Annotated in this window: 65 protein-coding genes and 1 riboswitch (2 of these 66 running past the window's edge); of the genes, 41 read left to right on the top strand and 24 right to left on the bottom strand. The window is 35.6% G+C overall.

The features are described from left to right. The 3 genes from EG339_RS23405 to EG339_RS23395 all read left to right on the top strand — a co-directional run. Positions 1-854: the 3' end of an ATP-binding protein gene (locus tag EG339_RS23405; protein WP_123872470.1), read on the top strand. Its footprint begins 1,345 nt before the window's first position; the window shows 854 of its 2,199 coding nt (coding positions 1,346-2,199); its start codon lies off the left edge, out of view; the stop codon is at positions 852-854. A 20-nt stretch (positions 855-874) separates the two neighbouring features. After that, positions 875-1,426 (top strand): biliverdin-producing heme oxygenase, encoded by a 552-nt coding sequence (locus EG339_RS23400; protein WP_123872469.1) that lies wholly within the window; start codon positions 875-877, stop codon positions 1,424-1,426. 119 nt (positions 1,427-1,545) lie between these two features. Then, entirely contained in the window at positions 1,546-2,472 is a 927-nt protein-coding gene (locus EG339_RS23395) for a malate dehydrogenase (RefSeq protein ID WP_123872468.1), read from the top strand. Between the two features lie 108 nt (positions 2,473-2,580). Here the strand turns inward: EG339_RS23395 and EG339_RS23390 are convergent, their stop codons facing one another. From EG339_RS23390 to EG339_RS23370, 5 genes are all read right to left on the bottom strand, one after another. Then, positions 2,581-3,312, bottom strand: coding sequence for a YwqG family protein (locus EG339_RS23390; RefSeq protein ID WP_123872467.1), 732 nt, complete (start codon positions 3,310-3,312; stop codon positions 2,581-2,583). Between the two features lie 6 nt (positions 3,313-3,318). Further along, entirely contained in the window at positions 3,319-3,582 is a 264-nt protein-coding gene (locus tag EG339_RS23385; protein WP_123872466.1) for a hypothetical protein, read from the bottom strand. 74 nt (positions 3,583-3,656) lie between these two features. Continuing rightward, positions 3,657-4,208, bottom strand: coding sequence for a putative glycolipid-binding domain-containing protein (locus EG339_RS23380; RefSeq protein WP_123872465.1), 552 nt, complete (start codon positions 4,206-4,208; stop codon positions 3,657-3,659). 35 nt (positions 4,209-4,243) lie between these two features. Further along, on the bottom strand, positions 4,244-4,816 hold the full coding sequence (locus EG339_RS23375) for a Crp/Fnr family transcriptional regulator (protein WP_123872464.1): 573 nt from the start codon (positions 4,814-4,816) through the stop codon (positions 4,244-4,246). A 9-nt stretch (positions 4,817-4,825) separates the two neighbouring features. Next, positions 4,826-5,371 carry a hypothetical protein gene (locus EG339_RS23370; protein ID WP_123872463.1) on the bottom strand — a complete coding sequence of 182 codons (546 nt, stop codon included), beginning with the start codon at positions 5,369-5,371 and terminating at the stop codon, positions 4,826-4,828. A 133-nt stretch (positions 5,372-5,504) separates the two neighbouring features. On the opposite strand from EG339_RS23370, the gene EG339_RS23365 reads away from it, so the two are divergent. Next, complete coding sequence (locus EG339_RS23365) at positions 5,505-6,845, top strand: M28 family metallopeptidase (RefSeq protein ID WP_123872462.1); 1,341 nt, start codon at positions 5,505-5,507, stop codon at positions 6,843-6,845. Positions 6,846-6,920: 75 nt separating this feature from the next. Here the strand turns inward: EG339_RS23365 and EG339_RS23360 are convergent, their stop codons facing one another. The 3 genes from EG339_RS23360 to EG339_RS23350 are packed head-to-tail and all read right to left on the bottom strand — an operon-like array spanning position 6,921 to position 8,687. Beyond that, positions 6,921-7,457, bottom strand: a complete 537-nt coding sequence (locus EG339_RS23360) for a GNAT family N-acetyltransferase (protein WP_123872461.1) — start codon at positions 7,455-7,457, stop codon at positions 6,921-6,923. A 12-nt stretch (positions 7,458-7,469) separates the two neighbouring features. After that, the gene (locus EG339_RS23355) at positions 7,470-7,862 is read right to left on the bottom strand and encodes a VOC family protein (RefSeq protein WP_123872460.1); all 393 of its coding nucleotides are present in this window, start codon (positions 7,860-7,862) and stop codon (positions 7,470-7,472) included. A gap of 39 nt (positions 7,863-7,901) precedes the next feature. Further along, on the bottom strand, positions 7,902-8,687 hold the full coding sequence (locus tag EG339_RS23350; protein WP_123872459.1) for a hypothetical protein: 786 nt from the start codon (positions 8,685-8,687) through the stop codon (positions 7,902-7,904). Between the two features lie 103 nt (positions 8,688-8,790). Between EG339_RS23350 and pafA the strand changes: the two genes are divergently transcribed. The 3 genes from pafA to EG339_RS23335 all read left to right on the top strand — a co-directional run bounded on the left by pafA (position 8,791) and on the right by EG339_RS23335 (position 13,679). Then, a complete protein-coding gene (gene pafA / locus EG339_RS23345; protein WP_123872458.1) occupies positions 8,791-10,437 on the top strand; it encodes an alkaline phosphatase PafA in 1,647 nt (548 codons plus the stop codon). 149 nt (positions 10,438-10,586) lie between these two features. Further along, a riboswitch (cobalamin riboswitch) is annotated at positions 10,587-10,762 on the top strand. Positions 10,763-10,794: 32 nt separating this feature from the next. Continuing rightward, complete coding sequence (locus tag EG339_RS23340; RefSeq protein WP_123872457.1) at positions 10,795-12,630, top strand: TonB-dependent receptor plug domain-containing protein; 1,836 nt, start codon at positions 10,795-10,797, stop codon at positions 12,628-12,630. Positions 12,631-12,635: 5 nt separating this feature from the next. Beyond that, entirely contained in the window at positions 12,636-13,679 is a 1,044-nt protein-coding gene (locus tag EG339_RS23335) for a DUF5074 domain-containing protein (protein WP_123872456.1), read from the top strand. Positions 13,680-13,839: 160 nt separating this feature from the next. On the opposite strand, the gene EG339_RS23330 is transcribed toward EG339_RS23335, so the two are convergent. The 9 genes from EG339_RS23330 to gldB all read right to left on the bottom strand — a co-directional run bounded on the left by EG339_RS23330 (position 13,840) and on the right by gldB (position 21,102). After that, positions 13,840-15,261: a CCA tRNA nucleotidyltransferase gene (locus EG339_RS23330; RefSeq protein WP_123872455.1), complete on the bottom strand. Its 1,422-nt coding sequence runs from the start codon at positions 15,259-15,261 to the stop codon at positions 13,840-13,842. Positions 15,262-15,298: 37 nt separating this feature from the next. Further along, positions 15,299-15,643: a nuclear transport factor 2 family protein gene (locus EG339_RS23325; protein ID WP_123872454.1), complete on the bottom strand. Its 345-nt coding sequence runs from the start codon at positions 15,641-15,643 to the stop codon at positions 15,299-15,301. Positions 15,644-15,751: 108 nt separating this feature from the next. After that, the gene (locus EG339_RS23320; RefSeq protein ID WP_123872453.1) at positions 15,752-16,300 is read right to left on the bottom strand and encodes an L-threonylcarbamoyladenylate synthase; all 549 of its coding nucleotides are present in this window, start codon (positions 16,298-16,300) and stop codon (positions 15,752-15,754) included. Positions 16,301-16,564: 264 nt separating this feature from the next. Then, complete coding sequence (tnpA, locus tag EG339_RS23315) at positions 16,565-16,993, bottom strand: IS200/IS605 family transposase (protein ID WP_123872452.1); 429 nt, start codon at positions 16,991-16,993, stop codon at positions 16,565-16,567. A gap of 276 nt (positions 16,994-17,269) precedes the next feature. Beyond that, positions 17,270-17,782 carry a DinB family protein gene (locus EG339_RS23310; protein ID WP_123872451.1) on the bottom strand — a complete coding sequence of 171 codons (513 nt, stop codon included), beginning with the start codon at positions 17,780-17,782 and terminating at the stop codon, positions 17,270-17,272. Positions 17,783-17,895: 113 nt separating this feature from the next. Then, positions 17,896-18,342, bottom strand: coding sequence for a GNAT family N-acetyltransferase (locus EG339_RS23305; protein WP_123872757.1), 447 nt, complete (start codon positions 18,340-18,342; stop codon positions 17,896-17,898). Positions 18,343-18,411: 69 nt separating this feature from the next. Then, the gene (locus EG339_RS23300) at positions 18,412-19,551 is read right to left on the bottom strand and encodes a cystathionine gamma-synthase (RefSeq protein WP_123872450.1); all 1,140 of its coding nucleotides are present in this window, start codon (positions 19,549-19,551) and stop codon (positions 18,412-18,414) included. Positions 19,552-19,654: 103 nt separating this feature from the next. Next, positions 19,655-19,978: a gliding motility protein GldC gene (gene gldC, locus EG339_RS23295; RefSeq protein ID WP_123872449.1), complete on the bottom strand. Its 324-nt coding sequence runs from the start codon at positions 19,976-19,978 to the stop codon at positions 19,655-19,657. A gap of 137 nt (positions 19,979-20,115) precedes the next feature. Then, a complete protein-coding gene (gene gldB, locus EG339_RS23290; RefSeq protein ID WP_185146552.1) occupies positions 20,116-21,102 on the bottom strand; it encodes a gliding motility lipoprotein GldB in 987 nt (328 codons plus the stop codon). 104 nt (positions 21,103-21,206) lie between these two features. Between gldB and EG339_RS23285 the strand changes: the two genes are divergently transcribed. The 7 genes from EG339_RS23285 to EG339_RS23255 all read left to right on the top strand — a co-directional run bounded on the left by EG339_RS23285 (position 21,207) and on the right by EG339_RS23255 (position 25,291). Further along, a complete protein-coding gene (locus tag EG339_RS23285) occupies positions 21,207-21,785 on the top strand; it encodes a leucine-rich repeat domain-containing protein (protein ID WP_228459671.1) in 579 nt (192 codons plus the stop codon). Positions 21,786-21,795: 10 nt separating this feature from the next. Next, entirely contained in the window at positions 21,796-22,320 is a 525-nt protein-coding gene (locus tag EG339_RS23280) for a GNAT family N-acetyltransferase (RefSeq protein WP_123872447.1), read from the top strand. A 6-nt stretch (positions 22,321-22,326) separates the two neighbouring features. Then, positions 22,327-22,860 carry a GNAT family N-acetyltransferase gene (locus EG339_RS23275; RefSeq protein WP_123872446.1) on the top strand — a complete coding sequence of 178 codons (534 nt, stop codon included), beginning with the start codon at positions 22,327-22,329 and terminating at the stop codon, positions 22,858-22,860. Between the two features lie 15 nt (positions 22,861-22,875). Next, the gene (nadE, locus tag EG339_RS23270) at positions 22,876-23,667 is read left to right on the top strand and encodes an NAD(+) synthase (RefSeq protein ID WP_123872445.1); all 792 of its coding nucleotides are present in this window, start codon (positions 22,876-22,878) and stop codon (positions 23,665-23,667) included. A 97-nt stretch (positions 23,668-23,764) separates the two neighbouring features. After that, positions 23,765-24,280, top strand: a complete 516-nt coding sequence (locus EG339_RS23265) for a ribonuclease domain-containing protein (RefSeq protein WP_228459083.1) — start codon at positions 23,765-23,767, stop codon at positions 24,278-24,280. Positions 24,281-24,437: 157 nt separating this feature from the next. Continuing rightward, entirely contained in the window at positions 24,438-24,986 is a 549-nt protein-coding gene (locus tag EG339_RS23260) for a Zn-dependent protease (RefSeq protein WP_228459082.1), read from the top strand. Next, a complete protein-coding gene (locus tag EG339_RS23255) occupies positions 24,983-25,291 on the top strand; it encodes a barstar family protein (protein ID WP_123872443.1) in 309 nt (102 codons plus the stop codon). The genes EG339_RS23260 and EG339_RS23255 overlap by 4 nt, the downstream gene beginning before the upstream one ends. 292 nt (positions 25,292-25,583) lie before the next feature. Here the strand turns inward: EG339_RS23255 and EG339_RS23250 are convergent, their stop codons facing one another. Continuing rightward, positions 25,584-26,066, bottom strand: coding sequence for a cytidine deaminase (locus EG339_RS23250; RefSeq protein WP_068944270.1), 483 nt, complete (start codon positions 26,064-26,066; stop codon positions 25,584-25,586). 99 nt (positions 26,067-26,165) lie between these two features. Between EG339_RS23250 and namA the strand changes: the two genes are divergently transcribed. The 8 genes from namA (at position 26,166) to EG339_RS23210 (ending at position 31,737) form a co-directional block, all read left to right on the top strand. After that, positions 26,166-27,218, top strand: coding sequence for an NADPH dehydrogenase NamA (gene namA / locus EG339_RS23245; protein ID WP_123872442.1), 1,053 nt, complete (start codon positions 26,166-26,168; stop codon positions 27,216-27,218). Between the two features lie 27 nt (positions 27,219-27,245). After that, positions 27,246-27,524 (top strand): DUF2752 domain-containing protein, encoded by a 279-nt coding sequence (locus tag EG339_RS23240; protein WP_123872441.1) that lies wholly within the window; start codon positions 27,246-27,248, stop codon positions 27,522-27,524. 193 nt (positions 27,525-27,717) lie between these two features. Further along, on the top strand, positions 27,718-28,122 hold the full coding sequence (gene tssD, locus EG339_RS23235) for a type VI secretion system tube protein TssD (RefSeq protein WP_066700502.1): 405 nt from the start codon (positions 27,718-27,720) through the stop codon (positions 28,120-28,122). Between the two features lie 84 nt (positions 28,123-28,206). After that, positions 28,207-29,265, top strand: coding sequence for a hypothetical protein (locus EG339_RS23230; RefSeq protein ID WP_123872440.1), 1,059 nt, complete (start codon positions 28,207-28,209; stop codon positions 29,263-29,265). A gap of 3 nt (positions 29,266-29,268) precedes the next feature. Then, entirely contained in the window at positions 29,269-29,922 is a 654-nt protein-coding gene (locus EG339_RS23225; protein ID WP_123872439.1) for a hypothetical protein, read from the top strand. Positions 29,923-30,015: 93 nt separating this feature from the next. Beyond that, entirely contained in the window at positions 30,016-30,798 is a 783-nt protein-coding gene (locus tag EG339_RS23220; RefSeq protein WP_123872438.1) for a hypothetical protein, read from the top strand. Continuing rightward, entirely contained in the window at positions 30,798-31,358 is a 561-nt protein-coding gene (locus tag EG339_RS23215; protein ID WP_123872437.1) for a LemA family protein, read from the top strand. Before EG339_RS23220 ends, EG339_RS23215 begins: the two co-directional genes overlap by 1 nt. Continuing rightward, entirely contained in the window at positions 31,342-31,737 is a 396-nt protein-coding gene (locus EG339_RS23210; protein WP_123872436.1) for a hypothetical protein, read from the top strand. The genes EG339_RS23215 and EG339_RS23210 overlap by 17 nt, the downstream gene beginning before the upstream one ends. 181 nt (positions 31,738-31,918) lie before the next feature. Here the strand turns inward: EG339_RS23210 and EG339_RS23205 are convergent, their stop codons facing one another. The 3 genes from EG339_RS23205 to EG339_RS23195 form a co-directional block, all read right to left on the bottom strand. Next, on the bottom strand, positions 31,919-33,712 hold the full coding sequence (locus EG339_RS23205; protein ID WP_123872435.1) for an endonuclease: 1,794 nt from the start codon (positions 33,710-33,712) through the stop codon (positions 31,919-31,921). 286 nt (positions 33,713-33,998) lie between these two features. Continuing rightward, complete coding sequence (locus EG339_RS23200; RefSeq protein ID WP_123872434.1) at positions 33,999-34,526, bottom strand: DUF4136 domain-containing protein; 528 nt, start codon at positions 34,524-34,526, stop codon at positions 33,999-34,001. 1 nt (position 34,527) lies between these two features. Continuing rightward, on the bottom strand, positions 34,528-34,710 hold the full coding sequence (locus EG339_RS23195; RefSeq protein ID WP_007842321.1) for a DUF5522 domain-containing protein: 183 nt from the start codon (positions 34,708-34,710) through the stop codon (positions 34,528-34,530). A gap of 40 nt (positions 34,711-34,750) precedes the next feature. Here EG339_RS23195 and EG339_RS23190 point away from each other — a divergent pair, with 40 nt between their 5' ends. The 4 genes from EG339_RS23190 (at position 34,751) to hemL (ending at position 38,771) form a co-directional block, all read left to right on the top strand. Further along, complete coding sequence (locus EG339_RS23190) at positions 34,751-35,077, top strand: hypothetical protein (RefSeq protein WP_123872433.1); 327 nt, start codon at positions 34,751-34,753, stop codon at positions 35,075-35,077. Positions 35,078-35,421: 344 nt separating this feature from the next. Continuing rightward, positions 35,422-36,330: a 1-aminocyclopropane-1-carboxylate deaminase/D-cysteine desulfhydrase gene (locus EG339_RS23185; RefSeq protein WP_123872432.1), complete on the top strand. Its 909-nt coding sequence runs from the start codon at positions 35,422-35,424 to the stop codon at positions 36,328-36,330. A 15-nt stretch (positions 36,331-36,345) separates the two neighbouring features. Beyond that, positions 36,346-37,404: a glucosaminidase domain-containing protein gene (locus EG339_RS23180; RefSeq protein ID WP_123872431.1), complete on the top strand. Its 1,059-nt coding sequence runs from the start codon at positions 36,346-36,348 to the stop codon at positions 37,402-37,404. A gap of 77 nt (positions 37,405-37,481) precedes the next feature. Next, on the top strand, positions 37,482-38,771 hold the full coding sequence (gene hemL / locus EG339_RS23175; protein WP_123872430.1) for a glutamate-1-semialdehyde 2,1-aminomutase: 1,290 nt from the start codon (positions 37,482-37,484) through the stop codon (positions 38,769-38,771). 52 nt (positions 38,772-38,823) lie between these two features. Here hemL and EG339_RS23170 read toward each other — a convergent pair whose 3' ends face one another. Then, positions 38,824-39,177 (bottom strand): hypothetical protein, encoded by a 354-nt coding sequence (locus EG339_RS23170; RefSeq protein ID WP_123872429.1) that lies wholly within the window; start codon positions 39,175-39,177, stop codon positions 38,824-38,826. Positions 39,178-39,406: 229 nt separating this feature from the next. Here EG339_RS23170 and EG339_RS23165 point away from each other — a divergent pair, with 229 nt between their 5' ends. The 5 genes from EG339_RS23165 to EG339_RS23145 all read left to right on the top strand — a co-directional run bounded on the left by EG339_RS23165 (position 39,407) and on the right by EG339_RS23145 (position 44,609). Then, positions 39,407-40,741, top strand: a complete 1,335-nt coding sequence (locus tag EG339_RS23165) for an amidohydrolase (protein WP_123872428.1) — start codon at positions 39,407-39,409, stop codon at positions 40,739-40,741. A gap of 12 nt (positions 40,742-40,753) precedes the next feature. Next, positions 40,754-41,425 carry an ankyrin repeat domain-containing protein gene (locus EG339_RS23160; RefSeq protein WP_123872426.1) on the top strand — a complete coding sequence of 224 codons (672 nt, stop codon included), beginning with the start codon at positions 40,754-40,756 and terminating at the stop codon, positions 41,423-41,425. A 371-nt stretch (positions 41,426-41,796) separates the two neighbouring features. Beyond that, positions 41,797-42,642: a helix-turn-helix domain-containing protein gene (locus EG339_RS23155; protein WP_123872424.1), complete on the top strand. Its 846-nt coding sequence runs from the start codon at positions 41,797-41,799 to the stop codon at positions 42,640-42,642. An 81-nt stretch (positions 42,643-42,723) separates the two neighbouring features. After that, the gene (locus tag EG339_RS23150; protein ID WP_123872422.1) at positions 42,724-43,962 is read left to right on the top strand and encodes an amidohydrolase; all 1,239 of its coding nucleotides are present in this window, start codon (positions 42,724-42,726) and stop codon (positions 43,960-43,962) included. A gap of 227 nt (positions 43,963-44,189) precedes the next feature. Then, entirely contained in the window at positions 44,190-44,609 is a 420-nt protein-coding gene (locus EG339_RS23145) for a hypothetical protein (RefSeq protein WP_123872420.1), read from the top strand. 81 nt (positions 44,610-44,690) lie between these two features. Here the strand turns inward: EG339_RS23145 and EG339_RS23140 are convergent, their stop codons facing one another. Together EG339_RS23140 and EG339_RS23135 are read right to left on the bottom strand one after the other, a co-directional pair. Continuing rightward, the gene (locus EG339_RS23140; protein ID WP_123872418.1) at positions 44,691-45,881 is read right to left on the bottom strand and encodes a hypothetical protein; all 1,191 of its coding nucleotides are present in this window, start codon (positions 45,879-45,881) and stop codon (positions 44,691-44,693) included. A gap of 33 nt (positions 45,882-45,914) precedes the next feature. Then, complete coding sequence (locus tag EG339_RS23135) at positions 45,915-48,554, bottom strand: TonB-dependent receptor plug domain-containing protein (protein ID WP_123872416.1); 2,640 nt, start codon at positions 48,552-48,554, stop codon at positions 45,915-45,917. A 200-nt stretch (positions 48,555-48,754) separates the two neighbouring features. On the opposite strand from EG339_RS23135, the gene EG339_RS23130 reads away from it, so the two are divergent. From EG339_RS23130 to EG339_RS23085, 10 genes are all read left to right on the top strand, one after another. Continuing rightward, positions 48,755-49,432, top strand: coding sequence for a response regulator transcription factor (locus tag EG339_RS23130; protein WP_066698818.1), 678 nt, complete (start codon positions 48,755-48,757; stop codon positions 49,430-49,432). Positions 49,433-49,476: 44 nt separating this feature from the next. Next, entirely contained in the window at positions 49,477-50,508 is a 1,032-nt protein-coding gene (locus tag EG339_RS23125; RefSeq protein ID WP_123872415.1) for a sensor histidine kinase, read from the top strand. A 134-nt stretch (positions 50,509-50,642) separates the two neighbouring features. After that, positions 50,643-51,236, top strand: coding sequence for an IS1096 element passenger TnpR family protein (locus EG339_RS23120; protein ID WP_066698813.1), 594 nt, complete (start codon positions 50,643-50,645; stop codon positions 51,234-51,236). A 142-nt stretch (positions 51,237-51,378) separates the two neighbouring features. Next, complete coding sequence (locus tag EG339_RS24600) at positions 51,379-51,723, top strand: ISAon1 family transposase N-terminal region protein (RefSeq protein ID WP_123871140.1); 345 nt, start codon at positions 51,379-51,381, stop codon at positions 51,721-51,723. After that, a complete protein-coding gene (locus EG339_RS23110; protein WP_449384914.1) occupies positions 51,657-52,691 on the top strand; it encodes an ISAon1 family transposase in 1,035 nt (344 codons plus the stop codon). Before EG339_RS24600 ends, EG339_RS23110 begins: the two co-directional genes overlap by 67 nt. A gap of 187 nt (positions 52,692-52,878) precedes the next feature. Next, positions 52,879-54,228 (top strand): alpha-amylase family glycosyl hydrolase, encoded by a 1,350-nt coding sequence (locus tag EG339_RS23105; RefSeq protein WP_123872413.1) that lies wholly within the window; start codon positions 52,879-52,881, stop codon positions 54,226-54,228. Positions 54,229-54,334: 106 nt separating this feature from the next. Then, positions 54,335-54,775 (top strand): hypothetical protein, encoded by a 441-nt coding sequence (locus EG339_RS23100; protein WP_123872411.1) that lies wholly within the window; start codon positions 54,335-54,337, stop codon positions 54,773-54,775. A 16-nt stretch (positions 54,776-54,791) separates the two neighbouring features. Further along, positions 54,792-55,442, top strand: coding sequence for a hypothetical protein (locus tag EG339_RS23095; protein WP_123872409.1), 651 nt, complete (start codon positions 54,792-54,794; stop codon positions 55,440-55,442). A 124-nt stretch (positions 55,443-55,566) separates the two neighbouring features. Continuing rightward, complete coding sequence (locus EG339_RS23090; RefSeq protein WP_123872407.1) at positions 55,567-56,361, top strand: thymidylate synthase; 795 nt, start codon at positions 55,567-55,569, stop codon at positions 56,359-56,361. 101 nt (positions 56,362-56,462) lie between these two features. Continuing rightward, a protein-coding gene (locus tag EG339_RS23085; RefSeq protein WP_123872405.1) for a hypothetical protein crosses the window boundary here: on the top strand, positions 56,463-56,991 show its 5' portion. The gene runs 911 nt beyond the window's last position; only the first 529 of its 1,440 coding nucleotides appear in the window; its start codon is at positions 56,463-56,465; the stop codon falls past the right edge of the window.

Genomic DNA, 56,991 nt, shown 5'->3' with positions numbered 1-56,991 from the left:
ACAGGCAAATGATTTCCCCAAGAACTTCATTCCGCATTTTTACAGAAAATATTAAAGGGCATTCCAAAAGATGGAATTCAAGAAATGTGAGCGCAGTACAGGCTGTGAGAGATCTTATTTTGGAAACATCCCATAAGAATTATAATGCGATTAAAAGGCTTAATGATGAGCTTAAAAAGGTAAATGAGGAACTCGACAGTTTTTCTTACACCATTTCTCACGATCTGGGAACTCCTTTAACCGTTATGAAACTGAATGCCCAGATGCTTTTGGGAAATCTTGCTGATGGTTCTGAGAAAAGTAAAACAAAGATCAATACCATTATTGAGGAAATCGACAGTATGGCTGAAATGATGCAGGATGTATTACAGCTCAGCCGGGCAAAGCATAGCGAGATACAGCTTGAAACTTTGAAAACGAATAATACGATTCAAAAGATCTCAGACAATGCGAAGATCACCTATGGAAGTCCAAAAAGTGAAATTACCATTAAGGAATGCCCGGATGTATTGGCAGATAAAACAATGCTCCATCAGGTATTCCTGAATATCATCAATAATGCAGTAAAATATTCTTCTCATAAGGAGAAGCCTAAGGTGGAAATTGAGGGAACGGAAGATGGACAAACTATTGTGTACAGGATTTCAGACAACGGAATTGGTATTCCTGAAGAGGAAAAACACAAGATGTTTAAAATTTTTAACAGGATGGATAATGCGAAGAAGTTCAAAGGGAATGGAGTAGGCTTGTCTATTGTTCACCGCATCATGAAGAGAATAGGCGGAAATATAGATTATGAGAGTAATAAAGAGGGTACTTCATTCATTTTAACGTTCAAAAAGCCTTACATTTGATAAACTTTTAAAACGTTATTATGGTATCAGAATATCTAAAACAAAATACAGCAGACTATCACGATGCAGCGGAGAAGCTTTTTAATTCTGAAAAGATTTTTAATAAAACCTTCACGTTAGAAGATTATAAAAAGATCATCCATACCAATTATCTGATGCTTCTTCACAGTGAAGATAAAATATTCGGCAGCCTTTCTGCTAAGTATGGTGATAAACTTCAGCTTGCAGAAAGAAAGAAGCTTTCTCTTATAGAAAAAGATCTTGAAAGCCTTGCTTTGAAAAACCAGCCGGCATCCCACCAACTTGAATTTGAAAATGAACATGAAGCTCTGGGAGCAATGTATGTGATTGAAGGCTCCACACTGGGTGGAAATGTGATTGCTAAACAGCTTTCTAAAACGGAAGGTTTTGATGCTGTTACTTTTAACTTTTTCGGATGTTACCAGGAGAATACAGGGCCTATGTGGAAGAATTTTAAGGAGGTCCTGGATACTGAAGTAGCAGAGGAGAAGTATGATGAGGTGCTTTCCGGTGCGAAAAAGCTGTATACCTTTTTGCTGAATGTCAACTAATTTCTTTTAATTCTAATAAAATTTCTGAAAAATTGCGCATTTTTTCAGGATTTATTAAATTTGGGAAGTTTCAAATTTAAATAGTAACTAAACAAATAAATAATTAAAAAAGTAACAATATGAAAGTAACTGTAGTAGGTGCAGGCGCTGTAGGAGCAAGCTGTGCAGAATACATCGCAATGAAGAACTTCTGTTCAGAAGTAGTTTTGGTAGATATTAAAGAAGGGTTTGCTGAAGGTAAGGCAATGGATTTGATGCAGACAGCATCGCTTAACGGATTCGATACAAAAATTACCGGAACAACAGGAGATTACAGCAAAACTGCAGGTTCTCATGTAGCCGTAATCACTTCAGGGATTCCTAGAAAACCTGGAATGACAAGAGAAGAACTAATCGGTATCAATGCAGGTATCGTGAAAGACGTTACTGAAAACTTAGTAAAACATTCTCCGGAAGTAATCATCATTGTGGTTTCTAACCCAATGGATACAATGGCTTATTTAGTACACAAAACTTCAGGTCTTCCTAAACACAAAATCATCGGAATGGGTGGTGCGCTAGACTCTGCAAGATTTAAATACAGATTGGCTGAAGCATTAGAAGCTCCAATTTCTGATGTAGACGGTATGGTAATCGCTGCCCACAGTGATACAGGTATGCTTCCATTATTGAGCAAAGCTACAAGAAATGGTGTTCCTGTAACTGAGTTCTTAAACGATGAACAGCAAAAATATGTAATCGAAGAAACTAAAGTTGGAGGTGCTACTCTTACTAAGCTATTAGGAACTTCTGCCTGGTATGCACCAGGTGCAGCTGTTTCTGTAATGGTTCAGGCTATTGCTTGTGACCAGAAGAAAATGATCCCTTGTTCATTAATGCTTGAAGGTGAATACGGTCAAAATGATATCTGCCTGGGTGTTCCTGCCATCATCGGAGCAAACGGAGTAGAATCAATTGTAAACGTAACGCTGACTGCTGAAGAGCAATTGAAATTCGCTGAAGCTGCTAATGCAGTAAGAGAAGTGAATGGAGATCTTAAATTCTAATATATTGAATTTTATATAGGAAACCCGCGTCAGGAGGCGCGGGTTTTTTATTTCGTTTGAAAGAGGTGGATTAGTGACTTTCCCCCAACTGTAACTTCCAGTCTCATTTTAATAAAAATCATAATACAAGCTCCATTCTCCGGTCTCTTTATTCTTGGCAAACATAAAACTGCCACTGTCAATCACATTCAAATTAGCCTTGCCATCTGAAGAAACCTGGAAAACAAATTCAAAACCTTTTCCAAAACTGTCCTTAAATCCGATACCCGGTTGGCAGAATGAGGGATAACCACCCAGTTTAGTGCTGTAACAATGCTTAATAATTTGAAAATAGCTGTCGAAATGTCCTTCTCTTTCAAGTTTGACAATTTCAGAAATCAAATTATAATCTATATCTTCAATTCCGCCGCCATCCCATAAAGGTGCGTCGTTAGTGTATAGCTGAGAGCGCAGTGGGAATGGTTTTAAATAAGAAACAGGACTTTGTAAATCTTTAATGACAATATCTTCAAGATTATTGTATTCCCTGATGAGCCAATTGTCACCCATTTTTTCAAAAGTTTCCGGAAAATCCTGAGAGATAAATACTGTTATTAATTTTTTATCTTTTATCAGTTCGGGTACAAAAGGCTGGTTGGGAAGATAAAACTGGATAAGTGGCATCATCGGATCTCCATTTTTATCCAAAGGAATTTCTTCATCTTCAGCATACGTAAATACGCGTCCGATCCATGATTCTCCCAAAACATTCAGAGGTCTGAATCCACCGGTGAAAAATTCTGTTGCAGGTCTTTCTATTTGATCTTTAATTTCCTGGATTCTTAGATCTATTTTTGTCATAAGGTGTTAGTTTTCTTCTTCTTTAAAATCTTCCAGCATCAAATTGTGATACCCATTGTACTCAGCTTTTTCTTCATCTGTGAATGCCTCAAGTTCCAAGGTGAGATTTTTGGCTTCTAAAGTGGAAATTTGTTGATTATGCTGAGTAAAAGCAAAACACCCGAGATATGAAACGCCACTGTCTTTTAATTCTCTTATCTTATCACTCAGTTCTTGTTTGTTCAGTATTTTAGAACTAAGAGCCGCTTTTTTTATTTCAGCAATAGTCATAGTAATTGTTGATGTTTATTCAAAGATAAAAAAATGAAGAAGGATGAAGAAATTAATGTTGAACAGGCTATATTTTAAATTTCAGCTATTTTATCAAATAGTTGAGGATAATTCACAACCAACCCATTCCCGTCTACTAAAATATCCGATTTGAAATCGGTTTGCAGATTATCATAATGATAAATGTAAGGAGCAATTTTGGTGTATTGCTGAGCTACGGGTTTTATCAGATTATTCAGAATGTCAATATAAATAACTTTAATTTCCCGTGTATCATTTTCAGCCAGTTTTAGGTTGTTAATAGGTAAAGTATTAGTGAAAGGGGTTAAAGAAATATCAATGAAGCTAAAATCTCTAAAATCAGGATTAATCACATTGTTGATTTCCCATTCATTCTCATATTTCTTACCTGTGAGTATGTTTTTAATGGTGTTGATCTCAGATTCAATCGTAAATCCCCGAATATTCCAATCAGGATCAATAGTTAGCTGATATGCTACAGTATATATTTTGCTTTCATAGCAGCCGATAATTTTTGATGTTACCTGAATATCTTTATCATTTTCTTTAAGGCTGAAATATTCCAGTGACTGAAAAGCAATTCCCTGCCAGATCAATGTTTTCATTTTTTTTTAGTTTAGTGTGATAATATAAAATCTAATTATTTGGAAATTCTACGTTTTCTGATCCTGCTTAATGTTTCCCTTGCCACTCCAAGAAATGATGCCAGTTGGGTAAGAGAAACCCTTTGTAAAATTTCAGGATATTTTTTTTCAATATATTCCAGTCTTTCCTGAGCTGAATACAATTTGAACAAATTGGAAAACTCCTCCTGCTTAGTCGCAAACTGACGGATACAGTGTCGTCCTAATGATTCTATTTCGATGTGCTGCTTTGCAATTGTAAACAGTTTTTCTTTATCAAAAATCACAACTTGTAAATTTTCACAGGCAGCTATATTGGATTCTGAAGGCTTTCCACTTCCGAAACTGCTGATATTGGTTGCAATTTCATTTTCAAAGAAAAAACTGGTGTTTTTTGCCACACCGTCTATTTCATAATAAGACCTGCAATATCCTTTATCAATATAAAATAAAGATTGGCATACTTCACCCTCCTTCAGTATTAACTCATTCTTTTTGTATTGTTTTTCAGAGAGAGCAGGTTGGAGTAATGTCCAGCTTTCATCTGAAAATGGAGTAAGAGAACGGATGTATTTTAGGAGGTTTTCCATATAAAACGTCTATATTTTTTTATTCTTGGGAATTTTTAAAAGAAGTACAGCACCCCATGTTTGAAGAATGAGTTGTAAAACGTTTATGATTGCGAGAATAGGATCAGTACTTAAATGTGCTATTATTATAGGTATTCCAAGGATGCCGATTGCAAAAAGAAAAAGGAACAGATATTTAGCCACTGTATTTCCCTTCCCAATCATATAACCAGTTCCAAAAACAAAAGCAATGACCGCTACTGAAATGAAGATTGCCAAACCTGAATTTAACTGTTCTGATGTCCAGATTAAACCGGCAATTCCTATTGCTCCTGACAGGTAGATAAGATTGGACGCTTTTGTATGGTTGGGATGTATTATTGTATCGTTAAACTCAACGTTAGAAATAAGGGAATGAATACGATCTTGTTCTTCATTTGTAAATGTTCTTCCTCTTGATTGTAGTATTTCATAAGCATATTGTATAGCTTGAGGAACGAATTTACTGTTAGGTTGTATGTATTGCTCAAGTTCTCGGTCAGACATTTTTTCCAGAACATTTTTCTTTGTATCCATCTGATGTAAGGTTATTTTTTCACGAAAATACTGAAATTTTCACGGAAATATTATAGTTAATAAAGTCTGTTTTCTTTTTTGTAATTTTATTTAATGACAAATAAATTGTAAAAGATTAATAGATTGCTCCATTATGAAAAAAATACTCTTCGCTTTGTTTTTTATCCCCGCTGTATTTCATGCCCAGCAAACAGTTCATCGCGATCCGGAAATCATCAATTATGTTTCACAGGTAAGTACGGATTCTTTGAAAAGTCACATCAACTCCCTGGTGAGCTTTGGAACCAGACATACTATGAGTTCTACCACAGATCCCAAAAGAGGTATAGGTGCCGCAAGAAAATGGGTGCTGAAAAAGTTCAATGATTATGCTAAAAATGCGGGCGGAAGAATGGAGGTTTTTCTTCAGAATCAAACCATTCAGCCGGATGGAAAACGAATTGACCGTGTTACCGATTTAGGAAATGCTATTGCCATTATTCATGGAACAAATCCTAATGATAAAAGGCTTTTTATGATGAGCGGACATCTGGATTCTAGAGTAAGTGATGTGATGAATTTCAAAGATAACGCTCCGGGAGCCAATGATGACGGGAGCGGAGTGGCTGCATTGATTGAAAGTGCAAGAATATTGAGCAGATCTAAATTCCCGGCAAGTATTGTATTGGTTGCTTTTTCCGGAGAAGAACAAGGATTGCTGGGATCCAGAATGCTGGCTGAAAAAGCCGCCAATGAAGGCTGGCAACTGGAAGCCTTGCTGAATAATGACATGATCTCCAATAATCTCAGCAGTGATACGAATCTGATTAATACCCATCAGTTGAGAGTCTTTTCTGAAGGTCTGCCTCAATATGAACTGGATAAAAAAGCTCAGAATATCAGAAAATTCGGGCTGGAAAATGATGGAGAGCCAAGGCAGCTGGCAAGATATATTAAAGAAATAGGGGAGCGGTATGTTGATAATCTACAGGTTAAATTGATTTATAGAAATGACCGGTTCCTGAGAGGTGGAGATCATACTCCGTTTGTTGAAAAAGGCTTTTCTGCAGTACGGCTAACGGAATTCAACGAAAATTTCAACCATCAGCATCAGGATATCAGAAAAGAAAATGGAGTACAATATGGAGATTTACCGGAATTTATAGATTTTGAATATTTTAAAAAGAATGTAGAGGTAAATATTGCAGTTTTAACCAACCTTGCAAAGTCCCCTTCAAAACCAGAAAATGTGAAAATAGAAGTCAGTAATCTTACCAATTTTACAGATCTTTCCTGGGAAAAACCTAAATCTGGAGAAATAACGGGATATTATGTATTAATGCGTGAAACCGATGCTTCTGTATGGCAGAAAAAAATATTTACCAAAGAAACTTCGATTAGGCTGCCTTATTCTAAAGACAACTATTTCTTTGCCGTACAAGCTGTAAACACTTCAGGAAATGAAAGCCTGATCGTTTTACCAGCAATCAAATAAAAAGAATGACAATTCAAACATCAATAAAGCGGGTTTTTATCCTGAAGGTTGTTGAAGGAAGCCCGCTTTTATCATTTATTCTATATCCAGCGTCATAAAAAGAGCAATTTCTTCGGAATTATCATATAGCCGTGTATTCACTCCGGTGATATTGAAGCCCATTCTTCTGTAAAATTGTATGGCAGGATAGTTCGTATTCTGGGTTTCAAGTTCAATAACCCGGCAGTTCAGTTTTCTGGCTTCTTTGACCGCATTTTTAATGAGCATAATTCCCAGCCCGTGTCTTCGGTATTTTTCATTAACCAGGATATTTTCAATATAGAAACTGTTATTCCATGTTCTATGGTCACAGATGATCCATCCCTGAAGATTATCATCTACAAAAGCTCCGAAAGAGTTACCTTTTTCAATGATGGTATTAAGCTCACCAATATCATCGGAACCTGTTTCCCAAACTTTAGAGTAGGATAGCTTTTTCTCCTTCAGAGTAAATTCAAAGGCACCTGCGAATTCAATTGAAGAAACAGAGTAAATAATATCTGTAGAATATCCATTATTTCCCCAGTTCAGACTAGAGTCGGAAGTTAGCTGTTGTATTTTTTTTATTTCCACGAAAGAATATTTTTATTGAACTTCAGTACAGATTTCTACAAGGTAATTGTCAGGATCTTTAATGTAAGCGGTCTTTTGTCCCCAAGGTTTCACAGCAATCTCTTCATATAGAACAGCACCGTTTTTTACTGCTTTTTCCACCAAAGTTTCTACATCGTCTGTCACAAATCCAAGCTCAATCCCAAAAGGCTTTTCTTCAGTTTTTGAAAGTAAAAATCCTTTTTTAATATTGGAGCCGGCTAATTCAACAGATGCAAAAGACAATGTGGTTTCTCCTGTGATCAGTTCTCCATAATCTTTATCAGGGGTGATGAATTTAATCTCGGCATTAAAAGTATTTTTGTAGAAATTCATTGAGGATTCTACATTTTCTACATACAGAATAACATATTTAAATTTAATCATATTATTATATTTAGGGATATTTTTCGAATTTGAATTGTTTTATTTTTTGTTTAAAATATATTCTTCATCTACCATCAGCTCAATGTGAGGGCCGTTTTGGGGATAATGTTTTATACCCTCCAGGTGACCGAAATGGACCGGATATTTTTGTGTAAGTAGCCTTATTTTGCTTCCAAATGAATTGATATTGACTGTTTGAATTGAATCTTTTTTCTGACGGCCGTTCGTGAAGAAAAGCATGAGATTACAATGGTGGCTGAAATCATGATCTATATAATAGAATACATTGATATTTTCTTCCCGGCAGATAGAGCTTAAAGCATTAATGAAGAATCTTTTATCTGCTAATGGCAGGTTACAGTCGATTCTAATGGAAAGGTTTTCAGCATTATTTTTTTTAAAATCTGACCCTATAATCTGTAGAAAGCGGTGTTCAATATTTCCGAAATTTTCTCTTTCAGGATGATAAATTTTAGTAGAAAATGACTTAAATGGCACATCTGAATCTAATATGATGGCATTTTCACGAATCAATAATTCTTCTATTTCAAGAGCAAACTGAAAATAAAAATCAAAAAGGGTATGTCCTCCAATATTAATGATGAGTTGATTCTCATTGATATTAAGAAACAAAAATGCTTCTTTAAACCGGGATTTCAGCTCTTCCAGTTTTGCAATAAAATTTTCTGTATTGCCAACCTGAACTCTTGCAACCAGTTCAGCTTCATTATCTGCATGTCCGCCATATCCTTCGAAAAATTTAAAAAACTTGAAATGATATAAATTTTCAGGAAATTTAAAGTACCAGTAGACTCCTAAAATCATGGTGAATTATGTTGAGAGTTGAATAAAGATCAAATTTAAATAAAAATTCATGTTCTAAAACATTCAAAACCCCTAAATTTGTGAGCAATAAAATTTTACTTGGATGCTTAGGAACATTTCAATTGCGGCAGCTACTTTTTTGTCCGTAGTTACAATCAATGCGCAGAAGAACAGAAATTCTCAATTAGAAAGACCTAAATTGGTTGTAGGTCTGGTAGTAGACCAGATGCGTTGGGATTATTTATACCGTTTTTACAACAAATATGGAAATGACGGTTTCAAAAGACTTTTGAATACAGGATATTCTTTAAATAATGTACATATTCCTTATGTTCCTACCATTACTGCTTTGGGGCATACTTGTATTTATACAGGATCGGTACCTGCCATTCACGGGATTGCCGGAAACGACTGGACAGATAAAGAAACAGGTAAAGGCGTATATTGTACTGCTGATGACAGTGTTCAACCAGTAGGAACAACCAATACAAAAACGGGAAGCCACTCTCCGAAAAACCTTTGGTCTACAACGGTAACGGACGAATTGAGACTGGCAACAAATTTCCAGGGGAAAGTAATCGGGGTTTCTTTAAAAGACAGAGCTTCTATTCTTCCTGCAGGCCATACGCCAAACGGAGCTTTCTGGTTTGATGACAGTACAGGAAACTTTATCACAAGTACATGGTATATGAATGGTCTTCCTCAATGGGTAAAATCATTCAATTCTCAGAATTTACCGGAAAAACTGGTTGCTAACGGCTGGAATACTTTACTTCCGATCAGCCAATATACAGAAAGTGCACCAGACAATTCTCCTTGGGAAGGATTATTAGGAAGCGCCAAAACACCTACATTCCCTTACAATGATCTTGCAAAAGATTATCAGACAAAAAAAGACAACATCCGCTATACTCCTTTCGGAAATACACTCACATTAAAGTTGGCTGAAGCTTCTGTGGAAGGAGAAAAATTGGGAGGTGATAATATTACAGACTTTTTAGCAATCAATTTAGCTTCTACGGATTATGCAGGGCATAAATTTGGCCCGAACTCTATTGAAGTAGAAGATGTTTATATCAGATTAGATCAGGATTTAGCACAATTTTTCAATTATCTGGATTCAAAGGTTGGTAAAGGTGAGTATACCGTTTTCCTTTCTGCAGACCACGGTGGCGCACACTCTGTAGGATTCTTAAAAGAGCACAAAATTCCGACAGGTTTCTTTGGAGAAGATGCTGAAAAGAATCTTAATCAAAAACTGAAAGATAAATTCGGGGCTGATAAATTAATCAACGCGATTGATAACTATCAGATTTATTTCGACAGAAAAGTGTTGGCCGACAGTAAACTTGAATTGGATGATGTAAGAAACTTTGCTGTTAAAGAACTGGAAAAAGATCCTACTGTTTTATATGCGGTTTCTGTAGATAAAGTTGCTGAATCAAGTATTCCTGAGCCAATTAAACAAAGAATTATTAACGGAATCAACAGACAGAGAAGCGGAGATATTCAATTGATATCTCATGATTCTATGCTGCCGCCATATTCTAAAACAGGAACTACACACAGTGTTTGGAATTCTTATGACTCACATATCCCATTAATCTTTATGGGGTGGGGAGTTCAGCAGGGAGAAAGCAATAAGCCTTATCACATGACAGATATTGCGCCTACGGTTTCTTCATTACTGAAAATCCAGTTTCCAAGCGGAAATGTTGGAAATCCAATTACTGAAGTTATGGGTAAATAAGCTGAATAACATATATAGAAAAAACATTCCTTCCCGGAATGTTTTTTATTTTACCAAAGTAATGAGGGTTGTGAAACTATTTTCCAGTAGGGTCTGGTTTGGTTTTTTGAGTCATAAAATTCATTTTTTGCCTAATACATTTAAAAAACTATCTTTGCAAAAATTTTGGTTTCCAGTATATTGGAATGAAAAGGGAATTGGGTGAAACTCCCAAACTGTCCCCGCAACTGTAAATCGCAATAAAAGTTTCTGTACACAGCCACTGTATAAACGGGAAGGCACAGAAAGCGAAAGTCAGGAGACCTGCCAGAATAATAATCAAAAAACATATTGCTTTCGGAGGAAAAGTAGAATGATATGAATATAAAAAGATTTCTAGTACTGTTTTTGTCATCTTATGGCTGCTTTCTTTCCGCACAGGAGAAAGCTGTTGATACTATTTATATTTTCGACAGCCAGATGAACAAAGTGAAACAGTTTCATCCTGTGAAAATCATTAATACTGAAGATGTTGAAAAGAACTCCAGTAATCTTTCAGAGCTGTTGAGGTTTCAATCTTCCATTTATATTAAAGAAAACGGACGTGGTGCTGTTTCTTCACCATCATTTAGAGGAACTTCAGCTAATCAGACTGCTTTTGTCTGGAACGGAATTAATATTAACTCCAATTTTTTGGGTCAAGGAGATATCAACAATATTGCCTTATTCGGATATGACCAGATTGGAGTAAAAGCAGGCGGGGGAAGTGTTACTTATGGCTCAGGTGCTATTGGTGGCAGTATTCACCTGAACAATATCCTTGATTTTAATAAAGGGTTTCACGGATCTCTATTTTCAGAAGCAGCTTCTTTTGGTACTTATAATAATTTTGTTAAAAGTTCTTACAGTAATGAAAAATTTAGCTTTAAGACTTCTGCAAATTATGCTGTAAGTGCAAATGATTATGAGGTGCCGGAATTTGTAGTGGGTACAACTCCATTTAAAAATATCAATGGAAGATACTATAATACAACCTTTAATATTGGTGCAGCTTATAAAATTACTGATGCTCAGACTATTTCGTGGCAAAGCCAGATATTTGATGCTTCACAGCATTATATAATTTACGAGGAAAATGGTAACAGAACAAAGTATAAAGCTAATACTTTGCGAAGCCTGATTTCGTGGGATATTAATAAAACTAATTTTTCAAATAGTTTAAAGGCTGCTTATACTGAAGATAATTACCAGTATTTTCCAGATATCTATTTGCTTAAATCAACTGGGGCTGAGGGAAAGAATTATATATTTAAAAACGACTTTAATTATTTCATAACTCCGAAGATTAATATTAATGCAATCGGAGAGTTTCAAGTTAATAAAGCTGAAGGTTATGATATAGGTAATATTAGCCGGAATGTAGTTTCTTTAGCCGGAATGGTAAGGTATTTTGCTTTTAAAGATTTACGCTTTGAAGCCGGAATAAAAAAAGACTTTGTAGAGGATATTTCTTCTCCGGTTATGTATTCTTTTTCAGGAAAATGGAACGTTTTGAAATGGTATCATATAGGCGGCAGTTTTTCAAAAAACTTCAGATATCCTACTTTTAATGATCTTTATTGGAAACCTGGAGGCAATTTGGATTTACAGCCTGAAACTTCTTCCAATATAGATATGGATCACGAGTTTAATTTTGGAGATTTTAAAATTATTCTCAGCCCATATTATATGGATATTAAAAATTATATTAGCTGGCTTCCTACATCTTACGGATATTGGGCTCCTTTTAATACCTATAAAGCCGAATTTTATGGATTGGAATCCAATATTACCTGGAATAAAAATTTTGGCAGACATAGTCTAAAGATCAATGCTGGATATACCTATTCAAAATCTGTAAATAAAGAAACTAACAAGCAAATGATGTATGTTCCTTTACATAAAGCTACAGGTTCTATAGATTATACATTTGATTTTCTTAAAATCTATGCTCAAGGACTTGTTAATGGACTCACTTATACCACTGCAGATGAAAAAAGATCTGTGGCATTAGATCCTTATTTTATTTTAAATGCAGGTGTTTCTGCAAATATTTTTAAAAAAAATACTTTAGGATTTAAGGTAAATAATCTTACAAATATTGTGTATCAAACAGTATTTGATTATCCAATGCCGAAAAGAAATTATAGTATTTACGTAACAATTAATTTTTAAATCATATGAAACTAAACAAACTTTTACATCTTCTTTTTGCTTTCGTACTTCTTTTAGGTGTTGCATCATGTAGCACCGACAGTAGTGATGAATTACAGCCTAGAATTGATTACGCCAATGGATTTCTGATTGCAAACGAAGGAAAATATGGTACTCCAAATGCTGAAGTAACTTTTGTAACTTCAGATCTAAGCCTTAAACAGGATAATATTTTCTCATTCAATAATGGAGGGAAATTAGGAGATGTTCTGCAGATGATTGCTTTCAATGGTAACAATGCCTATTTATTATTAAACAACTCAAATAAGATTCAGATTGTAAACCGTTATAATTTTAAAGCAGCTGGTGAAATTACATCCGGGCTTAATCAGCCTCGTTATATGGCTTTTGCAAACAATAATATTTATGTAACTAATGATAAATACCAGGGAGATAAATTTGTAAGTGTTTATAAAGTTTCAGACAATTCTCTTATTAAAAAAATTCCTTTTTCAGATACTGTTGAGAGAATCGTAGAAGCAGGTAATAATATCTTTGTACAGAATGCTTCGTTTGGATATGGAAACAATATTACACTTATTAATACAACTACCAATGAGATTCAGAAGACCTTTTCTGTAAACGGAAATATCAATAAAATCATTTCAAATAATCAGAATGTTTATGCTATTGCAGCTGGAACTACGGATTCTTATATCTATCAGATCTCAAGTACGGGTGATATTATAAAAACGATTACCTTAACAGGAATTGCTGATGCCAAGAACCTGGAGATCTCGAACAATAAATTCTATTTCAGCTCAGGTAAAAGTGTTTATACTATGGATATGAAGTTAGGAACAGTGCCTACTTCACCTTTATTTACTGTTGCAAGTAGCTCTGATCCATATTCTGATCTTTATGGGTTCAGTGTAGTAAAAGATCTGATCTTTACTTCTGATGCAAATGGATTTAAGCAGGACAGTAAGATTGTTGTTTATAATACATCTGGAGATATTATTAAAACTTTTTCAGCAGGTATAGCTTCTAATTCAGTATACTGGAACTAAAGTATAATACACTTCGGCGTATATAATTTTTTATTTTTTCATCATTTGTGTTTTTTTCCGGGCGGGTTCTTAGAACCCGCCCGGCTTTGTTATATAAATTATTATAGCATTAAAAAAGCTGGATAAAATATCCAGCTTGGCTTTTTCTATTGAGTGAAAATTAGTTTAATTTTAATCCTAACTTTTCTGCTTCAGCAATAACAAACTTTGTAGCTTCTTCCTTTTCATTTGGAATTTCACCTTCAAGAATGGCTTCTTTCACCTTTTCCTTTAAAATACCAATTTCACGTCCCGGCTGAAGGTTAAACATCTTCATGATCTCTTCTCCGGTAATAGGAGGCTGGAAGTTTCTTACCTGATCTTTTTCTTCTACTTCTTTGATCTTTACCGCTACATATTCAAAGTTTTTCTTGAATTTCTCCTGCTTTCTTGAGTTTTTGGTGGTGATATCTGCCTTACAAAGAGTAAATAAATCTTCAAGATCTTCTCCGGCATCAAATAAAAGCCTTCTTAAAGCAGAGTCTGAGGCATCATCTGTAATCAAGGCAATAGGTCTGGAAGAAAGCTTTACCATCTTCTGAACATATTTCATATCACTTCCCAAAGGTAATTTTAATCTTTGGAAAAGCGCTTTTACCATTTTAGAACCTAAAAATTCATGTCCATGGAATGTCCATCCTGTTCCTTCCACAAATTTCTTCGTAGGGGCTTTTCCTATATCGTGAAGTAATGCAGCCCAACGCAGCCAGAGATTATCGGTATTCAAAGAAATATTATCTACTACTTCAAGAGTATGGTAGAAATTATCTTTGTGAGTTTGGCCTTCCACTTCTTCTATTCCTTTCAATTCGATTAATTCAGGAATAACAAGCTTTAGAAGTCCTGTTTGTTCCATTAATTTTAAGCCTACGGAAGGTTTCTCAGAAAGCATGATCTTATTGAATTCCACCATGATTCTTTCCATCGAAACAATTTTGATTCTTTCTGCTTCCTGCTTAATCGCCTCCAAAGAGTTTTCTTCAATAGTGAAGCTTAGAGTGGATGCAAATCTTACAGCTCTCATCATTCTCAATGGGTCATCAGAATAGGTCTGAGCAGGTTCCAAAGGAGTTCTTAAGATTTCTTTTTCAAGGTCTTCAATACCGTTGAATGGATCAATCAGCTCTCCGAAATTATCTTTATTCAAAGAAATGGCCATTGCATTAATGGTAAAATCTCTTCTCTTCTGATCATCTTCCAATGTTCCGCCTTCTACTTCAGGCTTTCGGCTGTTCTCCGTATAGCTTTCCTTTCTGGCACCTACAAATTCCAGCTCAAGATCTTTATATTTGATCATGGCTGTTCCATAGGTTTTAAATACAGAAACTTTTAATTTAGGATCAATATCCTGGGCTACATTTTGAGCCAGTTCAATACCGCTCTGTTCAGTTACAAAGTCAATATCTGTAGAAGCCTTTCTCTTCATCAGGAGATCGCGAACGTATCCACCAACAATGTATACAGACTGATTATTCCTTTCTGCAGCTTCAGAAATTATTTTAAAAAGTTTTAAATTCTTATTTTGAGTAAGATTAATTTTCATCGTTTATAATAGCGTCAATTTCTACCAATGCCGGTCATTAGTCGTAATGAGCGTACATTTTACTTATTTTTTCCTCTTCATTAAAAAACATCACCTCTACAGCGTGTTTATCCATGATAGACTTATAAAATAATGCTACAGAACCTACTCCTTCTGTTGAATGGATCAGATTGAAGTGCAGATCCGGAAATTTATCCAGAGCCTTTCTCCAGTATTCACGAACGGCATCTTTTCCCTTTAAAGAACTTTCTTTTCCTCCGGTGGCCATGGCAATCATGGGCGTAGTAATCTCAATATCGTCAGAATAATGGGAAAGGATGTCCTCTAAATCATGAGAGTTCCAGGCATTTACCCACATTTGAGCGAATTCTTGATGATTCATAGCATGTATTTTAAGAGTTGGATTTTGCAAAGATAGAATTAAAAAAAAGAAATCCTGCCGATATACACAGACAAGACTCTAAAAAATAAACAGGTTACTACCGTATTTTTATTCTCTAAGAACTTTTATCCTGTTATCATCCCATATTTTAATGACGGAAGATCCTGAGTATTTTGAAACTTTATCCCTGTCTTCCTCCACAGCATAATCTACAAGGCTAATGATTTCCGGGGAAATATCCGAAAACTTCAACGGGCTTTTATCGCCGCTGAAATTAGCAGAAGTAGAAACCAAAGGTTTATTCAGTTTAGTGATCAGTTTTTTACAGAAATCATTCTTTACCAATCTGATTCCGATGCTGCCGTCTTCAGCAAGCAATTCTTTAGGCAGCCCTCTAGGGTTTTCATAAACAATGGTCACCGGTTTTTCGCTTAAATCAATAATTTCCCAAGCCATTTCAGGGACATCAACCAGATCCTGAAGCCTTTTTTCAGACTCTACCAGAATGATCATCGATTTGTTTTTCTCACGTTTTTTGATGTCAAAAATTTTATTGACAGCTTCTATATTGGTGGCATCACATCCAATTCCCCAAATGGTATCTGTAGGATAAAGAATTGTTCCGCCGGACTTTAATATTTCAATAATAGGTTCCATATTTTATATACATTCAAAACAGTGGATAAAGGTAGAGAATCTGTGAATTTTAAACAAAAAATTAGGGGCAAAATGGATGGTGTGTTAGTGCGTTTTTAAGTTTTTTAGCTAAAGCTAATGGATTGGTATAAAATTTAAAAGACGGGCTAAAGCCCGTCCCTATTGATGTATTATAATCATTTTACGTTATCTATCAAATTCAATAGGAATGGGCCTTAGTCCATTCAACAATACATAAAAATTCCATCTGGCTTTAGCTAAAACCTACATTTTAAAATTATATTTTTCAATAAATTCATGATATTCCTCTGTAAAGCTCTTTTTCTGATGATGCTTTTCCTGATTTTTAATATAATTCCTTACCGCATCTAATTTTGTTTCGGAAACAGAGACCGCAAAGTATTCATCTTGCCATGAGAATTTATCTTTCGTAAGATGATGTTTATTGATCCAATATGAAGATTCTCCCTTCAATAATTGTACAACTTTTTCTATATTTTGATTGGAACCTAAGGAAATCAAACAATGACAATGGTCTGAATATCCATTAATCATGTCTAAGAATATTCCTTTTTCTGAAGCGTATTCTTTGATGTGTTTCCAAATCTTTATTCTTAGATCAAATGTATTAAGATAAGGAGTTCTGTTTCTTGTTGAGAAAACAAGGTGAACGTAAATTTTGATAAATGACATTTGTGTTGTTTTTTATCAAAAATAATGTTTTTTAATTAAGTTTTGGCTAAAGCCAATGGATTGGTATAAAATTTAAAAGACAGGCTAAAGCCCGTCCCTATTGATGTATTATATATGAATTATATAAATGTATTTTTGGTCGTCAATGAAAACTAAACCTGATTGTATTATTTAAAAATCATTTTATGTTATCTATCAAATTCAATAGGAATGGGCTTTAGCCCATTCAACAATAAACAATAATTCCATTGGCTTTAGCCAAAACTTACTATTTCATTACATCCATCCCAATTTAGATAAATATCTTTCTTCAATAATATTCAGATGGTGGTAATTATGCCCGATAATTAATTTTCCTATGGTTTCTGCCGAAATTTCATTGCCATTGGCAGTACCGATATTTTGTAAAGCAATAGGATTCATTGTTTCCAATAAAATCTGTGAAGACTTTCTTACCAGTTTGTATTCTTCCAGCAAAGATTCCAGTGATCTTTCATTCGCAAAAGACCGTGCTGCATATTCATTTTCGTCAAATCCGGGAAGGTTGTTTTTATCACCTCTGGCCAACGCTAATATTCTGTATTGGAAAACTCTTTCTGTGTCGGATAAATGTAGAAGTAATTCTTTCAATGTCCATTTGCCTTCAGCATAAGCGAATTTTGATTGCTCTTCTGTTAGGTTAGAATATATTCCTATTGTTTTTTCTTCTGATATTTTTAGTTCAGCTAACCAATCTCCGGATGGGATCTTGTCTAAGTATCTTTGAATGTATTTTTGAAAATCTGTCATAGTGTTTTGGGGTTATAAGTTAAAATATTCGTGTTAACGAGATTTCGGGTCGTATTTAAGTACGAAAATATTAGGTTATGATATTGTATTATTCATTATTGGTTGATTGTTACTTATGAATTGCTCCATTCATAAAAATTCACAGAGTCATAAAGTTTAAAACCGCAGGAAGGATACAATTGATTACCTACATCATTACTTTTTCCTGTTTCAAGTAGGATGCCGCAGGCATTTGATGATTGGCAGAGTTCTTTTGCTTTTTCAATAAGTTCTTTGGAATAGCCTTTACCTCTATGATTGGCATTAACGTACAAATCATTCAGCAGCCAGTAACGCTGCATTCTGGTAGATGAAAATATTGGGTATAATTGTACAAAACCAGTCAGAATTCCGTTTTCTTCTGTAACAAAAATTTCGGAATCTTTATTTTCAATTCTTTCCTGAAGAAAATCTGTAGCAGCAGGAATATCGGACGTTTTGTGATAGAATATTCTGTACTGATCAAACAGCTCAGCCAGTTGGGATAAATCTTCAATGACTGCTTTTCTCGTATTTTTCATAGGTGTCTGGTGGTGATAATAAAAATGAGAAAGATATTGAATCCTTCTCATTTTATTTATTTTAATGTCTTAAGAAAATGCTTTTTCCAGATCTGCAATAAGATCATCTGCATCTTCAATACCAACGCTTAAACGTACAAGATCATCAGTAATTCCCAATTCAGCACGTTTTTCAGCCGGGATAGAAGCATGGGTCATTAAAGCAGGGTGGTTCGCTAAAGATTCCACACCACCTAAAGATTCAGCCAAAGTAAATACTCTTACTTTTTCAAGGAACTTGATGGCATCTTCTTTCTTTCCGGATTTGAAAGTGAATGAAACCATTCCTCCGGATTCCTTCATCTGAGATTTTGCCAGCTCATATTGAGGGTGAGATTCTAATCCGGGATAAATAACTTTATCTACTGCAGGATGAGTTTCAAGATATTTTGCAACAGCAAGTCCATTATCCGAGTGTCTCTGTATTCTTAATGCCAACGTTTTAATCCCTCTTAATACAAGGTAAGAATCGTGAGGACCTAAGATACCACCGCTTGCAAACTGAATAAAATGAAGTTTTTCACCTAATTCTGCATCTTTAGCAATAAGTGCACCTGCAATAACGTCTGAGTGCCCGCCTAAATATTTTGTTGCTGAATGCATTACGATATCAGCTCCCAGATCAATTGGTCTTTGGATATATGGAGTTGCAAAAGTATTGTCTACAGCTACTAATATATCTTTTCCTTTAGCAACTTCTACTACCGCTTTGATGTCTACTAACTTCATCAGCGGGTTCGTTGGAGTTTCTACCCAGATCAGTTTGGTTTTATCTGTAATTACATCTGCAATTTTAGAAACATCGTCAAAATTAACGAACGTGAACTTCAGCTGATATTTTTCAAAAAGTCTGGTGAACATTCTGTAAGTACCACCATAAAGATCATCTACTGCAATTACTTCATCACCAGGGTTTAATAACTTCAAAACACAGTCGATGGCTGCAAGACCAGAACCGAAAGCCAATCCTCTCGCTCCGTTTTCAATGCTTGCTAAAGAATCTTCCAGCGCCTGTCTTGTAGGGTTAGCAGCTCTTGAATATTCATATCCGGAGTGTACTCCAGGGCTTTTTTGTGCAAACGTAGAGGTTAAAAATACAGGAACATTTACAGATCCCGTTGCAGACTCATGATGCTGCCCTCCGTGAATTACTTTGGTATTAAAATTCATAATATTTTATAATTTATCAATCTAACAGTGTACCAATTTATCAATGTTTTAGAATTGTTCCACTGTTAAATTGTTTCATTGTTACATTTTTATTGTGAACGTTTTATTTTATAGCAGATTTTACCGCAAACTCTTCTGCAATTTCTTCCATCCATTGTGCCACATCTTCCTCTCCGGTTGCTCTTTGGTAGGTGTTTCCAAGAGAAATCAAAATCTGGTGGATAAACATCTTCATCTGGTCTACAGGCATTTCTTTAGTCCAAAGATCGATTCTTAAGGCTTCTCTGGTTTTATCATCCCATACAGAGATCATGGTTGCCTTGGTTTCCTGTTTTTCAATACCGCCATCCTGAGCATTCCATGTAATATTTTCCGGCACGTGGTTTTCATCAAGCTCTACATCTATTGTAATCTGAGTTTTTCTCATATCAATCTAAAATTTTTCAGCAAAGTTAATACTTCTTCAGCTTATCCAAAATTTCTGCGAAACTATCTTCATCAGGAAATGATATAAAAAAAGACTTTCTGTAGGAACAAAAAGTCTTCTATAGGTATAAATAACGGTTATTTTGTTACACGGGGTTTATAACCGGATTCGTTAAAAATTTGCGTAGCATCCATTTTCAGGAAGGCTGTAAGTTTTGTATCCGGCTTTTCCTTCAGATAGGCTTTACAGATCTGCCATCCCGTAAAAATACCGATCTGTGGGGAAGACTCATTGTCTATTTCAGTATAGAACTTTGAGAATGGCCCCGGAGCAATAAAACGTTCTCCCAATCTTGGATCATCTCCGAATAACAGATTGCTTTCCACAAAATAATTCCAGATATTGGCTTCATTGTAAGTGGCCCATTCATATTGTTTTCGGGTGTAATTCATTTTCAGGTAATCTGGAGTGTCCGGAAGGAAAGCATCCTGAAGGATCATTACTTTTCCGTTAAGAATTACCTGGTCTATGAATTTCTGATGATCCGGAGATTCGGTTACAATATTTTCGGCAAAGAGAAGGGAAACCTTAGGAACAATATTCTGTGGGTTCATAGATTTCTGGAAGTAAAGCTCCAATCCTTTGTAATGAGCATTGCCATCACCCATAAATCCGGTAATATCAATAAATAAAAGATTCCCTTTTTCATCATAAAAGATAGGATCCTGAACCATTTGCAGTGCTGATGAAAACAGGTATACCTTTGGGCTCTTAAACTGTGGGAAGTAATGTTTGATATGTGAAAATAAATCCTGAAGATCTTTCTGCAGTTTGGCCTGATCTATTTTCCCTATTGCTTCCTTATAAATTTTGATCTCTTCCGCATCCGCTCTTCTTTTAGAGAAATCAGCATCAGAAACGGTTCCCTGGAACCATGGAAACTTAGCTTTAAACTGATCTAAGGGAATAGCCGGATTGTAAAATTCCCTAGAAATATCCGTCATTTCAATTTTTTCTGTGGTATCTTTTACCTCTATTTTCCATTGGTTTTCAGGCTCTTTTTTACAGGAGTTAAGCCCAGCAATTAAAACAGAAGAAACGGCAATATATCTGAAAATCTTCATTATTTTTACATTAAGTTTACAAAAATAAGGATTAAATAGACATTTCATGATGAAATTTAAAATATTTACTGTTCTAGCGGGCTTTTTCGGATTAGTTTTTTTACATGCGCAAAAGCTCGAGTTTAAATAAGAATCTTGAAAAGGCTGTTATTGAAAACTTTGATTTAAATAAGGACGAGGCAATCAGCCAGTCTGAAGCAGACGCTGTAAACAACCTGTTTTTGGTTCAAAAAGGCATTACTTCCATAGAGGATCTGCACTTTTTTAACAACGTAAAAATGGTAATGCTGGATGATAACGCAATTTCTTCCGTTATTCTGAAAGATATGGACAAACTGAATCTGTTTTCATGCACAGGATGTAAAATAGTATCATTTAAAGCCGAAAATCTTAAAAACCTCACTTCTTTGTATATTGATAATAATCTTTTGGAGACTATTTCCCTGAAAGCAACACCGAAAATTGACCAATTAACATTATCTTTAAATCAGCTAAAAACAATCGATCTGTCTCAGCTTAAAAATTTAAGGAGACTGAATGTAGAGCATAATAAAATCCAGCACATTGATATTTCCGGAAATGTGGCTCTACAGACCTTAAATATAAGCGGAAATAAAATAAAAGAAGAAAATATTAAAAAAGGGTTAAAGACAGATGTTACCATTTTTGGAACCAATGAATAAAACTAATGATATGAAAATAGAAACTCAAAGACTCATTTTAAGGAAACTTGAAGAAGAAGATGCAGAACGTATTTTCCTTATGGATTCTAATCCTGATGTGATGAAATATATCGGAACACCGGTGTCAACAGACCTTGAAGAATCTAAGTACATCATCAGGATGATCCAACAACAATATAAAGAGAATGGAGTAGGAAGATTAGGTGTGATTGAAAAAGAAAGTGGATTACTGATAGGCTGGAGCGGCTTGAAACTATTAACCAAAGAAACTAATGGTCACCAGAATGTTCTGGAACTGGGATATCGCTTCTTACCCGAATCCTGGGGAAAAGGTTATGCTATGGAAGCTGGGATTGCTTCTCTGGATTATGGATTTAATGAATTGAATGCAGATGCTATTTATGCCTACGCCCATTCTGAACATGAAGTTTCCAACTATATTTTAACAAAACTGGGATTTGAGAAAACAGGCGAATTTGAAGAACCGGACGGTATTTGTTTCTGGTATGAATTGAAACGTGAAAAATATATTTAATACACAATGATAACAATAAGACAGGAAGAGGAAAAAGATTATAAGGAAGTCTTTAAACTTACGGAAGAAGCCTTCAGAGATATTGAACATAGTGATCATAAAGAGCATTTTCTTGTTGAAAAGTTAAGGAAATCTGAGGCATTTATTCCGGAGCTATCTTTGGTTGCTGAAAACGGAAATGGCATTCTTGCCGGACATATTCTGTTTACAAAATTAATTGTTGAGAATGGTTCAGAAACATTCGAATCATTGGCACTGGCTCCTGTTTCAGTAAAACCTGAGTTTCAAAACCAGGGAGTTGGAGGTCAGTTAATTCAGGAAGGGCATCGTATTGCCCGCAAGTTAGGATACCAATCGGTGATACTGATTGGACATGAAAATTATTATCCGAAGTTTGGTTACAAAAAAACAAGTAATTTTGGGATCTCATTTCCGTTTGAGATTCCGGAAGCAAATGGCATGGCAGTTGAGCTGGTAAAAGACGGATTAAAAAATAGAAAAGGGATGGTGAAATATCCCAGAGAATTTGGAATAGACTAAAAAAAAATATAAACGATGCAGACACAAAAAGTGATAGATCATATCGTAAAGTGGTTAAAGGATTATGCAGTAAATGCAGGAGTAAACGGATATGTAATTGGAGTTTCCGGAGGAGTAGATTCCGGAGTGGTTTCTACTTTGGCAGCCATGACAGGCATGAAAACATTATTGATCGGGATGCCGATTCGCCAGAAAGCTGACCAGATAGACCGTGCGAAGGACCATATGAATGATCTTAAATCCAGATTTCCAAATGTAGAAATAATATCTGTAGATCTGACGCCGGCATTTGAAGAGATCTATAGAACCTTTCATGTAAAGGGTGAGGTATATCCTAATGAGAATTTAACCTTTGCCAACACTAGAGCACGTCTTAGAATGCTTACACTTTATTATTATGGGCAGCTGAACGGGCTTTTGGTTTGTGGAACCGGAAATAAAGTAGAAGATTTTGGAATCGGGTTCTATACAAAATATGGAGATGGTGGGGTAGATGTTTCACCTATTGCAGACCTCTATAAAACTGAAGTATATGAGCTTGCCAAAGGACTAAATCTTATCAAAAGCATCCAGGAAGCAATTCCTACAGACGGGCTTTGGGATGTAGACCGTACCGATGAACAGCAGATTGGTGCAACCTATCCGGAACTGGAAAAAATCCAGAAAGAATACGGAACTAAAACAGTTGATGACTATGAAGGAAGAGATAAGGAAGTATTCCAGATCTTTGACAGAATGCATAAAGCAGCAAAACATAAGATAAATCCTATCCCTGTTTGCGACATTCCTGAAGACTGGAGAGAATAATAAGTATAATAATGTGTTCATTTAGCAGTATAGCAGGTTATATTCATCATTATTATATTGCTGGACTGATATATGGCTACATTAAATAATCGTTACTATGAACAGTAAAACAAGAGCTGTGTTTTTTATATGTCTTGGCCTTCTTTTCGGAATGTCTGTGATGTATATCTATAATAATTTCATTAAGAGCAAAGATCATCTAACTTCAGCTAAAACAGAAACGGTAAATTATGGCAGTGCTTCCACAGAAGATCAGTATAATGCCGGAGCTTCATCAGGACAGGTTTCCATTGAAAAACTGACTGAAGAAAAAACGGTTATCAGCTACGTAAAGAAAAACCATAAGCTTCCCGATTACTATATTACCAAAAGAGAAGCAAGAAGCCAGGGATGGAATCCTTCAAAAGGAAATCTTTGCGATGTACTTCCAGGAAAGGCCATTGGAGGAGATAAATTCGGAAACAGGGAAGGAAGATTACCAGATGGAGACAAATATTTTGAGGCTGATGTTAACTACCATTGCGGTGGAAGAAATGCAGACCGGATTATTTATACCCAAGATGGAGATGTTTACCTTACTAAAAACCATTACAAGAGTTTTGAAAAACAGTAACTGCCATTCCTTACAATGATAAGATCTGAAGTATGATATCAAAAGTAAAAAAGTATAATTTGCATTTAACTTAGGATAAGTAGTAATTTTGAAAAATAAAAGTTTTGCATGCGCATTGTGTTTATTTATGATATTCTCATGCTCAGAAAAGAAAATAGTGAAAGAGCCGGAACAAAAATCTGCAATAACCATATTGGTGCAGCCCTTCAGGGATATAAAACCTGAAAAGGTGGAAGCAGTAGCAGAAGGAATTAAAAAAGTATATCCCAATGTTAAAGTTCTTGAGGCTATAGATTTTCCGGAAAATGCCTATTATAAAGAAAGAAACCGTTACAGAGCAGACTCAATCATTAAGTTTTTAAGCAATAAAACAAAAGAAGATTTTATTACCATTGGGCTCACGTCAAAAGATATCAGTGTTACCAAAGGAAAAGTGAAAGATTTTGGAGTTATGGGCTTAGGATATAGACCTGGTAAAGCCTGTGTAGCTTCAAGCTTTAGGCTAAATAAAGAAAATTTGGATGAACAGTTTTATAAAATTGCTATTCACGAGCTTGGGCATACTCAAGGGTTGTCACATTGTCCGGAAAAAATGTGTTTTATGAGATCCGCGGAAGGAAAAAATCCTACCAATGAAGAAACGGATTTCTGCAAAAAATGCAAAACTTTTTTAATCAGTAAAAATTGGAAATTTAGTTCAATATGAAGACAGTATATATAGATTTTACAGACATAGGCGATTATGAGGATTTCTATGCTCAATTAAAAGAAAAGGTTCAGCTTCCTGAACATTTCGGAGATAACCTTGATGCGCTTTTCGATACCATTACCGGAGACCTTGAAATGCCGCTTCACATTGAATTTGTGAATATGACGGTAGATCAGCTTGAAATCTTCGAAGACCTTTTAACCACATTGGAAGATGCTGAAGAAGAAGTGGAAGGTTTTACTTTCAGCTACTACCTGGAGCAATATGAAGATGATGAGGATGAAGAAGAAACAGAAGACTAATTGGTAATGAAAAAAATAGAAAAGGTTGTTTTAGAAATAAAACAGCCTTTTTGTTTATACTCCCCAAAGACAGGCTTAATCAGCATGTAATCTGTGGGGGGTACATTATATAGAAGATTTTTCTCGCAGATTTAAGAGGGTTTCCCATATTTCCAATAAAAAACCAACAGAAGTCCTGTTGGCTTAATCAGATAGAACTTACCATAGAATGTAAGTCCGTATTATTTTAAATATCACAGCAGAAGCTGAATATTTATTGTAAAGTCATGAATTGAAATCCTAGAGATTCTCCTTATAAAAATGTCGAATCAAAATAGAAAGGTAACAAATCCTTCACTGCATGTACTTTTACCACTTCCTCATTCATGCTTGAAAAATAAAGATCGATGTTTTCGTTCTGCTTGGTTTCGTATTCTATTAAACTCTGGCGGCAAGCTCCACAAGGCGGAATTGGTGGATTCTTCTCATGAAATTCCTTAGGACCACCTACAACGAAGATCTTTTTTACCTTCACATCAGGAAAGTTGGCCGCCACCCAGAAAAGAGTGGTTCTTTCCGCACAAAGTCCCGAGGGAAACGCTGCATTCTCCTGATTGTTTCCGGAATATATTTCTCCGTTTTCCAGTAAAACCGCACATCCTACAAAAAACTGTGAGTAGGGAGCATAGGCATTTTCGCGGGCCTCCTTGGCTCTTTCGAATAATTGTTTTTCTATATCGTTCAGTTCGCTGCTATTTTTAAAATATTCGTAACTGATCTGTATGTCTTTTTTCATATATTGTAGACTAAAAAAGGGGGGTAAAATTAGTTCTTTTTAATGAAGTGGGCAATATTTTATTCTTCCAATAAAAGTTCAATTTTTTAAGACTGTAAAATGTTATATACTCCAATACAATTCAGGAATGTAGAATTAAAAAACCGTTGGGTAATGTCTCCCATGTGTATGTATTCATGTGAAAACGGAATGGCCAATGATTTTCATCTCGTCCATTACGGAAGCAGAGCGCAGGGAGGAACCGGTTTGCTTGTGGTGGAAGCTACAGGAGTAGAACCGAGAGGCCGAATTACCAACCATTGCATGGGGATATGGAATGATGAACAGGCAGAGAAACTACAGAGAATTGTAGAATTTGTTCATCAGAATTCAGACAGTAAAATAGGAATTCAGCTGGCCCATGCCGGAAGAAAAGGCTCCACATGGAATAATGTACAGATTCCTGTTGAAGAAGGCTGGGAAACCATTGCGCCAAGTTCCATACCTTATCATCCATCAGAAAGAATTCCACATGCTTTGAGTACGGATGAGGTAAAGAAACAAGTTCAAAATTTTAAAAAAGCTGCCGGAAGAGCGGTGAAGGCTGGTTTTGATGTAATTGAAATTCATGGGGCACATGGTTATCTGATCCATCAGTTCCTGTCACCGTTATCCAATATCCGAACAGATGAGTACGGCGGAAGCTTTGAGAACAGAATCCGTTTTCTTATTGAAATTGTAGATGCCGTTAATGAGGAATTGAATGAAGATACGGCTCTTTTTGTAAGGATCTCCGGAACCGAGTATGCAGAGAATGGCTGGGATATTCAGGATAGTGTAGCTTTGGCAAAAATTTTAAAAGAACACTCTGTAGACCTCGTAGATGTATCAAGTGGCGGGAATATCCATGGAGCAAAAATTTCAGTTTTCAATGGGTACCAGGTTCCTTTTTCTTCTCAGGTAAGAAATGAGTCTCATATGAAAACGGGAGCAGTAGGTTTAATTACAGAACTGGAGCAGGCTGAAAAAATTCTTCAGAATGACGAAGCTGATCTGATCTTTATAGCAAGGGAAATTCTAAGAAATCCATACATTGCCGTTCAGGGAAGCTTTGAAACGAAAGAAGACTGCTTCTTCCCCCATCAATATACCAGAGCGAAGATCTCTTCATAATTATCTGAATATAATAACTCTCCGGTAATGAATATAGAAGACTTTATGCTGACATGTCCCAGTAAGAAATTTCTGGGTGTGGAATGTCTTGGGTGTGGTGCCCAGCGTGCCATTGTGCTGGTATTTCAAGGAAAGTTTTCAGAAGCATTTACAATGTATCCTGCTGTATACACCGTATTGCTCTTTTTTTTCATTCTGGGACTAAGTTTTATAGATAAGAAAAGAAAATATTCTTCTGTTCTTATGACTTTGATCGTTATTAATCTTGTGATTATGGTTGTTTCCTATGTTTATAAACATTTTTGATTATAGAGTAGAGAAGATTAAAAAGAGTAAACAATTTTTAAAGACTAAATAATTCCGTAAACTGTAAAGTCGTAGAATTACTACAATTTTTAAAACTATGGCCTTAAAACTTTTTAAATTAGAACATGAAGTCTATCTTTGTTACAGAAAAACCTTTAAACAGGGCTATCATTAATGATTTAAATTTAAGAATATGGCAGGAAATTCAAGAGGAATCTTAAAATTCAATGGAGGTGAAGGTCAGAAGTTATTAAAACTTAATTACAGCGTTTCAAGGGCTACAGATGTTTCAGGACGTGTAGCATCAGATCCGTCAAATGCTTTGATTAAAGTAACCATCGAAGCAACGGAGAAATCTGATGTATTGGAAAGTTTACTGAACAGCAAATATAAGCCTACAACCGGAGAAATCAATTTCAACAAATCTCATGAAGAAGGAACATTAATCACTTTGAAATGGGAAAACGGATATGTGATTCAGCACGAAGTAGACTTTGACGCAATAGACAGCAATAATATGCTGATTAGCTTCGTAGTAAGCGCTGAAACCATTACTTATGGTAATTCTGAATATGCAGGACTTTGGCCAACCAGCTAAGTCTTCGTCACTTAAAGATAAAAAGACTGTCCTTATAAGACAGTCTTTTTTATCATATTACCTTGATTATAAAAACCGGATAAAATGAAACTCAATTTAAGCCATAAACTTTTTACGGCAATAAGCAGTCTTTGCTTCAGCCTGTCTTTTGCCCAGAAAGTAGAATTCACTGTACCTAAAAGTATCGATGTTCTGGAAAATATCATTTTTGATTTTAAAAATAATTTCACAAAGGATATTGCTGTGGATGCAGCTGCTATGGAGGATAACTTCTCAACCACTGTTGATCTTTTTAATCTTAAATATGACGCCGGAAATAAGAATCCTTACCTTAACCTTGCCCTAAATAAAGGAGCGAAAAGTAAGCAGTTCATTGAACGGGCAAGCTGGATGGTAACCTTTAAGAAAATTTCCAAAAAAAGTACAAAAGTCACCATAGATATTGAATCCATTGTTCCCGATCGTCTGTCCAGGAAAGATGTAGATCTTAAACTTACCCAATCTACGGGAAAAGTAGAAAACGAGATTAAAGAATTCCTACTAACCTATAATAAACAAAAGTCTTCTGAATGGGCTACAGCAGATGCCTCAGCAGAACCTTCTGAAGCACAAATTGCCGTAGCAGAAGCACAGGCAGCAGCTCAAATGGAGGAACTTGATAATAGGAAGCTAATTCAGCAGACAACTTCAAAAAAGTTACAGTCATTATTCAGTAAGAAACAGTTTATTACCTTACCAACAGCAGCAGATACTTTTACAAATCTTTTACAGATACAGCCCAGCGAACTGGAATGCGAGAATTGTAAAAGTGGGAAATATGCAAGCTGGGATATAGAGGAAGTCTTTAATCTGATCTATGCCAGGATGAACGATGGGGAAGAATATTATGCCCTTCAGTATTATGGCGACAAAAAAGTTTCGGGTTTGCCTTATGGATTGGTATTTAATGAAAGCACAGCTTCAGAATGCAAAACTAAGTTTGCCAGGTATAATGCACAACTTTATCAGACCACGGTAGAGGCTGATGCCAATACTTCAAGTGCATTGACGGTAGTTACTTTCAAAATGAACAATAGCTATGTTCGTCTTGAGTTTGGAAACCAATACCTGACAAGGCTTCTTGTATCCAATAAAGAACAATAAAATATGAGCTTTTTAGGATATTTCTTTTTAGCTGTATGTTTATTGTCGTTATGCATCGCGTACAGAATTTTTGATAAAATTCTGAAGAAAAGAACTGTTGTAAAAGGTAAATCAGGATTATTGGAAAAAGTATTCATGCTGTTTTTTATAAGCCTGCTGGTGATTTCGCTCAATTCCTTAACACTGGTTCTGTCTTACAGCTTCTTTTGGGAAAAAGCATATAGAACCCTGTTAGAAAAGCAGTATGAAGCTGTAGTTATCGGTTATAAAAAAGAAAATATTTCTACTAAAAATTTCCCCACTTCCGGATATTATAATAAACAGGTATATTTTCCGAAGGTAAAATACATAAATACGAGTGGAAGAGAAGTGGTGAAAACATTGGATATTACTGATGATCATCCGCCTGCCATAGGACAGGTTATAAAAATTACAGACCGTGAAATCAGTAAAGAAGTCAACAGTATTGAACTCAATTGGATAATGTTGATATTTGGATGTGTTTTTACCGGATTATCAGCCTTTTTTGCATGTTTACTCACTAGTTTTATTCATAACGAAACTTTAAAAAAGCGGATCAATTTTTCTCTATACGGAGCTTTTTTTATCATTATACTTAACGCGGGATGTATATTGCTGATGGGGTTGAAGTATTAATGCAGGACCATAAAGAAAACAGAATGATTCTGAAATAAAAATGTATTTTTGAGATAAAACTGACATAAAAGAATTGAAAATATAAAATCATACATGGAGAATAAGAAAAAAATGTCATCTGCAGGCTATACCGTTTCAGGAATATTGCTGTTCTGTTTTCTCTATTATATATTATGGCTGATCTTTCGGGAAAAAATGCCGCTGCATGAGTATATTTCTGATATTAATGCCAACTATGACGAATATGCAGGCCGTATCTGGTACTGTATTCCTATGGTGATTTTTATCCTGATCTTTTTTACCATTTTCAAACCTTCCGGCACCAAGCGTTTTTTAAGATTACAGGCTTCACTGCCTACTTCCAGAATAGCTTCACTGGCCAAAGGAATTGTTGAAGTAGAAGGAATACTGATCATGAAAACTCCTTTACGTTCACCGGTAAGTAATGAAGAATGTATTGGCTATCATTATACCATTGAAGATATTGATAAAGATTCAGACGGGAAGAATACTTATACAACCGTTTACAGAGAAACTCAATGCAATGCCTTTCAAATGAAAGACAGTACAGGGACCATTGAAATACAGCCCGAGGGAATTGAACTGGTCTTACTGGGAGAAACCAATATAAGCAGCAGTTACAATAAAAGGTATAAAGAAACCCTTTTAAAAGATGGTCAGCAAATGCTTTTAGTAGGCTATGCCGATTCAAAAAACGGAGTTTCTTTTATCAGAAAAGATGAACACTATAAAGTTCTTGGGATTACCTCATCATCAGGAATTACCGTGTGGAACAAATACCAGCCCTTGTTGAGATCATTCCTTTTTACCTGTTCAGTTATTTTATTAATCATCATTTATATACTTATACAATAATGAATCAAACCGTAGCCATCATATTACTTGCACTGCTGGCTGTAGCAGTGATAAGCTTTCTGATTAACTTATATAACAAATTAGTGTTGCTTAAATTCAATGTTGATAAAGCGTACAGCAATATTGACGTTGTCCTGAAACAGAGAGCTGATGAAATTCCCAATCTGATAAGTGTAGCCAAAAGCTTTATGAACCATGAAAAAGACATTCTTACCAGGCTTACGGAGCTCAGAACTGTTTATAATACAACTAAAGATTCAGATAAGAAAACAGAATTAGCCAATGAAACTTCAAAAGTTTTATCTTCCTTTTTTGCCGTATCCGAAAACTATCCGGAACTGAGATCCAATAGTAATTTCCTGGAGCTTCAGAAAAGAATTTCAGAAATGGAAAACAAAATTTCTGACAGAAGAGAGTTTTTCAATGACAGCATCAATCTTTACAATATCGGAATCCATGAATTCCCGAATGTGATATTGGCCAAAATGCTTGGCTATAAAGACAAGACCCTGCTGGAAGTAACAGAACAGGAAAAACAATACCATGGAGTTCAGTTTTAATACTTTTTTGGGCTTCGAAAAAGACCTTATGTCTCATCCTGAAATGCTGATTTTTGCAGCACTTCTCCTTCCAATATTGCTGATGCTTCCCATAGCTTTAATAGGTTGGGTTTTCAGGAAGCTTAAGTTCAATATGTATATTATTAATGTAGTATTATATACCCTGATGTTTACTTTTTTATTGGGCGTTTTAACCATCTTTGTTCTCTATTTCATCACAGATAAGAATGGGATTAAACTGATGTATTGCTGGTTAACCATTTTTATAGGAATGTTCTTTTTCTGCCTTATGAACGAGCAAGCCATTACTAAAATGTTTACAGATTGGTCTAAAATAATTGAGGAAAAAGATAAAAGCAAAACCAGGAAAGAGGGATGAATAATGGAGTTTATTGGAACAGATTAACTAAGATAATTTGAATCATCAAATTTATCGCAGATAAAATTTCTGCGTCTGAAAAATAACATTCAGAAATATCTGCGATATCAACAAGATCTGCGAAAACAAAAATGGCTGGCCTCAAAAAGAGGCCAGCCATTTTATGCTGAATATACTTGTATTATTTTACTAAAAACTGCATTGTAGTTCCATCCAGTTTTAAAATATAAACTCCTTGGTTAAGAGCTCCGGTTCTGATGACATTACCATTTCTGAAAGGTCTGTCAATCTTTTGTAGAACTTTCCCCTGTAAGGTGTAGATTTCAGCTTTTTTAACATTCTGAACATCACCTTTTACCGTAATTTCCTGATTGGTGATCGGGTTAGGGGTAATTTTAAAGCTTTGCGTAGCCTCTGGGGTAAAACTTTGAGCTTGTCTGGCAGAAGTTCCGGAGTAACATGTCCATTTCAGATCATCAATAGCCACCCTGTTACTGCCTGAATTATTTACAAGGCTTACCGTTACATTTCCGGAAATATTGATATTGTTAATTGTAGTTGTGGTAGCTGTGGTACTGTAAGGAACCGTTCCTACAGTTGTTCCGTTTACTTTCACATCAAGGACCCCGTTGCTTCCTGAGAATTTCAGCTGCGTGGTTACTGTTAAAGAACCAATACCATTAGCTGAGCTTCCGGATGTTAATGATCCGCTTCTTACAGTAATTGCTTTATTATTGATGGTTTGGTCTGTTCTTGAATCTGTAGCGGTCCAGGAAATACCACCATTGCTCCATGTTCTGGTAGAATAGGTAGAACTTGCAGCAGGAATGGATTCAAAATTTTCATTGGCACAATCCGTAGATGGGCTAGGATTAGTAGTTCCTGTATTGGTTGTTCCTGCAACAGTGGAACTGTTAGAAGATAAATTTCCTGCAGCATCCTTAGCCACAACATAAAAGCTGTAAGTAGTTGATGGATTTAATCCCGAAATTGTAGCAGAAGTTGAATTTACCGTTGTTTGCAGATTTCCGTTCATATAGACATTATAGGCAGAAACGCCAACATTGTCTGTGGAGGCATTCCATGTAAGGGAAATGCTGCTGGATGTTTTGGCAGACACTGCTAAGTTGGTAGCAGCTGTTGGAGCCTGTGTATCACCGGCTGGCTGTTGAGAACCCCAGATAAGGTTTACGTAGCTTGGATTATCGATAAAAGGATTTCTGTTACCCTGATAAGCATAAGAAGCATTATTCCTCTTGATTTCAGCCTGAGAAACCGGATCCTGATTATGCCATGCCAAAAGAACATTCAGTTCCCAGGTCTGAAGACCCGGAAATGTAGAACTTCCCAACATATCTCCTGAAGCAAAAGAAGAGAGCTTATTTTGATAACGTGTTACAAAATAAAAGATCATACGCGCCACATCACCTTTGAACTCATCAATAGGTTCAAAAACAGTTCCGGAATATCCTGAAGAAGCAGAACTACCCAATTTTGATCCATTTTGAGACGTAAAAGTGGCACTTCCCACCTTTCCGAACGGATAGTTGCTTCTCATTCCGTTTACTTTACCATCTGTAGCCCTGATGAAATGAATATCTGCTACCATGGGAGAAGCCTGGCTGAATAAACTTTGAGGTACAATATGTTCTCTGTTATAGCAGTTCCCTTCTGTAGAATAAGTTCCACACTGGTTAGTGCCCGGTGTGTATTTATAAGGATCAGTACCTATAGGTTTTTCCGAATAAATATCAAGTATAGATCCGTCATTTTCGTAATCTTTATCAATATCTGTGGTCTTATAGGCGGTCCATAATCCATTGTAGCCTTTATCCTGATGTCCGCTGGTAATAATGCTGCTCAAAGCAGTTTTAAGTGCTGCACCGCTCAATCCGTTGGCTGAGTTGTAGTATCCTGCAGGCGCCTGGGCACAGGCAAATCCTGAAAATACAGAGAATAAGATAATTTTTTTCATATTAATATAATTTCCCCACAAGATTACTACATTTTTATGAATAAAAAATGACATTATCATTAATTTTAAATGTAGAGCATTTTGCTTCATCTAATGTTTTTTAAATGAATTAATTATAGTAAAAAAATAAATTTACATCGCCAAATAATCAATTCGTAATCCCGGGCTTTAAAACGAGAGTTACCAATTTCATACTTTACATTGAAATCAATATCTATAAAATCTATGGTATGGTAACAAAAAGAGCCGGTACAGAAGTACCGGCCCATATAATAATCGATTAATCTTATTTTCTTTGTGGCGGATAATTTTTCATGATCTCAGCCATAATTTCAGGAATCTGTCTCTGCTTAGATCTAGGAGAATCTACAGAAATTCCGCTTCCGATACCTTGCCAAACCAGTTTGTTGGATTTTGCATCAATAAGGTCAACAATGAGGGCTCCTTCATTATAGTTGCTTGTCCATGTTCTGTTCATTCCAACACCCCATCCGAATGGGCCGCCCCATCCCCACATTCCGTAAGGAGACGAAGTTTGTATATCAGTAATTTTTTTGTGATTTGCTTTTACGTTGACAATTAGATCAGGATTTTCTCCGGACTGAAGTCCCTTGCTCTGAAGCTGTCTTGAAAGCTCATTCAGAACTCTGTCTTTATCAATATCATTCAATTTTAGATCATCAATTCTTATTTTATACGTTTTGTAAGAATTGAAATTGGCGGTTTCAGCATAATCTGAACGTACCTGAAACGGGCTACAAGAAGTTAAACCTAATGTAGCAGATGCCAACAAAATAAAAATATATTTTTTCATTTTATTTATTTTTTTTATCATTTTTAATGAATGTATCAGTCTTTTTATCGTACCCGTAAGGACAGTGTCTGCAGCCGCTTTTACAGCAATATCCTCTTTTCAGATGGAACTTTTCTGTAAAAACTTTGTACCCCTGTTCATTATAATAAAAGTCTTCACCTTCTTTGATGTCATAATGGGCCATAAGTTAAACGCAAGTCAAAAAACTTTTTATATTTGTTAGTATGATAATTGTATGCCAAAAGCCATTAAAAAAACTAAAAATTAACGGCATTGCTCTTTTTCCCTTTATCTTCATTAGGAAACCCGAAGATAAGGAAAATAATACACTTATCAATCACGAAAAAATCCATTTGCGGCAACAGGTGGAGATGCTGGTCATATTTTTTTATATTTTCTATGTTATTGAATATTATTATTGGTTTTTCAGGCTGAAAGATGCTTATAAGGCCTATATGAGAATTTCCTTCGAAAGGGAAGCCTATGCCAATGAAGGTAATCTGGGCTATCTTAAAGAAAGAAAATTCTGGAATTTCAGGAAATATTTATAAAAGATAAAAGATAAAAGATAAAAGATAAAAGATAAAAGATAAAAGATAAAAGATAAAAGATAAAAGATAAAGCCGTTAAACAACTCTTATCTGTGTACATGTCCATCAGGATGTCAACATCAATATAGCCCGCTCAATAAATAGAATTTTTAAATTCCATGACTTTATCCAAAACCTGAAATTCAACACAACATTATCAATAATTTCATAGATTACGCAATTATATCCAGCTTAGTATTACAAAGCAATCATTTGTGAGAATCTGTGGCCAACACTACAAAATCCAATAATTAATCTTTTATTATTTTTGCATTTATAAACCATGAGTAGCCTAAAAAACTGAAATGCTATTACAATTCCCTACAGAACCCATTCCCATTCAGGAAATCCCGATTCATAAAAATATAAAGCTCTATATCAAGAGAGAAGATCTTATCCATCCTCAAATTTCTGGTAATAAATACTGGAAGTTGTTTTATAATGTTAACCGTTATCTGGAAGGAAACCCTGAGAAACCTTATATCATCACGTTTGGCGGTGCTTTTTCCAATCATATTGCAGCTGTTTCTGCAGTGGGAAATTTAGCAGGTATTCCAACGTTAGGTATTATAAGGGGAGAGGAGTTGCAGCACAAATGGCGGGACAATCCCACTTTACTTTTTGCAAAAAGAAACGGAATGAACCTGAAATTTGTCACCCGTGAAGAATATCGGCATAAAGAAAAACTGACAGAATTCCTGCAGCAGGAGTTTCCTGAGGCTCTGGTAGTTCCTGAAGGTGGTACCAATAAAGAAGCTGTGGAAGGGGTAAAAATGATGCTCAATGAGCATACCAAAGATTTTGACTATCTTTGCACTGCAGTTGGGACGGGAGGAACCATTGCCGGAATTTCAAAATTTTGTGAAGATAATCAGAAAGTTATAGGATTTAAGGTTGTTGATGATGCTTCACTTGAAAATAAAATTTTTGAATTAACTTTGAAACAGAATTTTAATCTAATAGATTCATGTTTTGGAGGTTATGGTAAAATAAGTGATGAAAATATCCGTTTTATCAATGATTTTAAAGAGAAATACGACATTCCTCTGGAACCGATTTATACAGGAAAGATGATGCAGAAGGTTTTTGAACTCATTGAAGAAGGTTACTTTCCTGAAAACAGCAGAATTTTGTGCTTTCATACTGGTGGATTACAAGGGATTGAGGGGGCTAATCTGCTTTTAGAAAAACAGAATAGAAATTTAATTATATAAGTAAAATTGAAAAACATGAAAAGACTTTTCCTATCCATAAGCCTTTTAGTTTTATCAAAATTTTCTGCCCAAAGCTGGGCAACCGAAGATCAATACATCCAGAAATTTGCTAAATATGCAGTAGAGGAAATGGAAAAATATAAAATTCCGGCCTCTATTACCCTTGCTCAGGGACTTCTTGAAACAGGAGGCGGGCAGAGCAGATTGGCACAGGAAGGTAAAAACCACTTCGGAATAAAATGTAAAGAAGACTGGACCGGTAAAACGATGAAGCATACGGACGATGCTCCTAACGAATGTTTCCGCGTATATGATGACCCAAGACAGTCTTATGAAGACCATTCTATATTTTTATCCACCAGAAAATATTACGCAAACCTTTTCAAACTGGATATGAAGGATTACAGGGCATGGGCGTATGGCTTAAAAAAAGCAGGATATGCTACTAATCCGCGTTATGCATCCATTCTAATTGGCAAAATTGAAAAGTACAGATTATACGAATATGACAACACTAATTCTAATGAAGTACTGTATGCCGTTCTTAAAATGTATCCGGACCTGAAAGACGACAGAACTTTCATGGCACAGCTGGAACCCGGAAAGGCAATAAAGAAAGCCAAAGAGCCGTTAACAGTAGAAGTTCCATACAAACAAACCTCTTATGCGCAGCAGCAGAAAAGAGTGGAGAGAATTAAGACAAAAGCTGAGATTCTGAATTCCATTCTCATCAAAAGTCATCCTAACGACGGGCTGAAATATATTGTAATTCCTGAAGATACCGATGTTAAATTCATAGCCAATAAATTCAAGGTCAGCGAAAGCCGTCTGATGAAATGGAATGAACTGGAAAGCGAAACATTGAAGAAAAATGATATTGTCTTCCTTGAATCGAAGAATTCCTCAGGAAATACAGCCACTTATAAAGCGGCATCTGGTGAAGATATGCATGCCATTGCCCAGAAGTTCGGAATCAAATTACATAAATTATATGCTAAAAACAGAATGGATGAAGGACAACAGCCTTCTGCAGGACAGCTGATTTATCTGATTGATAAAAAACCAAGAAACTAATTAATTTTTTCTGTTGAGAGTTTATTGTTGACACTTAACTGCCAACCCGCAACTGTCAACTAATGACAAATATATATATGAAGTATCAAAGAAGTTCGGCTTTGTTTGATGAAGCCTACAAATACATCCCGGGAGGGGTGAATTCTCCGGTAAGAGCATTCAAATCAGTAGGAGGTGTTCCTGTTTTTATGAAATCAGCAAAAGGTGCTTACCTTACTGATGCCGATAATAATACGTATATCGATTACATCAACTCATGGGGACCTGCTATTTTAGGACACACTCATCCGGAAGTACTGGAGGAACTGAAAATCCAGGCAGAAAAAGGATTCTCCTTTGGAGCTCCTACAGAACTGGAAACTGAAATTGCAAAATTCATCGTTGAAAATGTTCCGAATATCGATCAGATCAGAATGGTATCTTCAGGAACAGAAGCCTGTATGAGTGCGATCAGACTGGCAAGAGGATATACGGGAAGAGATAAGATCGTGAAGTTTGAAGGTTGCTATCACGGGCATTCAGATTCATTCCTTATTAAAGCAGGAAGCGGAGCGGCTACTTTCGGAAATCCAAATTCCCCGGGAGTAACTGAAGGTACGGCAAAGGATACTTTATTGGCACGTTACAATGATATTGAGCAGGTTGAAGATCTGTTCCGTCATAACCAAGGCCAAATTGCAGCCATCATTATTGAGCCGGTTGCCGGAAACATGGGATGTGTATTACCTGAAAATGATTTCTTACAAAAATTAAGAAAAATCTGTGATGAAAATGGAGCTTTATTAATCTTTGATGAAGTGATGACCGGTTTCAGGTTAGCATTCGGTGGAGCACAGGAACTTTTTAATGTAAAAGCTGATCTGGTAACATATGGAAAAGTAATCGGAGGTGGACTTCCGGTAGGAGCTTTTGCAGGAAGAAACGAAATTATGGACCACCTGGCTCCAAAAGGTGGAGTATACCAGGCTGGAACATTAAGTGGAAATCCACTGGCAATGAGAGCTGGATTAAAAACACTTCAGCTGATTAAAAACGACCCTGAGTTCTTCAACAGATTAAGCAAGACAACGCAAACCTTAGATATTGAGATTGGTAAGATTTTAAATGAAAAAGGAATTGCCCACAAGATTAACAGAAAGGGCTCTATGATGTCTGTATTCTTCCACACGAACAGAGTTTCCAATTTTGATGAGGCACAGGAGGCTAATCATTCTCTGTTTAATAACTTTTTCCATCAGATGCTTCAGAATGGAGTGTATCTGCCGCCAAGCGGCTATGAAACCTACTTCATCAGTGATGCAATCAAAGAAAAAGAAATTGATATGACACTGGAAGCTGTTAGAAAATTTAAATATTCCAATTTATAAGATAAAAAGAGACTGCCGGGAAAGGCAGTCTTTTTTGTTTATTTAAAGCCAATTAAGCAAGACCATAGCAGAACAGGCACATCCATCGTCCCTCATTATTGGCTGCATCAGCATCAAAGATATAGAGTCCTTTACTTTCAATATATTCTCTCTGGCTTAGTTTATCTCCACCATTAGCATCTGTAATATAGATAATGGCACCGTCCTGGTCTTTTCCATATAAAGTATTTCCTTTTGCAGTAAGTTCTGCACGGGTTAATCTTGGCGGAAGTAATCCTGCAATAGTTAGAATATCTTTTTTGGCAGTAACATCAAGGGTAGCTTTAGGGCTTTCAGTATTAATTCCTGTCTGTGCAAATAAAAGAGATGAGAATCCGATCAAAACAAAACTTATAAATTTCTTCATATAATCTTTTTGCAAAGATAATCTTAATCTAAAAATGAATACAGGTTCAATTGTTTCATATAAGTTTATTTATAGTGAAATAAATATGCTGGCAACATAAGGGAAATACTGAATCATATACTGTAATAAAAAACCGAGGTAAAGAACATATAAATGATACAGATTTTGTAATAAACCATACACTTTTTTCAGAACACTTCTTTTTAATTTTGTCATAAATAGATTGGAAATGACGACTTCAGACAATAATATCTCCCGCAAGGATTTTATCAGAAATTCAGCATTGGCAATGGCAGGATTAACTTTAATACCGAATATCATGACAGCATCCCCTTTTGGGAATGAGAAAAATGTTTCACCAATTGGAAAGTTAACCCTTAAAAATATTCGTCTGGAAACCGGTTTTGAATATGAAGACGGGGAAGTTTCTGCTACCAAGACAGAGCTGTTTTATGTGGAAATTGAAAACGGGAAAATTTCTAAGATCGCACCTAACCAGCCTAATGCAAAAGCTATAGATGCTAAAGGATTACTGATGCTTCCTGCTTTTAAAGATATGCACATTCATCTGGATAAGACTTTTTACGGAGATAAATGGCAGGCGGTAAGAAAAAGAACAGGTGGAGTAAAGGGGATGATAGCCCTGGAGCAGAAAATGCTTCCGGAAATGCTGAAAAATTCAACTTTCAAAGCTGAAAAAATGATTGAATTATTACAGTCAAAAGGAACATCCTTTGCCAGAAGTCATGTGAATATTGAGCCTACCTCGAAACTTCAGTCATTAAAAAATCTACAGAAAGCTTTAAACAATAAAAAGAAAAGCTTCGGGGCAGAATTGGTGGCTTTTCCACAGCATGGTGTATTTTATACAGACTCCGCACCCTATCTGAAGGAAGCTGCAGGAATGGATATTGATTTTATTGGTGGAGTAGATCCTTTCAATGTAGATGGTAATATTGAAAAAGTAATGGACTTCACGGTTCAATTAGCGCTGGATAATAAAAAGGGAATAGATATTCACTTGCATGAAACCGGAGATTCGGGATTAAAAACCGTAGAATATTTAATTAAAAAAGTAAATGAGAACCCTTCTTTAAAAGGAAAAACATACCTGAGCCATTGTTTTATCCTGGCAAAATTGGATGAAGCAAGGCAGGAAGAAATTGCTGAAAAACTGGCAGCAGCTCAAATCGGGGTTGTTTCAACCATTCCTTTCGGAAAGCTGATTATGCCAATTCCAACCTTATATAAGCATAATGTAACAGTATTAACGGGAAATGACAGTATTGTAGATCATTGGAATACTTTCGGCACCGGAAGTGTACTTCAGAAGGCCAATTTGATGGCGCAACTGTATGGATATTCAACAGAGTTTTTATTATCAAGAAGCTTAAAGCTGGCCACAGGAAATATTCTTCCGCTGGATGATAAAGGAACTCAGCAATGGCCTAAAACAGGGGATAAAGCAGATTTTGTTCTGTTGAATGCAAGCTGTTCTGCAGAAGCTGTATCAAGAATCTCCAATGTAGAATCATTGGTGCATGAGGGGAATATAGTTTTTTAAATTCAACCTACAATGAAGAAAATATTGGTATTTCTTTTAGCATTCGGAAGTTTGAGTGCCTGTCAGGAGAAATCCGGTGTTTTTCCAAATGAAGAGATTATGCAGGAAAGAGACCTCATCAGTAAGGTGAAAAATAATGATGTTTCTGCTGTAAAATCTGCTCTGGAAAACGGAGCAGATGTAAATACGCGAGACAGAAAAGGACGTTCTTTACTATTGATTGCGACAATGGAGAAGCTGTCCGAAATGGCTAAACTATTGGTATCCTATAAAGCAGATGTCAATCTTCAGGACAATCAGCTGGACAGTGCATTTTTATATGCCGGAGCAAGCGGACAAACGGAGCTGGTAAAATTATACCTGAAAAATGGTGCCCGCTTTGATGTATTCAACCGTTACAACGGAACAGCTTTAATTCCGGCATGTGAACGTGGATATGTAGAAACTGTGAAAGTATTGGTGAAAACAGAAGGATTTCCTATCAACCATGTGAACAAATTAGGCTGGACAGCTTTAATGGAAGCCGTAATTCTTGGAGATGGAAGTCAGAAATACCAGGAAATTGTACAGGTTCTGAAAGATCATAGAGCAGATCTCACAATTCCCGACCATGATGGTAAAACACCTTTACAACATGCAGAGGTATTAGGTTTTAAAGAAATAGTTCAGATTTTGAAATCATAAAAATAACGTTGGGAAGATCAAGACTGTCATCAATCAACAGTATTCAATTTTATCAGAGATAAAATCTTTGAGCCTTAAAAACAGTATCATAGATAAAATCTTCGCGCCATTGCGATTTTCCAACATTAACAACGTAGAAAATTTAGATATATAATTTAGTTGGTGTTTTAGCCACAAAGGTTACAAATGTTTTATTACTCTGTTTTGAAATAATTTTCTTTTAAGGCAGCGTTGAATTCAAAATCATTCTCTGTGTTGAAGAAAAGGGGAAGCTGTATTTTGTAGAGGATGATTGAAAACATTTGTTTCTTTTGTGGTTATTTTAATTTTTTCTCATAAATTTTATTAATTTTAAGAGAAATTCAGGTAGCGTGAGTTATCATACAGATCATTTTCCCGTTTTAGGAATTCAGGAGTTTAGCGAGAACCAGCTTAAGGGCTGTAATTTACTGTTTAACGAACTCTACGGAGCACGCTCTATTGATGATCCCCATAAACACGATTTTTTTATTATCAACCTTTTTGAGCACGGAGTAGGTTCTCATACCATAGATTTTACGAAATATGAGGTGAAAGATCACCAGATACATCTTGTTTTTCCGGATCAGGTACATCAATGGGTAATTGAAAAAGAAACGATAGGCTATCAATTGATGATCAGCAGGGATTGGTTTGAAAGTTTTTTGCCATCGTTGAGGTTTTCAGCTTCCTATTATCAGAATCATCCCGTTATTAATCTGTCCGAAGAGGTGTTTAAAGTATTTTTATATGAATTTCAGGCCATTCAGAAAGAATTGATTGGTGACAAGGTTTTTTGGGAACTGATTCAGAAAAGAAGCGAGCTCATCGGGTTATTGGTAAGTAAAACGGTAGAAGGGGCATTTAAGGATTTTGAAGTGTACCATTCAAATCCTATTATCTCCAAATTTTTAAATCTGATTGATGAACATTTCAGAACGGAAAGATCTGTTTCTTTTTATGCTGATAAGCTGAATATTTCTGCCAATTATCTGAATATTGTCTGTAAAAAGAACCTCAATGCTTCTGCATCCTCTCTTATTCAGGACCGTATTTTACTGGAGGCCAAACGCCTTTTAAAAGTTTCGGAAATGTCTGTAAAAGATATTGTGTATGACCTTGGGTTCTATGACCATGCCAGTTTTTCGAAATTCTTTAAAATGCAGACGGGAATGACCCCGTCTCAGTTCAAGGAATAATTTATACAAAACAAGACATAATTGATACACCGGTTTTCAGAAGAAGCCGGTGTAATTTTGTAGCGTTAAAATATTAAAAACATGCAATTTCCCTATCAATTAACTGCGAAAGGAAACTATTCCCTTAAAAATGTACGCCTGGAAACAGGTTTTGAATATGAAAATGAAGAGGTTATCGGAACAAAAACAGATCTTTTCAGTATCGGGATTGAAAATGGGAAAATTAAATCGGTAAAGGCCAATGATCCTGCTTCCGAAGCTATTGATGCGAAAGGATATCTGATGCTCCCTGCTTTCAGGGATATGCACATCCATTTGGATAAAACGTTATATGGCCTTCCCTGGCAGGCACTTTCACCCAAAAGAAAAAGTGTGAAGGATATGATTGCTTATGAACAGCAAATTATTCCTGAACTGTTAAAAACTTCATTGGACAGAGCAGAACAGCTAATCAGTCTGTTACAGCATTACGGAACTCATTTTGTGAGAACCCATTTCAATATTGATCCTACTTCGGGATTAAAATCATTGGAAAATTTAGAACAGGCGCTTCAAAATAAAAAGGATTCATTTAATGCAGAGCTGGTTGCCTTCCCCCAGCATGGCCTGTATTACACAGAATCAGCTTCTTTAATGAAAGAAGCTGTAAAATTAGATAGTGTTGCTTTTGTTGGTGGATTAGATCCGCAAAGTATTGACGGAAGTATTGAAAAAGTAATAGACTTTACAGTACAGCTGGCACTGGATCATCATAAAGGCATTGATATTCACCTGCATGAAGCAGGAGAGTCCGGAATGAAGACCATCAATTATCTGATTGATAAAGCAATTGAAAACCCTGTGCTTCAGGGAAAAACTTTTGTAAGCCATGCCTTTGCCCTGGCTCATCTATCTCCTAAAGAAACAGAGGAAATCTCAGAAAGACTGGCTGCCGGAAAAGTAGGAATAGCTTCCTCAGTGCCATTCAAGAAGACTATTATGCCTATTCCAACGTTGAAAAAACATGGTGTAAATGTTCTGATAGGAAATGACAATGTACAGGATTTCTGGAGTACTTTCGGATCCGGAAGCATGTTGCAGAAAGCCAATCTGATTGCGGAACTATATGGATATGCTACTGAATTTGCCTTGTCAAGGTCATTACAGTTTGCTACCCAAAATATTCTTCCTCTGGACGAAAAAGGGAAACAACAATGGCCAAAAGCGGATGATGAAGCTGCTGTGGTTTTAGCAGATGCTTCATGTTCAGCAGAAGCCGTTTCCAGAATGTCTAAAATACAAGCCCTGATGCATCACGGGAATCTGTTCTGGAGAAATTAAACTGAATGTATATATATTTTTTATACACTTGTTTTTTGTGAATCAGCCACCGGAATTTTCCGGTGGTTGTTTTTGTTACTAACCTTTGTTGATTTTAATTATTTTAGTAAATGTTATAGATAATTATGAACGTTTTTAAAATAGAATCCAACAAAGAAAAAAACTATATTATGTCTTATAGTTTATTGATTGATATAGAACAGAATTGTTTAATTTTTTGATATATAATGGAGCAGAAAATAATTGTCATTCCGGAACAGGAATATAGGTGTTACTATCTGGGAAAGAGTTGGAGAATAATTCGTAAAGGTGCAATAAGAGAAATTGTTTTAGATTCCTTTTATGGAGTACCGTTTTATATCATTTTTGAAAATATAGAAACTTCAGTTCCACAGCTCAAAACTGTAACTCAATCAGGAAGCATTTTACTTTCTGATATTTTCCCGATACAGTTAATTCTTGAAGAATTAATTGATCATCAGCAAAACTATTGGTTAAATTTATGCGTGGATTTTATTGTTGAAATGGATGAGGTGAATCAAGATATTGTACAGCTATTATTAAAAACTAAAAATAATAAAGCTTTTATCCAACCTGTAAGGCATAAAATAAGGAGAATAATACTTATGAACGGCTATGAATATTAAGGTTTAATTACATGATAATGGCAAGAACAAAAAACCATCAGAAAGATTCTGATGGTTTTTTATGTGAAATGAAGAAACTAGTTATTGTAAAGCTGCTAAAAGATTTACTCCATCTACGGTAGCCCAAGCTCCCGGAACCAGAGATACTTTTGTTACAGTTGCAGTATTGGTGAATGTTTTACCACCATTTGTTTGAGCATATCCCCAAACGCCTGCATTATCAGAGTTAAGATAAGTAAGAGGTTCTACTTTTACTTTTCCGTTAGCTACTTGGCTTGTATTGGTTGCATCATCCTGAATTAATACAGCGTAAGCTTTTTGAGAACCAATATTTTTATATCCACTGATATATACATTAGAGAAAATACCAGTACCTTGTTTTTTAAATTGAATTGCTGAAATTTCAGCAGAGTTTGCAGATTCAGGGTTTGTGTTGGTATTTCTGATCAATGTAATATTTGAAATTTTAGGAGCTGTATTATCTACGTTACCTGAAGCTTCAATTTCCATCCCGAAGTTACCTGTTCCTGTTTGAAATGCGTACCAGTTGGTATTGTCTTGTCCGCTCCATGCATCCTGCCAGTCAAAAGAATCGTCATAGTTACCATAAGAAACAAGATTTTTTGCACTTACAGTACCTCCAAAGAACTCATATCCGTCATCAGTTCCTTTGTAAGTAACAAGATTCTCTAATACAGTTCCTGTTCCTACCGCATAGAATGTCATAGAATTGGTTTCAGAAGTTCCGTCTCCAATCTTTTTACCTGCATATTCTACACGTACAAACTTCATTACTCCAGAATTAGAAGCTGCATCATTTCCTCCATATTTAACGTTGTTACCGTCTTCAGATAAAGCAGAAGTGTTCCCATTTACAGCTTTGATTGGGGCATTTCCATATAATGTAATACCTCCCCAGTCACCAGGCATTTTTGTTGCAGTTGTAAATACAATTGGATCTGCAGCAGTACCTACAGCATTAATTTTACCATCTTGAAGAACTACTAATCCACTTGTAACGGAAGTGTCTACAGTGAAGGTAGCTCCTGCTTCAATAGTAAGTGTAGCTCCATTCATAACTTTTACAACACCTTTCAGTTTATAATTTCCTTTTTTGAATACGGTATCCTTACTGATAATTCCCTCTAAATCAGTTACACCAGGAGTAACAACTGTTTCACCAAGACCATCATTTACTTCTATGGTACATGAGTTTAGAGATAGTGTTAAAACTGCTGTTAATGATAATAATGATAATACTCTTCTTTTCATTTTATACTTTTTTACTTTATTTAAATTGATTTTTTAGAATGTATAACCTACTGTAAGATTAAATGTTACCCCTCTGTAATAGTTAATAAGTGTATTGTTGTTTTCCTCCAGTTGAAGAGGAACATAGTTTTTATCACCAAGTAGGATTCTGTATTTATTGTTAAGAATGTTTTGTACTCCGAATTTCACATTCCAATTCTTTGTCAACTGATTCTGATAAACAAAATCCAACTGATGGAAAGGTTTTTCATAATAGTTATCTGTACCAGCTCCTCCAGTGGCATAGATTTTACTGCCGGAAACATTATATACTAAAGAGAATGTTTGTGAAAGGTTATTTCGGTTTTTAAATTCATACTTTAAATCGGCATTGATCGTATATGGAGCAGCTCCTTGCAAGCCTCTTTTTCGTAATTTTTCTCCTGTAGTCTGAAACCATGTAGGTTCTTCCATCTTAAGCTGGTCCTCACTCCTTTCTACATTAGAATACATGAAAGTAGCATTAGCACCTAAAGTAAATTTATTTAAGGCTTCTGAAATTCTACCCAGATTTAAAATACCTTCAAGTTCCACCCCGAATATTTCTGCTTTTTTAGCATTGTAGAATGTAATTGTGGATCCGGTAGCATCTCCCGACGCAACTAATGAACGTTCAATAGCATTCTTAATACGCTTGGCAAAAAGATTTACAGCAAACATTTCCTTGTTGGTAGGAAAATATTCCCATTTTAAATCAAAATTATAGTTTTCACTATTTTGTATATTTTCATTACCAACAATATTTACGTTATCCGGGCTGATGTATTTAATAGGCATCGTTTCAATAAGTATTGGCCTAGTAACGGTTTTACTAAATGAAAATCTCACATTATTTTTAGTATCAATTGCCTTTTTAATAGAAAGTGATGGTAAAATAAAATCTTTGACTTTTTCTACATTCGTTTTATATTTAGCACTTTGCTCAGAATAACGGATAAGAGTCATATCATGCTCATATCTTGCTCCCAATAATATGTCCCAAGAATCATTTGGTTTAAAATTAACATTGGCATAACCAGCATTAATAATTTGATAGAAGCTGTTAAAGAATTGAGAGATATCTGACCCTTCCTGGTAAAACAAGTCTCCCTTTCTTATAGAGGCATCAAATAAGTTTTGAGGCTTATCTATATCGGCTACAAAATTTGGATTGAAGTCAGTTGCAGGACGTCCAAAGATAAATCGATAAGATGTCTTTCTGAAATCGGTAAAACCGTTATATCCGGCAGTGATTTGTATAGGATAATCTTTTCTTTCACCTTTTTCACCTAGAAATAATTGATATTCAGCATATGCAGATCCATAAAACCTTGAGTTAACATCAAGGTATTGTCGAATAAGATTGTTACCTCCATATTTCATCAGTAACTGACCATCAGGAAGCATTTTACCATTATTGTCAGCCCTGTTTCCATCTAAAATTTTACGATCTGGCTGGCTATAGTTATTAATTACATAGCTGATCCCTCCTTTCAGTTGATGTCTGTCAGTGATTTTCTGAGATGCAGTAAGTTGCAAATCTAAAAATCTGGAAATATCTAATTGATTTGTTCTGAAAAAGCCAGTCTCTTTATTTTGAACCTGTTGATCTTTGTACCCAAAATTATCTTCAATGATATTATTGGTATTCTGTAGATAAATGGCATTTAAGTTAACATTTGTTCCCCTGTTTTTATAACCTAGGCCAAGCAAAATAGAAGATTCTGTTTGGAAATTATATTGCTTGCGGGTAAGGAAGTTCATATTATCAATAAGAGTAGAACCTTGTGCTCTAAATTGGTTATTATCTCCTTCCTTATATTCGAACTTTGTACCCTGATTTAATGAAAATAGAATTCCTAAATTCCCAGTTTCACCAGCTTTAATTTTCTGTACAGTTGTAAACCCAATACTTGTATTAGGCATTGCTTTTACATTATTGACATTCCATGAATCTTTAAAAGAGTTCAGTGATTCATTAGCCGTAAACCTGTAGTTATTAGGTCTTGCATTTCTGATTTCGCTTGGAAGCCTTCTGTCTCTGGAGTTCAAACCAAGATATCCATTCATTCCTTCTGCACCCTCAGCCACTTTAAAATTATCTCTGAAAGTACTCAAAGTATTTACTCCTACACTGAATTCTACCTTAGTGAAAGGCTTATCAATCGTAAGGGTTTCAATATCAAAAGTAGCTCCTGCAAAATCTCCGTAAAGGTTGGAGTTGAAAGTCTTGTAGATGTTCAGCTTACCTACAACATCCGTTGGAAACTGCTTTAAGGCAATGATCTTCTGGAAAGGGTTGTTGGATGGTGAACCAAGACCGTTAATTAATAAATAGTTGTATCGCTCTTCAAGACCTCTTACGAAAAGACCCCTTCCTTCTACCGTAGTGATCCCTGTTACCTTCGTAAGCCCTTGCTCTACATTGGAGATCCCTTTTCTGGAAATCTCTTCAGCACTTACAGCCTGTTTCTGAATAATCGCTTTCTTCTGTTCTCCTAATACCGCAGTCTCAGTTTTCTTGTTACTGCTTCCTTGGATTACTACGCCTTCAATTTTTTTCTCCTTCGCTACTGTATCCTGCTTCGTTTCCTGCGCGTAGAATACAGATCCGGATAAAAATAAGACCGCAATGCTAAGTTTATTAATTTTCATTCTCTTTACTTGTCTTTATTACTAGATTTCTTTCGGTGCAAAGGAATAAAAGATTGATGGGGTAAATGGTTTAGTAAAATTTAATTTTTTTTTAACTAAACATTAATAAAAAGACATTATTGTTAACTTTATATGAACGATAATTAATTTGTTAATCTATCATTCAAAAATGATTAACTTTGAAACAGTAAAAATTTGAAATGAGTCAAAAGAAAATACTCTTAATAGACGACGAACTGGACATTTTAGAGATTCTGTCTTACAACCTGGAAAAAGAAGGATATGATATCTATACCGCTACTAACGGTAATGAAGGAATAGAAAAAGCAAAGGAAATTATTCCTGACCTTATTCTGCTGGATGTAATGATGCCTGAAAAAGATGGTATCGAAACCTGTCAGGAACTTCGTAAAGTAAAAGAACTTCAAAAGACATTGATTGTTTTTCTTTCTGCAAGGAGTGAAGAATTCTCTCAGCTCGCAGGATTCCAGGCAGGAGCCAATGATTATGTGGTAAAACTGATTAAACCGAAAATTCTGATCTCTAAAGTAAATGCATTACTGCAATTAACCTCTCAGGTTTCTGATAATGCCAAATTAATCGAAATTGGTGACCTTGTTATAGATAAAGATAACTTTAGAGTTTCCAAAAGCGGACAACAGTTTCTCCTTCCTAAAAAAGAATTTGACTTACTTTATCTTCTGGCTTCCAATACTGAAAAAGTATTCAAAAGAGAAGAAATTCTTGAAAAAGTCTGGGGTAATGACGTTATTGTAGGAGAAAGAACTATTGACGTTCACATCAGAAGATTAAGAGAAAAGTTAGGAATTAATACAATTCAGACCTTAAAAGGAATTGGATATAAACTTATTGTTTAATCCTTACCAACCTACTTAAAGTACAATTTTAAAACGTTGTAAAATTGAAATTTTACAGACTTACGCTTGTCGCCTCTTGTCTGTTGACATTGGTGATGCTGTTGTTAGGGATCGTTTTCGATTCACTTAAAGATATTTATTATGAGACCCCTTTATTTAAGACGGGTCTTTTAATCTGTATTGTCCTGATCTTTATTATCAACTGTGTAGTATTGGAGCTGCTCTTTAATTATTACGGAAGGAAGCAGGTGAAAGGACTTTCCGGAATCCTCCCTCAGGAAATGGTTCATGATAATGATGAAAATATAACCATTAAAGAATTAGGAGAAAGATTTTCAGACCTTAATCAGCAGAGAGCTACCGAAATTGATATGATGAAGGAAATGGAAAGTTACCGTAAAGAATACATCGGTAACGTTTCCCATGAACTTAAAACACCGTTATTTTCTATACAAGGTTACGTTGAAACCTTAAGAGATGGAGGAGTGGATAATCTTACCATTCGTGATAAATACCTTGAGCGAATTGATAAATCTGTAGAAAGGCTTATTGCCATCGTTACAGATCTTGATATGATTAACAGGCTTGAAGCCGGAGAAATTAACCTTACCATTTCCAAATTTGATGTTAACCTGCTGATTAAAGAGATCTTTGATCTCCTGGAATTTGAAGCCGAAAAACATAATACCACATTACAGATCCAGACCCTGCACCCACAGATTTTTGTAGAGGCCGATAAACAAAAGATCTCCCAGGTCTTTATTAACCTTATTTCCAATGCCATTCACTATGCCAACAGACAGGAAGCAAAAGTGATTGTTAAGACCAGTATTTTAAAAAATAAAGTACTGATTGAAGTTATTGATAACGGAATGGGAATTAAATCTGAAATCCTTCCAAGAATCTTCGAACGTTTTTACCGTGTGGAAACCAGCAGAAGCAGAAGGGAAGGCGGTTCCGGATTAGGACTTGCCATTGTAAAACATATCCTTGAGGCTCATAACGAAAACATTACCGTAGAAAGCGTTTATCTTGAAGGAACGAAATTCAGTTTTATGCTCGAAAAAAGTAAATAATTCCGGCAAAATGTAAGAAAAAAAAATATTTTAAAAAATCCTGAAATATTTTTTTGTCACATGTCATTTATTATATATTTGCACCAGAGATTTATCATAATTATAAAGGCAAAAAAGTAATTTAAGAAACTGATATGGTTTACAAAATCCGCGTAATATTAGATGCGAAAGAGGATATTTTCCGTGATGTTGAAGTTAAGGGAAAACAAACGTTATGGAACTTACATTTAGGAATTAAAAGTGCATTCAGTCTGCAGGGAGATGAGCTTTCTACTTTTAATCTGTTGGAAGATGACGGAACGATCGTAAAAAGTGTCCCATTGGAAGATATGAGTGATGATGGTGATGGCGAGATCATGTCAGATGTTTACATTGATGAGGCTTTTGAAAATGTAGGTGACAAAGCACAGTTCCAGTACGGGCTTCTTGATCTTTGGGAATTCTTCTGTGAGCTTGTAGAAGTGATTGAGGAAACAAAAGGAGTAAACTACCCGATCACAGTATACCGATTTGGAAATGTTCCATTGAAGGCTCCCAGCAAAAACGGAAATTCAGGAGGGAAGAAGAAATCAGCATTGCCATTGGTAGATGATGAGTTCGGTTTTGATGATGATTTCGTTGCAGGAGGAAATTTTGTAGATGAAGACGACAGTTTCGATGACGAGGAAGAAGAAGACTACAATGACGATGTCTTTGATGATGAGGATGACAATGACGACGAAAGATAAGATCTAGATACATAAAGAATAAAGCCCCGGACTTTTAGTCCGGGGCTTTTTATTGAAAAATAAAATGATCTGTTCCTCTGGTATTTTTTAAGGCTCAGTCTCAAAAGTTGGGGGGAATGTTAAGTAGTTTTATCTTTGCATCATGTTAAGCGATCACGACCTTCTTAAATTATTACTTCCGGAATTTTTAGTAGAGCACTTTGATATCCTCAAAGCAGAAACTCATGATGCAGAACTTCATATTTATTTTGAAGAAAGAAACAGTATTCCCCATGAATTTAAAGAAAGGAGATTTGAATCCAAGGGCTTTTTACCTGAAATCATTGTAGATGATTATCCATTACGGGGTAAAATCGTAAAGCTCCATGTGAAAAGAAGAAGATGGACAGATAAATCCTCCGGTGAGATCCTTCAGAGAGACTGGCAGCTTGTAGCGAAAGGCACACGCATGACAAAGGATTTAGCAGGCTTCTTAAAAAAAAATTAGCAGACACTAAAGCTCTTCCCCTAAAAGTTATAGCAGAATTTTTCGGGATCAAAGGCAAGAGCTTCCAGAGGCAATACAAGAATAAGCTCAGCGAATATCATAGCTGGGAACAAAAACCGCACGCAGAGGACTGGATCATTTACCCTGAAAATGTCTCAGCCTCCTTATCTTTAGACGAAGTAGCATTATCTGATGGAGAACTTTATACCGTTCTTACCTCCAAAAAAGCAAAAGGGAGAAAAGGAAGTATTGTTGCTATGATAAAAGGTACCCAAAGTGATTTTGTCATCACACATCTTTTGAAGATCAGCAGAAAACTTCGGATGAAGGTAAACGAAATTACATTGGATATGGCGGGTTCCATGAAGCGTATTGCCCAACGCTGCTTTCCTGATGCAGTACAGGTTATTGATCGTTTTCATGTTCAGAAGCTGTCCATAGAGGCCCTTCAGGAGATCAGGATCAGGCATCGCTGGGAGGCTATTGAAATGGAAAACAATCCTTTTAACAGTCACTCAGCTGAAACAGAAGTTTTTGCAAACGGAGATACCCGGAAACAGCTCCTGGCAAGAAGCAGGTATTTACTATATAAAAGCCGTGAGAAATGGACTCTGTCCCAGAAACAAAGAGCTTCGATCCTTTTTACCCAGTATCCTGATCTGGAACAGGCATATGAATTGACTGATGGACTTAGAAAAATTTATAACCAGAATATTTCGAAATCTGTAGCAATGACTAAACTGGCCCATTGGTTTAGAAATGTGGAAGAAGCAGATTTTAAATCTTTTTCTACCTTAAGAAAAACAATAATGAATCATTATAGAAATATTCTCAACTACTTTGATCAAAGAAGCACCAATGCTGCTGCTGAATCTTTCAATGCGAAAATAAAAAACTTCAGAATGCAGCTCAGAGGAGTAAAAGACAGAACCTTTTTTATCTTCAGATTAGCTAAACTTTTTGCCTAGCCCCCAACTTTTGCGCTTGATCCTTTTTTAATAGCCTTAGCTCTTCTCTGATTTTTTTATCCTCTTGAGAATCTTAATGATCCAAATATTCTTTTGATAGTCTAAATTATTTCAAAATACCACCCGTAATTTTCCATTTCAGGCCCTTCCCTGAAAAACAATCCTTATTTTTGTTAAAAATAGATTAATGAAGAAATTAATTTTATTAACCGTAATTGGTCTGGGAATTGTTTCCTGTACCACTCAAAAAAATACAAGAAGGATGACAGAACTGCCAAAAGATTGGAAACACAATACTAATATCTACGAAGTAAATATCAGACAATATACCCAGGAAGGAACTTTCAAAGCATTTGCAAAAGAAATGCCCCGACTGAAAGCGATGGGCGTGAAGACCCTTTGGTTTATGCCTATTACTCCCATTGCCCAGCAAAATAAAAAAGGAAGTCTGGGAAGTCCTTATGCTGCTGCAGATTATACCTCCATCAATCCGGAATTCGGGACAATGGAGGATTTCAAAGCAATGGTGAATGAAGCTCACAGGCTGGGTTTTAAAGTGATTATAGACTGGGTAGCCAATCACACAGGCTGGGATCATGTATGGACAAAAACACATCCAGAATTTTACCTGAAAGATGCCGATGGAAAATTCCATATGGCTTCCGGAATGGATGATATTATTGAACTGGATTATAAAAATCAGGAAATGCGTAAGGCTATGATTGATGCTATGAAATTCTGGGTAACGGAAACTGATATTGACGGTTTCAGATGTGACCTTGCATCATGGGTGGAAGTAGATTTCTGGGAGCAGGCACGCCCGGAAGTAGAAAAAATAAAACCACTTTTCTGGTTAGGAGAATTTGATGAACTGGAAAGTCCGGAGTATGGAAAAGTTTTTGATGCCAGTTATTCCTGGAAATGGATGCATAAATCTGCAGATTACTATAAAAAGAACGAACCACTTCAGGAACTTAAAGATTTACTGATACAATATTCCAATATCGGAGATCAGTCAATGAGAGCATGGTTTACCGCCAATCATGATGAAAACTCATGGAATGGTACAGAATATGAAAAATATGCAGTTATTGCAAAACCTATGGCTGTATTTTCAGCTACATGGAATGGCGTTCCGTTATTGTACTCAGGCCAGGAGCTCCCCAATATGAAAAGACTCGAATTTTTCGAGAAAGACCCGATAAAATGGACCAAAACCTACCAGGTTGCCGATTTCTATAAAACATTATTGGATTTAAAATCTTCCAACCCTGCTTTAAGAGGTGGTGATCCGAATGTAACCACTTATTTGCTGAATACAACAGCGAATGACAAAATTCTTGTCTATGTAAGGAAAAATGGAAAAGACGAAGTGCTGGTTGTTTTAAATATGTCAAAAGAACCTGTCAGTTTTAATATTGAAGACGGGAACCTGTCGGGAACTTTCAGGAATGTTTTCGAAAAAACAAAAAGAAACTTTGATGAAGGTAAGGATTTCAATTTCAAAGTTTCAGAGTATGCAGTATTTGAAAAATAAAACCTCAATTAGAATTTATTAAACGTGATTCCTGCTGCTGGCGGGATACTAAAATCGCAGATTTTGATGAGGTGGTTTTCTCTATTCCCAATACAATAGCATTACAATGAACAAACAGGAAATAATAAACATAGTTAGAGCGAAATTAACAGGCAAAATCCAGTATTTCGAAAATCTGATCGCAGAAACACGCGCTTCCAATAACGACACCAAAAGTTCAATGGGAGATAAATACGAAACCGGAAGGGAAATGCTTCAGCAGGAAATTAATAATCTGCAAAGGCAGCTTAATGAAGTGCTGAACCAGCAAGGGGCTTTGCAAAAGATAACATCAGAGCCTTCTGAGAAAGTTCAGAATGGTGCTTTGGTGAAAACCAATAAAGGATTATTCTATGTTTCAGCTTCCATAGGAGAAATTATTTTTGAAAACCAAAAGATTATGACTGTATCTGCAGAATCTCCTTTAGTAAAAGCAATGTTTGGCAAGAAAATGGGAGATAGCTTTACCATCAACAATATCAATCAGGATATTGAATATATTTGGTAAATCAATCTATAATAATATGAAATTTAAAAATTTACTCCTCTTCGCCTTTTTATTAGGCAGTTTGGCCATCAATGCACAGGTTAGGGCCACAGTTTCCTCAAGAACATATGATCTGGAAACGGTAAAACTTACGGTAAACGGTTTTGTAATCACATTGAATGGTGACGGATCAATTTCTGATTTTAATGCCCCGGATCTCAATGGTAAGCTTGAGTATTATGATAATCAGATTTTTGATAAAATTAAATATGGAAAGCTTAAAAGCATAGGGAATGTTAAAATAGACTACTGGGATGACTCTGCATTTACAAGCGAAAAAGCAGGTAAGCTTAAAAGCATAGGAAATATTTCTATAGACTATTGGGAAGACTCTGCTTTTACCGAAGAAAAAGCAGGTAAAGCAAAGAAAATAGGAGACCTCAGCATAGATTACTGGCCCAATGATGTGATAGATAATAGCAGGATGGGCAAACTGAAAACAATAGGAGATATTTCTATAGATTATGGAACAAAAGATATTATTGATGAAAGTAAATTCCAGAAGCTTATAAAATTTGGCCCCGTGAGACTGGAATATTCAAATGATAAATTCATTGATAAAAACAGATATGGCCAATTGAAATCAATTAACGGGAACAGTGAAAAAATTAGCGTTTCCGTTTTGTAATTAATAGTCTGGATATGTAGAATATAGACTTATTTCATAGAAAACAGCTATACATTTTATAACAAGCATCCATAGGCAGGATGCTTTTTTTTTACTAAATTTGACCCATAAATCCCTTTTCAAAATGCAGAATTACCTGGATCTTTTACAGCATATTTTAGACAACGGAACTGATAAAACCGATAGAACCGGCACCGGTACAAGAAGTGTATTCGGGTATCAGTTAAGATATGATCTTTCTAAAGGATTTCCATTGGTAACTACTAAAAAAGTACATTTAAAATCCATTATTTATGAATTGCTTTGGTTCCTTAAAGGAGATACCAATATCAAATACCTTAAAGATAACGGAGTAAGCATCTGGGATGAATGGGCAGATGAAAATGGTGATTTAGGACCTGTTTACGGAGCACAGTGGAGAAGCTGGCACGGAGCAGACGGAAAAGTTGTGGATCAGATCACAGAAGTAATTGATCAGATTAAAAAGAACCCGGATTCAAGAAGGCTGATTGTTTCCGCATGGAATGTAGCTGAGATCCCTAATATGGCACTGGCACCTTGTCATGCATTATTCCAGTTTTATGTAGCAGACGGAAAACTATCATTACAGCTTTATCAGAGAAGCGCAGATGTCTTCCTTGGCGTTCCTTTCAATATTGCGAGCTATGCGTTGTTACTGATGATGGTTGCACAGGTTTGTGACCTCGAGGTAGGAGATTATGTTCACAGTTTTGGAGATGTTCATATTTACAACAATCATTTTGAACAGGTAAACAGACAGCTTTCAAGAGAGACAAGACCACTTCCTGCCATGAAGCTGAATCCTGAAGTTAAAAATATCTTCGATTTCGATTTTGAAGATTTTACATTGGAAAATTATAATCCACATCCAGGAATTAAAGCGCCTGTAGCAATTTAATATCATACCTGCTTCTTTATTATCTTTTGTAATTAACAGATTTCTATTATTTTTGAAGTTTGTGAGCATCATATGCTATCCACAGATTTTGAAAAAATAATATGGAAAAGAAATTAAACAGGGCATATCTGATATTTTTGAATATCCTGATTGTTGCTTACAATCTTTATATATGGCTGGCCGTTTTTACAGAAAAGGTTATTGTAACAGATGATTTAAAGGAAGCTTATAATGCCAGGCATATTTCTAAGCCTTATTTAAGTTATATTTATTCCTATCTGGATGCTTCCAATATGGCGGCAAGACCAGTATCAGGATTTGTGACGGGAACTCTGGTTTTCTTTTCACAGTATAACGGCTCTGTTTACCTTTTGGGAATATTGTTTTTCTCACTTTCGCTGTTTGCTGTTTATGGAGTAGCTCAGAAAATATTGTCAAAAGAGCTTGCAGCTTTATTAACCTTGCTGTATTCATGCTCTTTAATAGGTACAAGTATCCAGTTTTCTCCAATCATGCTAAACTCCAATCTGGCAACAATATTTTTTAGCCTGAGTATTTATTATGTTTATGTTCGTAAAAATATTCTGCTTAGTTCTTTGTTTTTCATCCTTTCCATCTTAAGTTATGAAA

Origin of the sequence: Chryseobacterium bernardetii (assembly GCF_003815975.1) — a bacterium.
In the GTDB taxonomy this organism is placed as follows: domain Bacteria; phylum Bacteroidota; class Bacteroidia; order Flavobacteriales; family Weeksellaceae; genus Chryseobacterium; species Chryseobacterium bernardetii.
The sequence above is the reverse complement of the archived record's forward strand: the minus strand, read 5'-3'. Positions and strand labels throughout refer to the sequence as shown.

Coding starts and splice junctions, on each gene's coding strand:
- EG339_RS23400 (WP_123872469.1), top strand. CDS start 875: ATGGTATCAGAATATCTAAAACAAAATACAGCAGACTATCACGATGCA.
- EG339_RS23395 (WP_123872468.1), top strand. CDS start 1,546: ATGAAAGTAACTGTAGTAGGTGCAGGCGCTGTAGGAGCAAGCTGTGCA.
- EG339_RS23390 (WP_123872467.1), bottom strand. CDS start 3,312: ATGACAAAAATAGATCTAAGAATCCAGGAAATTAAAGATCAAATAGAA.
- EG339_RS23385 (WP_123872466.1), bottom strand. CDS start 3,582: ATGACTATTGCTGAAATAAAAAAAGCGGCTCTTAGTTCTAAAATACTG.
- EG339_RS23380 (WP_123872465.1), bottom strand. CDS start 4,208: ATGAAAACATTGATCTGGCAGGGAATTGCTTTTCAGTCACTGGAATAT.
- EG339_RS23375 (WP_123872464.1), bottom strand. CDS start 4,816: ATGGAAAACCTCCTAAAATACATCCGTTCTCTTACTCCATTTTCAGAT.
- EG339_RS23370 (WP_123872463.1), bottom strand. CDS start 5,371: ATGGATACAAAGAAAAATGTTCTGGAAAAAATGTCTGACCGAGAACTT.
- EG339_RS23365 (WP_123872462.1), top strand. CDS start 5,505: ATGAAAAAAATACTCTTCGCTTTGTTTTTTATCCCCGCTGTATTTCAT.
- EG339_RS23355 (WP_123872460.1), bottom strand. CDS start 7,862: ATGATTAAATTTAAATATGTTATTCTGTATGTAGAAAATGTAGAATCC.
- EG339_RS23350 (WP_123872459.1), bottom strand. CDS start 8,687: ATGATTTTAGGAGTCTACTGGTACTTTAAATTTCCTGAAAATTTATAT.
- pafA (WP_123872458.1), top strand. CDS start 8,791: ATGCTTAGGAACATTTCAATTGCGGCAGCTACTTTTTTGTCCGTAGTT.
- EG339_RS23340 (WP_123872457.1), top strand. CDS start 10,795: ATGAATATAAAAAGATTTCTAGTACTGTTTTTGTCATCTTATGGCTGC.
- EG339_RS23335 (WP_123872456.1), top strand. CDS start 12,636: ATGAAACTAAACAAACTTTTACATCTTCTTTTTGCTTTCGTACTTCTT.
- EG339_RS23330 (WP_123872455.1), bottom strand. CDS start 15,261: ATGAAAATTAATCTTACTCAAAATAAGAATTTAAAACTTTTTAAAATA.
- EG339_RS23325 (WP_123872454.1), bottom strand. CDS start 15,643: ATGAATCATCAAGAATTCGCTCAAATGTGGGTAAATGCCTGGAACTCT.
- EG339_RS23320 (WP_123872453.1), bottom strand. CDS start 16,300: ATGGAACCTATTATTGAAATATTAAAGTCCGGCGGAACAATTCTTTAT.
- tnpA (WP_123872452.1), bottom strand. CDS start 16,993: ATGTCATTTATCAAAATTTACGTTCACCTTGTTTTCTCAACAAGAAAC.
- EG339_RS23310 (WP_123872451.1), bottom strand. CDS start 17,782: ATGACAGATTTTCAAAAATACATTCAAAGATACTTAGACAAGATCCCA.
- EG339_RS23305 (WP_123872757.1), bottom strand. CDS start 18,342: ATGAAAAATACGAGAAAAGCAGTCATTGAAGATTTATCCCAACTGGCT.
- EG339_RS23300 (WP_123872450.1), bottom strand. CDS start 19,551: ATGAATTTTAATACCAAAGTAATTCACGGAGGGCAGCATCATGAGTCT.
- gldC (WP_123872449.1), bottom strand. CDS start 19,978: ATGAGAAAAACTCAGATTACAATAGATGTAGAGCTTGATGAAAACCAC.
- gldB (WP_185146552.1), bottom strand. CDS start 21,102: ATGAAGATTTTCAGATATATTGCCGTTTCTTCTGTTTTAATTGCTGGG.
- EG339_RS23285 (WP_228459671.1), top strand. CDS start 21,207: ATGCGCAAAAGCTCGAGTTTAAATAAGAATCTTGAAAAGGCTGTTATT.
- EG339_RS23280 (WP_123872447.1), top strand. CDS start 21,796: ATGAAAATAGAAACTCAAAGACTCATTTTAAGGAAACTTGAAGAAGAA.
- EG339_RS23275 (WP_123872446.1), top strand. CDS start 22,327: ATGATAACAATAAGACAGGAAGAGGAAAAAGATTATAAGGAAGTCTTT.
- nadE (WP_123872445.1), top strand. CDS start 22,876: ATGCAGACACAAAAAGTGATAGATCATATCGTAAAGTGGTTAAAGGAT.
- EG339_RS23265 (WP_228459083.1), top strand. CDS start 23,765: ATGAACAGTAAAACAAGAGCTGTGTTTTTTATATGTCTTGGCCTTCTT.
- EG339_RS23255 (WP_123872443.1), top strand. CDS start 24,983: ATGAAGACAGTATATATAGATTTTACAGACATAGGCGATTATGAGGAT.
- EG339_RS23250 (WP_068944270.1), bottom strand. CDS start 26,066: ATGAAAAAAGACATACAGATCAGTTACGAATATTTTAAAAATAGCAGC.
- namA (WP_123872442.1), top strand. CDS start 26,166: ATGTTATATACTCCAATACAATTCAGGAATGTAGAATTAAAAAACCGT.
- EG339_RS23240 (WP_123872441.1), top strand. CDS start 27,246: ATGAATATAGAAGACTTTATGCTGACATGTCCCAGTAAGAAATTTCTG.
- tssD (WP_066700502.1), top strand. CDS start 27,718: ATGGCAGGAAATTCAAGAGGAATCTTAAAATTCAATGGAGGTGAAGGT.
- EG339_RS23230 (WP_123872440.1), top strand. CDS start 28,207: ATGAAACTCAATTTAAGCCATAAACTTTTTACGGCAATAAGCAGTCTT.
- EG339_RS23225 (WP_123872439.1), top strand. CDS start 29,269: ATGAGCTTTTTAGGATATTTCTTTTTAGCTGTATGTTTATTGTCGTTA.
- EG339_RS23220 (WP_123872438.1), top strand. CDS start 30,016: ATGGAGAATAAGAAAAAAATGTCATCTGCAGGCTATACCGTTTCAGGA.
- EG339_RS23215 (WP_123872437.1), top strand. CDS start 30,798: ATGAATCAAACCGTAGCCATCATATTACTTGCACTGCTGGCTGTAGCA.
- EG339_RS23210 (WP_123872436.1), top strand. CDS start 31,342: ATGGAGTTCAGTTTTAATACTTTTTTGGGCTTCGAAAAAGACCTTATG.
- EG339_RS23205 (WP_123872435.1), bottom strand. CDS start 33,712: ATGAAAAAAATTATCTTATTCTCTGTATTTTCAGGATTTGCCTGTGCC.
- EG339_RS23200 (WP_123872434.1), bottom strand. CDS start 34,526: ATGAAAAAATATATTTTTATTTTGTTGGCATCTGCTACATTAGGTTTA.
- EG339_RS23195 (WP_007842321.1), bottom strand. CDS start 34,710: ATGGCCCATTATGACATCAAAGAAGGTGAAGACTTTTATTATAATGAA.
- EG339_RS23190 (WP_123872433.1), top strand. CDS start 34,751: ATGATAATTGTATGCCAAAAGCCATTAAAAAAACTAAAAATTAACGGC.
- EG339_RS23185 (WP_123872432.1), top strand. CDS start 35,422: ATGCTATTACAATTCCCTACAGAACCCATTCCCATTCAGGAAATCCCG.
- EG339_RS23180 (WP_123872431.1), top strand. CDS start 36,346: ATGAAAAGACTTTTCCTATCCATAAGCCTTTTAGTTTTATCAAAATTT.
- hemL (WP_123872430.1), top strand. CDS start 37,482: ATGAAGTATCAAAGAAGTTCGGCTTTGTTTGATGAAGCCTACAAATAC.
- EG339_RS23170 (WP_123872429.1), bottom strand. CDS start 39,177: ATGAAGAAATTTATAAGTTTTGTTTTGATCGGATTCTCATCTCTTTTA.
- EG339_RS23165 (WP_123872428.1), top strand. CDS start 39,407: ATGACGACTTCAGACAATAATATCTCCCGCAAGGATTTTATCAGAAAT.
- EG339_RS23160 (WP_123872426.1), top strand. CDS start 40,754: ATGAAGAAAATATTGGTATTTCTTTTAGCATTCGGAAGTTTGAGTGCC.
- EG339_RS23150 (WP_123872422.1), top strand. CDS start 42,724: ATGCAATTTCCCTATCAATTAACTGCGAAAGGAAACTATTCCCTTAAA.
- EG339_RS23145 (WP_123872420.1), top strand. CDS start 44,190: ATGGAGCAGAAAATAATTGTCATTCCGGAACAGGAATATAGGTGTTAC.
- EG339_RS23140 (WP_123872418.1), bottom strand. CDS start 45,881: ATGAAAAGAAGAGTATTATCATTATTATCATTAACAGCAGTTTTAACA.
- EG339_RS23135 (WP_123872416.1), bottom strand. CDS start 48,554: ATGAAAATTAATAAACTTAGCATTGCGGTCTTATTTTTATCCGGATCT.
- EG339_RS23130 (WP_066698818.1), top strand. CDS start 48,755: ATGAGTCAAAAGAAAATACTCTTAATAGACGACGAACTGGACATTTTA.
- EG339_RS23120 (WP_066698813.1), top strand. CDS start 50,643: ATGGTTTACAAAATCCGCGTAATATTAGATGCGAAAGAGGATATTTTC.
- EG339_RS24600 (WP_123871140.1), top strand. CDS start 51,379: ATGTTAAGCGATCACGACCTTCTTAAATTATTACTTCCGGAATTTTTA.
- EG339_RS23105 (WP_123872413.1), top strand. CDS start 52,879: ATGAAGAAATTAATTTTATTAACCGTAATTGGTCTGGGAATTGTTTCC.
- EG339_RS23100 (WP_123872411.1), top strand. CDS start 54,335: ATGAACAAACAGGAAATAATAAACATAGTTAGAGCGAAATTAACAGGC.
- EG339_RS23095 (WP_123872409.1), top strand. CDS start 54,792: ATGAAATTTAAAAATTTACTCCTCTTCGCCTTTTTATTAGGCAGTTTG.
- EG339_RS23090 (WP_123872407.1), top strand. CDS start 55,567: ATGCAGAATTACCTGGATCTTTTACAGCATATTTTAGACAACGGAACT.